General features: G+C 32.5%; 55 protein-coding genes and 2 tRNA genes (1 of these 57 running past the window's edge). 46 read left to right on the top strand and 11 right to left on the bottom strand.

Annotated features, from left to right (window positions below):
* From E7Z81_RS08180 to E7Z81_RS08165, 4 genes are all read right to left on the bottom strand, one after another.
* A protein-coding gene (locus tag E7Z81_RS08180; protein ID WP_292746179.1) for a hypothetical protein crosses the window boundary here: on the bottom strand, positions 1-1,500 show its 5' portion. It extends 66 nt beyond the left edge of the window; only the first 1,500 of its 1,566 coding nucleotides appear in the window; the start codon lies at positions 1,498-1,500; its stop codon lies off the left edge, out of view.
* Positions 1,501-1,736: 236 nt separating this feature from the next.
* Complete coding sequence (locus E7Z81_RS08175) at positions 1,737-5,264, bottom strand: DEAD/DEAH box helicase (protein WP_292746177.1); 3,528 nt, start codon at positions 5,262-5,264, stop codon at positions 1,737-1,739.
* 121 nt (positions 5,265-5,385) lie between these two features.
* Entirely contained in the window at positions 5,386-5,583 is a 198-nt protein-coding gene (locus tag E7Z81_RS08170; RefSeq protein ID WP_292746175.1) for a hypothetical protein, read from the bottom strand.
* A gap of 53 nt (positions 5,584-5,636) precedes the next feature.
* Positions 5,637-6,149 carry a hypothetical protein gene (locus tag E7Z81_RS08165; RefSeq protein WP_292746173.1) on the bottom strand — a complete coding sequence of 171 codons (513 nt, stop codon included), beginning with the start codon at positions 6,147-6,149 and terminating at the stop codon, positions 5,637-5,639.
* Between the two features lie 105 nt (positions 6,150-6,254).
* Between E7Z81_RS08165 and E7Z81_RS08160 the strand changes: the two genes are divergently transcribed.
* From E7Z81_RS08160 to E7Z81_RS08145, 4 genes are all read left to right on the top strand, one after another.
* Positions 6,255-7,130, top strand: a complete 876-nt coding sequence (locus E7Z81_RS08160) for an ROK family protein (protein WP_292746171.1) — start codon at positions 6,255-6,257, stop codon at positions 7,128-7,130.
* Positions 7,131-7,325: 195 nt separating this feature from the next.
* Positions 7,326-7,538, top strand: a complete 213-nt coding sequence (locus E7Z81_RS08155; RefSeq protein WP_292746169.1) for a hypothetical protein — start codon at positions 7,326-7,328, stop codon at positions 7,536-7,538.
* 346 nt (positions 7,539-7,884) lie between these two features.
* Complete coding sequence (locus tag E7Z81_RS08150) at positions 7,885-8,709, top strand: hypothetical protein (RefSeq protein ID WP_292746167.1); 825 nt, start codon at positions 7,885-7,887, stop codon at positions 8,707-8,709.
* 72 nt (positions 8,710-8,781) lie between these two features.
* The gene (locus tag E7Z81_RS08145) at positions 8,782-8,988 is read left to right on the top strand and encodes a hypothetical protein (protein ID WP_292746165.1); all 207 of its coding nucleotides are present in this window, start codon (positions 8,782-8,784) and stop codon (positions 8,986-8,988) included.
* A gap of 516 nt (positions 8,989-9,504) precedes the next feature.
* Here E7Z81_RS08145 and E7Z81_RS08140 read toward each other — a convergent pair.
* The 5 genes from E7Z81_RS08140 to E7Z81_RS08120 form a co-directional block, all read right to left on the bottom strand.
* Positions 9,505-10,791: a DUF4143 domain-containing protein gene (locus E7Z81_RS08140; protein WP_292746163.1), complete on the bottom strand. Its 1,287-nt coding sequence runs from the start codon at positions 10,789-10,791 to the stop codon at positions 9,505-9,507.
* A gap of 337 nt (positions 10,792-11,128) precedes the next feature.
* A complete protein-coding gene (locus E7Z81_RS08135; protein WP_292746161.1) occupies positions 11,129-12,130 on the bottom strand; it encodes an acyltransferase in 1,002 nt (333 codons plus the stop codon).
* Positions 12,131-12,135: 5 nt separating this feature from the next.
* Positions 12,136-13,233: a UDP-galactopyranose mutase gene (gene glf, locus E7Z81_RS08130; protein ID WP_292746159.1), complete on the bottom strand. Its 1,098-nt coding sequence runs from the start codon at positions 13,231-13,233 to the stop codon at positions 12,136-12,138.
* Between the two features lie 99 nt (positions 13,234-13,332).
* Positions 13,333-14,052: a radical SAM protein gene (locus E7Z81_RS08125; protein WP_292746157.1), complete on the bottom strand. Its 720-nt coding sequence runs from the start codon at positions 14,050-14,052 to the stop codon at positions 13,333-13,335.
* A 17-nt stretch (positions 14,053-14,069) separates the two neighbouring features.
* Positions 14,070-15,497 carry an oligosaccharide flippase family protein gene (locus tag E7Z81_RS08120; protein WP_292746155.1) on the bottom strand — a complete coding sequence of 476 codons (1,428 nt, stop codon included), beginning with the start codon at positions 15,495-15,497 and terminating at the stop codon, positions 14,070-14,072.
* 400 nt (positions 15,498-15,897) lie between these two features.
* On the opposite strand from E7Z81_RS08120, the gene E7Z81_RS08115 reads away from it, so the two are divergent.
* From E7Z81_RS08115 to E7Z81_RS08065, 11 genes are all read left to right on the top strand, one after another.
* Positions 15,898-17,904 (top strand): pyruvate formate lyase family protein, encoded by a 2,007-nt coding sequence (locus tag E7Z81_RS08115; protein WP_292746153.1) that lies wholly within the window; start codon positions 15,898-15,900, stop codon positions 17,902-17,904.
* 265 nt (positions 17,905-18,169) lie between these two features.
* Positions 18,170-18,967, top strand: a complete 798-nt coding sequence (locus E7Z81_RS08110) for a DUF4422 domain-containing protein (protein WP_292746151.1) — start codon at positions 18,170-18,172, stop codon at positions 18,965-18,967.
* 113 nt (positions 18,968-19,080) lie between these two features.
* Positions 19,081-20,115 (top strand): N-acetylneuraminate synthase, encoded by a 1,035-nt coding sequence (gene neuB, locus E7Z81_RS08105; protein WP_292746149.1) that lies wholly within the window; start codon positions 19,081-19,083, stop codon positions 20,113-20,115.
* A gap of 2 nt (positions 20,116-20,117) precedes the next feature.
* A complete protein-coding gene (gene neuC / locus E7Z81_RS08100; protein WP_292746147.1) occupies positions 20,118-21,251 on the top strand; it encodes a UDP-N-acetylglucosamine 2-epimerase in 1,134 nt (377 codons plus the stop codon).
* Positions 21,252-21,256: 5 nt separating this feature from the next.
* On the top strand, positions 21,257-22,264 hold the full coding sequence (locus tag E7Z81_RS08095; RefSeq protein ID WP_292746145.1) for a Gfo/Idh/MocA family oxidoreductase: 1,008 nt from the start codon (positions 21,257-21,259) through the stop codon (positions 22,262-22,264).
* Position 22,265: 1 nt separating this feature from the next.
* Entirely contained in the window at positions 22,266-23,201 is a 936-nt protein-coding gene (locus E7Z81_RS08090) for a Gfo/Idh/MocA family oxidoreductase (RefSeq protein ID WP_292746143.1), read from the top strand.
* The gene (locus tag E7Z81_RS08085; protein ID WP_292746141.1) at positions 23,198-23,938 is read left to right on the top strand and encodes an acylneuraminate cytidylyltransferase family protein; all 741 of its coding nucleotides are present in this window, start codon (positions 23,198-23,200) and stop codon (positions 23,936-23,938) included. Before E7Z81_RS08090 ends, E7Z81_RS08085 begins: the two co-directional genes overlap by 4 nt.
* An 8-nt stretch (positions 23,939-23,946) precedes the next feature.
* The gene (locus E7Z81_RS08080) at positions 23,947-24,348 is read left to right on the top strand and encodes a DapH/DapD/GlmU-related protein (RefSeq protein ID WP_292746139.1); all 402 of its coding nucleotides are present in this window, start codon (positions 23,947-23,949) and stop codon (positions 24,346-24,348) included.
* A gap of 108 nt (positions 24,349-24,456) precedes the next feature.
* A complete protein-coding gene (locus E7Z81_RS08075) occupies positions 24,457-25,572 on the top strand; it encodes a DegT/DnrJ/EryC1/StrS aminotransferase family protein (protein WP_292746137.1) in 1,116 nt (371 codons plus the stop codon).
* Between the two features lie 8 nt (positions 25,573-25,580).
* Positions 25,581-26,561: a UDP-N-acetylglucosamine 4,6-dehydratase family protein gene (locus tag E7Z81_RS08070; RefSeq protein ID WP_292746135.1), complete on the top strand. Its 981-nt coding sequence runs from the start codon at positions 25,581-25,583 to the stop codon at positions 26,559-26,561.
* A 28-nt stretch (positions 26,562-26,589) separates the two neighbouring features.
* Positions 26,590-27,390, top strand: a complete 801-nt coding sequence (locus E7Z81_RS08065; RefSeq protein ID WP_292746133.1) for a DUF4422 domain-containing protein — start codon at positions 26,590-26,592, stop codon at positions 27,388-27,390.
* Here the strand turns inward: E7Z81_RS08065 and E7Z81_RS08060 are convergent.
* Positions 27,387-28,418 (bottom strand): glycosyltransferase family 52, encoded by a 1,032-nt coding sequence (locus E7Z81_RS08060; RefSeq protein ID WP_292746131.1) that lies wholly within the window; start codon positions 28,416-28,418, stop codon positions 27,387-27,389. The genes E7Z81_RS08065 and E7Z81_RS08060 overlap by 4 nt on opposite strands.
* A gap of 115 nt (positions 28,419-28,533) precedes the next feature.
* Here E7Z81_RS08060 and E7Z81_RS08055 point away from each other — a divergent pair, with 115 nt between their 5' ends.
* The 19 genes from E7Z81_RS08055 to E7Z81_RS07965 all read left to right on the top strand — a co-directional run bounded on the left by E7Z81_RS08055 (position 28,534) and on the right by E7Z81_RS07965 (position 46,070).
* Complete coding sequence (locus E7Z81_RS08055) at positions 28,534-29,241, top strand: class I SAM-dependent methyltransferase (RefSeq protein ID WP_292746129.1); 708 nt, start codon at positions 28,534-28,536, stop codon at positions 29,239-29,241.
* A 10-nt stretch (positions 29,242-29,251) separates the two neighbouring features.
* Positions 29,252-30,325: an aminotransferase class V-fold PLP-dependent enzyme gene (locus E7Z81_RS08050; RefSeq protein ID WP_292746127.1), complete on the top strand. Its 1,074-nt coding sequence runs from the start codon at positions 29,252-29,254 to the stop codon at positions 30,323-30,325.
* Positions 30,322-31,650 carry a Gfo/Idh/MocA family oxidoreductase gene (locus tag E7Z81_RS08045; protein ID WP_292746125.1) on the top strand — a complete coding sequence of 443 codons (1,329 nt, stop codon included), beginning with the start codon at positions 30,322-30,324 and terminating at the stop codon, positions 31,648-31,650. The genes E7Z81_RS08050 and E7Z81_RS08045 overlap by 4 nt, the downstream gene beginning before the upstream one ends.
* A gap of 13 nt (positions 31,651-31,663) precedes the next feature.
* Entirely contained in the window at positions 31,664-32,479 is an 816-nt protein-coding gene (locus E7Z81_RS08040) for a LicD family protein (RefSeq protein WP_292746123.1), read from the top strand.
* Between the two features lie 42 nt (positions 32,480-32,521).
* Positions 32,522-33,577 carry a UPF0104 family protein gene (locus E7Z81_RS08035; RefSeq protein ID WP_292746121.1) on the top strand — a complete coding sequence of 352 codons (1,056 nt, stop codon included), beginning with the start codon at positions 32,522-32,524 and terminating at the stop codon, positions 33,575-33,577.
* A 366-nt stretch (positions 33,578-33,943) separates the two neighbouring features.
* Complete coding sequence (locus E7Z81_RS08030; RefSeq protein ID WP_292746119.1) at positions 33,944-34,882, top strand: hypothetical protein; 939 nt, start codon at positions 33,944-33,946, stop codon at positions 34,880-34,882.
* A gap of 62 nt (positions 34,883-34,944) precedes the next feature.
* A complete protein-coding gene (locus E7Z81_RS08025; RefSeq protein WP_292746117.1) occupies positions 34,945-35,178 on the top strand; it encodes a hypothetical protein in 234 nt (77 codons plus the stop codon).
* Positions 35,179-35,192: 14 nt separating this feature from the next.
* Positions 35,193-35,348, top strand: a complete 156-nt coding sequence (locus E7Z81_RS08020; RefSeq protein ID WP_292746115.1) for a hypothetical protein — start codon at positions 35,193-35,195, stop codon at positions 35,346-35,348.
* A 148-nt stretch (positions 35,349-35,496) separates the two neighbouring features.
* Complete coding sequence (locus tag E7Z81_RS08015; protein ID WP_292746113.1) at positions 35,497-36,993, top strand: sodium-dependent transporter; 1,497 nt, start codon at positions 35,497-35,499, stop codon at positions 36,991-36,993.
* A 217-nt stretch (positions 36,994-37,210) separates the two neighbouring features.
* Positions 37,211-37,588, top strand: a complete 378-nt coding sequence (locus E7Z81_RS08010) for a DUF2283 domain-containing protein (RefSeq protein ID WP_292746111.1) — start codon at positions 37,211-37,213, stop codon at positions 37,586-37,588.
* A 209-nt stretch (positions 37,589-37,797) separates the two neighbouring features.
* On the top strand, positions 37,798-38,169 hold the full coding sequence (locus E7Z81_RS08005) for a flagellar protein, FliL (RefSeq protein ID WP_292746109.1): 372 nt from the start codon (positions 37,798-37,800) through the stop codon (positions 38,167-38,169).
* The gene (locus E7Z81_RS08000; RefSeq protein ID WP_292746107.1) at positions 38,166-38,459 is read left to right on the top strand and encodes a hypothetical protein; all 294 of its coding nucleotides are present in this window, start codon (positions 38,166-38,168) and stop codon (positions 38,457-38,459) included. Before E7Z81_RS08005 ends, E7Z81_RS08000 begins: the two co-directional genes overlap by 4 nt.
* Before the next feature lie 194 nt (positions 38,460-38,653).
* Positions 38,654-39,514: a hypothetical protein gene (locus tag E7Z81_RS07995; RefSeq protein ID WP_292746105.1), complete on the top strand. Its 861-nt coding sequence runs from the start codon at positions 38,654-38,656 to the stop codon at positions 39,512-39,514.
* Positions 39,515-39,633: 119 nt separating this feature from the next.
* Positions 39,634-40,365 (top strand): phosphoribosylaminoimidazolesuccinocarboxamide synthase, encoded by a 732-nt coding sequence (gene purC, locus E7Z81_RS07990; protein WP_292746103.1) that lies wholly within the window; start codon positions 39,634-39,636, stop codon positions 40,363-40,365.
* Between the two features lie 9 nt (positions 40,366-40,374).
* On the top strand, positions 40,375-40,641 hold the full coding sequence (gene purS / locus E7Z81_RS07985) for a phosphoribosylformylglycinamidine synthase subunit PurS (RefSeq protein WP_292746101.1): 267 nt from the start codon (positions 40,375-40,377) through the stop codon (positions 40,639-40,641).
* A gap of 9 nt (positions 40,642-40,650) precedes the next feature.
* Complete coding sequence (purQ, locus tag E7Z81_RS07980) at positions 40,651-41,295, top strand: phosphoribosylformylglycinamidine synthase subunit PurQ (RefSeq protein ID WP_292746099.1); 645 nt, start codon at positions 40,651-40,653, stop codon at positions 41,293-41,295.
* A gap of 9 nt (positions 41,296-41,304) precedes the next feature.
* The gene (gene cobA / locus E7Z81_RS07975; protein ID WP_292746097.1) at positions 41,305-42,027 is read left to right on the top strand and encodes a uroporphyrinogen-III C-methyltransferase; all 723 of its coding nucleotides are present in this window, start codon (positions 41,305-41,307) and stop codon (positions 42,025-42,027) included.
* Complete coding sequence (glmS, locus tag E7Z81_RS07970; protein WP_292746095.1) at positions 42,028-43,812, top strand: glutamine--fructose-6-phosphate transaminase (isomerizing); 1,785 nt, start codon at positions 42,028-42,030, stop codon at positions 43,810-43,812.
* Positions 43,813-44,207: 395 nt separating this feature from the next.
* On the top strand, positions 44,208-46,070 hold the full coding sequence (locus E7Z81_RS07965) for a hypothetical protein (protein ID WP_292746093.1): 1,863 nt from the start codon (positions 44,208-44,210) through the stop codon (positions 46,068-46,070).
* Here E7Z81_RS07965 and E7Z81_RS07960 read toward each other — a convergent pair.
* The gene (locus tag E7Z81_RS07960; RefSeq protein ID WP_292746091.1) at positions 46,065-47,279 is read right to left on the bottom strand and encodes an MnmC family methyltransferase; all 1,215 of its coding nucleotides are present in this window, start codon (positions 47,277-47,279) and stop codon (positions 46,065-46,067) included. The genes E7Z81_RS07965 and E7Z81_RS07960 overlap by 6 nt on opposite strands.
* Positions 47,280-47,450: 171 nt before the next feature.
* Here E7Z81_RS07960 and tgtA point away from each other — a divergent pair, with 171 nt between their 5' ends.
* The 12 genes from tgtA to E7Z81_RS07900 all read left to right on the top strand — a co-directional run bounded on the left by tgtA (position 47,451) and on the right by E7Z81_RS07900 (position 57,281).
* Positions 47,451-49,430: a tRNA guanosine(15) transglycosylase TgtA gene (gene tgtA, locus E7Z81_RS07955; protein WP_292746089.1), complete on the top strand. Its 1,980-nt coding sequence runs from the start codon at positions 47,451-47,453 to the stop codon at positions 49,428-49,430.
* A 4-nt stretch (positions 49,431-49,434) separates the two neighbouring features.
* Positions 49,435-50,103 carry a class I SAM-dependent methyltransferase gene (locus E7Z81_RS07950; protein WP_292746087.1) on the top strand — a complete coding sequence of 223 codons (669 nt, stop codon included), beginning with the start codon at positions 49,435-49,437 and terminating at the stop codon, positions 50,101-50,103.
* Between the two features lie 125 nt (positions 50,104-50,228).
* Positions 50,229-50,302, top strand: a tRNA-Gly gene (locus E7Z81_RS07945).
* A gap of 17 nt (positions 50,303-50,319) precedes the next feature.
* Positions 50,320-50,393: transfer RNA gene (locus E7Z81_RS07940), tRNA-Gly, on the top strand.
* Positions 50,394-50,538: 145 nt separating this feature from the next.
* Positions 50,539-51,576, top strand: coding sequence for a hydroxymethylglutaryl-CoA synthase (locus tag E7Z81_RS07935; RefSeq protein ID WP_292746085.1), 1,038 nt, complete (start codon positions 50,539-50,541; stop codon positions 51,574-51,576).
* Positions 51,577-51,588: 12 nt separating this feature from the next.
* On the top strand, positions 51,589-52,746 hold the full coding sequence (locus E7Z81_RS07930) for a thiolase domain-containing protein (protein ID WP_292746083.1): 1,158 nt from the start codon (positions 51,589-51,591) through the stop codon (positions 52,744-52,746).
* A gap of 24 nt (positions 52,747-52,770) precedes the next feature.
* Entirely contained in the window at positions 52,771-53,646 is an 876-nt protein-coding gene (locus E7Z81_RS07925) for a DUF1848 domain-containing protein (RefSeq protein WP_292746081.1), read from the top strand.
* 42 nt (positions 53,647-53,688) lie between these two features.
* Complete coding sequence (locus E7Z81_RS07920) at positions 53,689-53,859, top strand: hypothetical protein (RefSeq protein ID WP_292746185.1); 171 nt, start codon at positions 53,689-53,691, stop codon at positions 53,857-53,859.
* Positions 53,795-54,733, top strand: coding sequence for a DUF1848 domain-containing protein (locus E7Z81_RS07915; protein WP_292746079.1), 939 nt, complete (start codon positions 53,795-53,797; stop codon positions 54,731-54,733). Before E7Z81_RS07920 ends, E7Z81_RS07915 begins: the two co-directional genes overlap by 65 nt.
* Positions 54,734-54,846: 113 nt before the next feature.
* Complete coding sequence (locus tag E7Z81_RS07910; protein WP_292746077.1) at positions 54,847-55,233, top strand: hypothetical protein; 387 nt, start codon at positions 54,847-54,849, stop codon at positions 55,231-55,233.
* Positions 55,199-55,501: a DUF3800 domain-containing protein gene (locus E7Z81_RS07905; protein WP_292746075.1), complete on the top strand. Its 303-nt coding sequence runs from the start codon at positions 55,199-55,201 to the stop codon at positions 55,499-55,501. The genes E7Z81_RS07910 and E7Z81_RS07905 overlap by 35 nt, the downstream gene beginning before the upstream one ends.
* A 1,126-nt stretch (positions 55,502-56,627) precedes the next feature.
* Positions 56,628-57,281, top strand: coding sequence for a DUF447 domain-containing protein (locus E7Z81_RS07900; RefSeq protein ID WP_292746073.1), 654 nt, complete (start codon positions 56,628-56,630; stop codon positions 57,279-57,281).
* Positions 57,282-57,671: the final 390 nt, after the last annotated feature.

Raw genomic sequence — 57,671 nt, 5'->3', positions numbered from 1 at the left:
TTCAATGTTTCCGGTAACGGTTAGGGATGAAACTGTACTGTCACCGGTCAATGTCCATGTTGAACCGTCGTCAACATTAACGGTAGTGTTTCCGGTTGAATTTATAGCGCCTTTGAATTCGGTGCTTTTCATGGTCCAGTTAAGTGAACTTATTGAATCAACAATAACGTTTCCGTCTATTTTTTCATTGTTTGTATTCAGTTCAGCAACTCCTCCGTTGGATCCTGTTGTTCCCCACTGGTTCTGGCCGGCTATTTCTAAAAATGTTCCGCTGCCGAAGCTGAGTTCGGTACTGTCAAGGTCAATTACGCATGCTGTGTTGGTTACATGAAACATCGGTGCATCCTTATACACTGAGGAGTCGGAAGCTATTGACAGTTTGGAGTTTTTAGCAGTAAAGAGTGATGTTCCAACATCAGCGTCACCGCTCATGGACTGGTAAATGAACACTCCGCCCAAATCAACATAACTGTCGCCGTCTTTTCTGTTACCTTCGCCGTAACCTGTCAAATCAGAATTTGTAACTTCAATTGAGTTTTTACCTTCGATACATGCAATCTGGGATACGTATGCAGTACCTTTTGAGTTGTCAAGGGTAATGTTTCCGGTTGAATAGATTAAAGGAGAACCTCTGCCGCTGTCTTTGCTAACACCTGTGTTGATGTCTGAGTTTTTAACGTGCACTTCCCCTTCGCCACGGTCTGTTGCAAGTGCCGCACAGCTTTGACCGTCAGTATTGATGATAACGTTTTCTGCATTAATTATTCCTTTATATGTTGCGTCCAGTCCTCTTGACTTGTCTGAGTGGGTTGTGATTTTCACGTTTTTGACGGTTGCCTGAGTATTGCCGCTTACATCACTTGCACCTGACGGGTCGCCCCCGCCGTTTCCAGGAGCCTGTCCGCCTTCACCTGATCCTTCACCTGATGGCATTTCAGGAGGTTGTCCTCCATCTCCGCCCTGACCGGATTCTCCGCCGGTTGCTTCAGGAGGCTGTGCACCGTCTCCACCTTGTTGGGTTGAGTTTGTTTCAGGAGCTGCGCCCTGGCTTGCATTTCCGCCGCTTGAGGATGTTGAAGCCTCGGAGTTGGTTACAAAAATACCGTTGGATCCTTTGGAATTGGTATTGATTTCAACATTCGAAATGTCAAGTGTACCGTTTGTATTTACTAAAATTGCTGAATTGACACCATAAAAGTCAGCATCATCGCCTGATGTGGCGGTGTCACCGGTTTTATTTACAATGGAATCTTTCAATGTCAATTTGCCGTTTTTGGTTACTAAAATAGAATTCAAATCACTTGCGCTAGATGAAATCAGTCCTTTTTCTTTTGATTCATCACTGGCGTTGACTACAAGATTTCCCATATCTTCAAGTGCGCTTGCATCGACATTGACGGATGTGCCTCCCGAAGAGGAGTTCGTATTTGTCAGTGCAAATGCACCTACGCCTATTATAACTACGATTGCAATTGCCGCAATCAGATACTTTCTGTTCATAGGAATAATAACTCGAATGTTATATTTAAGTGTTGGTATATTTTTTTGAATCTTTTATAAAATTAGAATGTGCTTTAATTGAATTTGAAAAGGAATTGGAAGGAGTTAATAGCAGAACTAATCGTTGGATATTCGTGTGGATGTTAGGAGGATAATTCTAAAACTGAAAACTTCAGACTTAAAGATGAAATTGAAATGTTAAAATTAGTTAAATTCAAATTAGTCTTTTGTTTGAATTATTTTCTTAATTTTAACATCTTTTTCAACTCGTTGGTATTCATTTCTGTGATGAATGTCTCTCCGTTTCCAACGGTTAATTTAGCCAGTTCCTCTTTTGAATGAATCATTTCGTTGATTTTCTCTTCAAAAGTTCCCTTTGTAATGAATCTGTAAACCATCACATTTTTTTTCTGTCCAATTCTATATGCCCTGTCTGTAGCCTGATTTTCAACTGCGGGATTCCACCATAAATCATAATGAATGACATTTTGGGCTGCTGTTAGGTTTAATCCTGTTCCTCCAGCTTTAAGGGATATGATGAATATTTTATTTTGATTTCTGTTTTGGAACTTTTTAATCATTTCATCCCTTTTTTTACGTGAAAGTGATCCGTGTAAAAACAGAACTTCTTCTTGAAATTTCTCTTCAATAGATTTTTGAATTATTTCTCCCATTTTAACATATTGGGTAAATATCAGGACTTTTTCGTCTGCTTGAAGAATATTTTCCAGGGTGTTCATAAGTATCTCCATTTTGCCGGATTCGTTGACGCTTGCGTTTTTGCTTTTGGTAAACTGTGAAGGGTGGTTGCAGATTTGCTTTAGGGAGTTTATCATTTTTAAAACCAATCCTTTCCGTTTAATTCCATCGTTTTCTTCTACTTCCAGCATTGATGCATCCAGTGTCTCTTTGTAAAGTGCAATCTGCTCTTTAGTTAGGTTACAGTAGATGTCACTGACTATTTTATCAGGCAGGTCTTTAATAATGTTTTTATCACTTTTAAGACGCCTCAGGATAAATGGTTTGGTAATCTGTTTGAAGTTTTCCAGTGTGTCCTGATTTTTTTCTCTTTCAATTGGAACGATATAATTTTTCCTGAAGCTTTTCAGACTTGAAAGATAACCCTTGTTTGTAAAATCAAAGATGCTCCAATATTCAGACATTCTGTTTTCAACAGGAGTTCCTGACATTGCGATTTTGTGTTTGGCTTTGATTGATTTTATCGCTTTTGTCTGTTTGGTATTCGGATTTTTGATATTCTGCGCTTCATCAACTACACATAAAAACCATTTCTGCTTTTTGAATTTGTTTATGTCGCTTCTGATTACTCCGTAAGAGGTCAGATAAATGTCATATTTCTTTTTTGTAAAACGTCGTGCGGTTCCATGGAAAATATATGATGTCAAATCAGGTGTGAATCTTCTGATTTCTTCTTGCCAGTTTGTAAGCAGGCTTGTTGGTGCAATGACCAAAACATGTTCTTTTTCAAGATGACCCTGTTCTTTCAGGTATTGGATTGTTGTTAGAACCTGCAGTGTTTTTCCAAGTCCCATATCATCTGCTAGAATGCTTCCAAATCCTGTATTGATGTTTTGAACCAGCCAGGAGTAACCTGTTTCCTGATAGTGCCTTAATTTGGCATTTATGTTGTCTGGAACATTGATGTCATTTACTTTTGTTATATTTTCAACCAGTTTGTCGAAGTTTCCTTCAATTTCAACATCCATGTCCAGAATTTCCCCACTTAAAATTCCTTTAAGGAGGTCGTGCCGGTTTAATTTTTCGGGAAGCCTGTCTATTTGTTTGATGAGCGATTTCACTTCTCGCTCATCAAGCATTACAAATTCGTTTGCTATTTTTACAAGACCTTTTGATTTTTCTGCAAGTTGTCTGAATTCATCTGGTGTACAGGTTGTGTTTCCTATTGCAACTTTCCAGTCGAATTTTGTCAGATCCTTGAAAGTTATGTATTTGTCCTCGTTTTGCGTTTGCGTAATGTTCAGTTTCAGTTTTGGTTTGAATATTTTTTGAAGGTTTTTAGGTAAAATAATTTTAAGACCCATTACTTCAAATAATGGTAAAGTATTTAAAAAGAAATTAGTAAAGTCATCTAAATTTAACTCTAGATTTTCATTTAAAGTAAGACTTTCATCGAATCTGGGATAAATTTCATTGATGATATAGATATCTTTGAGCAAGTTTGTTTTAAGAAGTTTGTTTTCTGTTGTGTCAATGACATCATTGATGTTTTCCAGACTGTCATTTACTTTAACGTCAACATTAAATCCTCTCTCAGACTCTTCAATGTGCAAATACAAATCATAATCCCTTGAATTGATATTGAACTTTGACAGCCATTGATTTATTGATTCTGGTGTTGTAATTTCATTTTTAAATTTTTGAGGATTAAAAAAGAACAGCTTAAACACATTTTCATCATAATTTCTTTTAATAGACTGTGCAACACCATGTTTTAAATATTTAAAGTCAAATCCCTTGACAAATAAACTAACTGCAGCTATAATCTGGTCTTTTCGTGAAATCTTTTGATTTTTAAATGTAATCAAGTCAATTGGACATGACCTTGTTAAAATATCAATTGTTTCACGGATGGTTTTATCAAAAATCGCAGGAATCCATCTGATATGGTATGCATTTCCTGATTTGAACAGTTCCGGAACTAAAGAATGGTTTTTTATTAACTCTAAACTGAATTGGTAAACCAGATTTAAAAATTGAATATCTTTGTTGAATTTTGAGATGTTGCTTTCACTTAATTCTGTGAAAAATCCGAATAGTGTGCCTTCACTTTTATCTTTGCTGAAAGGCGTATCTTTTCCGGGCATTATTTTGGAAATGGCATAGTTATCGTCAATGTTTATGGAAAAATCTTCCCATTGGTTTGGCATTCCCCATCTTTCAAGAAAAATGCTTTCAAGCCAGCTGTCATATTCCTCTTCGCTGCCGTTAAATCCATCATGTTCAAAATCAACTCGTGTGTAATATTCGTAATGACTCCCATAACCAAAATGTGAATAACCAAGTACTCTTTTTTTAAGATATCTCTCACGGGACTTATAGATGTTGTCAAGAATTGCTTTAAAGTTTTTAGCATAAAAAACGGGATTGTCATCCAGAAGCTCAAAAATTTGCAGGTGAAGATTGGGAATTTTGGAAAAATCCAGTTCATTTTCAGATTCGCTGTCCTCATGCCTGAACAGTTCGCAGATATCATCGATGCTTTCCTCCTCAACTTCAAAATTCATCACATCCAGCAAATCAAGGCCCTGAAGTTTAAAAATCAGAAACGGGTCCTTATCTATTTCCAGTGCTATCATATAAACCAGGCCTGCAATGTGTTTGCAGATGGGAGCATAATCGGGACAGTTACATGATGTTTTAATGTCGTTGTGTGATGCTGGAAAAACGTTCACTCCCTCTTTTGTGATTAAATCATACAATTCTACCGGCAGTTTGCGGTTTAAAAGCGCTGAGGTAATTTGAGGATTTTCATAAATTGTTTTAATGATGGTATTTTTTTCACTTTGGGAAAATTGCCGGAATTCAACACTGACATTATAGAAACTTTTGTAATTGCCCCTGACCTTGGCCAGAGCGAGGTTGTCATTAATTAAAATGTCATATACTCTGCCTGTGTTTGCGTAGGTTTTTCCACGACCGATTCGGTTGGTATAATACACTCCTTTAAGTGCATCCAGCCACTTTTCTCCCCACCATGTTTTTGTAATCTCTTTGCTTGCCATTTTAACCGTTTGACTTTTTTTTCATTGTCTATAAAGATTTTTTCAGGAAATTTATGTTTTGTTTTTAAATTTACATTCTGTTTTTAGAAATATTCAATTAAATAATGCGGAACGATAATTTTTAGTAAATTATAAGGTCATTAATCACATTTAAGTTTTTTTGAACATGAAATTTTTCGTTTTCGCTAAAATCTCCATTTTTAAGTAAAAAATTAATGTGTTCCCAATAGTAATATGCTATTTCATACCATGCATCGTCATCCCAGTAAATCTGGTCGATAAACAGATCCATTATTTTATTCAATAACTTGAACGCCAATTCATACTCCTTTTGTTGGATTAAGATGTCAATATCCTTTTTAATGAATCTTTTCAGGGGGTTCTCATATTGTGGAGTTTATAATAACCGAATTCCTTTCCTCCGTTTCTCAAAATGCCTTTAAGTTTTCGTTCATAAGCTTTGGAATCTATTAGGGATTCGTTTTTGAATTGCTTGATGAAGTTGTATTTGAGTTTTGAATTCTTTTTGAATTCTTTTTTCAGGAATTTCTTAAGTTTTGCATCTGATATGACTTTCAAATCATCGCTAATGTCAATGTCAGCAATTCTTCCGTATTCACTGTCTTTTGAGAAGTCTTCCAGTATTTCCGGAAATTCCTCCAGAAAGTACAGGAGTCCCGCTTCATGGGCACAGGATGATTTTTTAGAGCAGCTGCAGGACATATCATATAATATGTTGTCTTGCATGATTAGTTCAACAATGAATTTTGAATTTATGGTCGCTTTAAACTTGCAGCCATTGTAAGATAAGTTTTCAACATTGTTTTTGTATTTAAGTCCCTGATTTAGTGTTTTTTCATTGAAATTATCTTTCCAGCAATTCATAGAAATCTGTTTTTTTATATGTTATTCATTACCATTAAAGTTTCAGTTATTTGGGATGCTATTTTTACAAAAGCATTAAATGCATATATTTTTAAACTATTAAGCATGGGTGATTATACTGTTTGTGTTGATTTGGGAGGAACAACGTCAAAGTTTTCAGTTTTTACATCAGATGAAATAATCTGTCAGTGGTCGTCTCCAACACCAGAAAACAATATAGTCGATATGATTGAAAGCGAAATCAGAAATAATTTTTCAAATTTAAATCTCGAAAGCACTGATTTCAAGGCGGTTGTAATAGGTGTAGCGGGCATTGTAAAGGATGGTATTGTTAGCTATGCCATTAACCTGAATTTGAGAGATTATGATTTGGCAGACATTTTGGAGTCCAGACTTGGCATAAAAGTAATAATCTTAAATGATGTTAATCTACAGGCTATAGGTGAATCTTCAAACTACAGCAGTCTATTTTTAGTAACAATCGGAACTGGAATTGGAGCAGCTTTGATGATTAACGGCCATCTTGTGGAAGGCTATAACGGTTGGGCAGGTGAAATTGGTCATATTTATCTTGATTCAAAAACTCCTGAGGAAAATGCATCTGCTAAAGGTCTTGTAAAAACAGCCCAAAACTATCTCAAATCAAACAATGACGATTCTTCACTGAGGGATTTTGAAACTTTCACGGCTGAAGACATTTTCAATCAGGCAAAATCTGGTGATGCTGTGGCTTTAAAAATAGTCAGAGAGGTCTATTTCAAATTAGGAAAGCTGCTTGCTGTAATCTGCAGTGCGTTTGACCCGGAAGTCATAATAATTTCAGGCGGTGTTTCAAAGGCAGGAGATTTGCTTTTGGATATAATTAAGGAAGGTTTCAGCGAAGTTGCATTTAAAAATACTGAAATCTTGCTCTCTGATTTGAGAGAAAAAGCGGCTGTTTTTGGAGCCATGAAAATTGTTGAAGATGGAATAACTGATTAGGACTATTCGCTGATTGAATGCATTATTTTTTAAAATAAATTTTTAAATGACTTATTTTTATATTTCAATAATGTAATGAGTTTTTTAACTGATTTTAAGAGCAAGTGAGTACTTACACTCGAAAATCTTTATATATAATCGTTTTTATACTGTAAAATAGAGTTTGTAAAACTTAAAATTAAAAAGGCGATTAAAATGAATAGGGCTAGATTAATTCAAGTTTTGATTTTAGCATTGGTTGTTTCACTTGCATTTGCAGGGGTATATGCTGCAGGTGAAGCAGGTGAAGTTTCCCATGCTGATTCAACCGATGATGTAGGTGGTTTGTATATAAGAGGATCAGGTGATGTCTGTCATGTGGCAAGCTGCTATGAACCTTTAAGTGTAATTTCCATGGTGGAACTGTAACATGTTGAAATTTAAATATTAATTTTAGTGGGTTTAATTGATTTTAAACCCTCTATTTCCTCCATTTAACCATTGAAATTATTTTTTAGGTGTTTTACTAGATGCTGTTTACTTTTTTTACTTTTCAGTGCGTTGATTATATTAATCTGAATCATTTTTTCTAATTTTGATTTTAAAATGTAAAATTGTAGTGACTCAGTAAAATTGTTGTCACTTCGTAAAATTGCTTTAACTATGTTAAATTGCTTTAATTATATTATTTTTAGATTTTAATAAATTTATAGTTAAATTTAAATAATATTTATTTTATATTTTTAAAATAGATGAATTTAGTGGGTTTTTTAAAATGTCGCAATTTCAGGAAGATATGATTTTTAAAAATGTCGGTGATGAGGATGCAAGAATACTTTTAGATATCATCGGCAAAAAATCTAAAAAAGTAAAGATTTGGACAAAAGAGTTAAGGCTACTTGACCCGACTGCGTTCAAACCTGATATAATACTTGAACTCGATGATGAGATTCTTATAATAGAATTTCAATCAACAAAAGTTGGAAAAAGACATCACAGAAGATTTCATGTCTATGTTGCAATAACGGATTATAATGTTGAAAATCATGATAAAGATGTTAATCTTTGTGTTTTTACAACAGCAGAAGAATCTAAACTGATAACTTATCATGTAAATCAGCATAACGATTTTAAATATGATGTAATAAGCTTATCTGATTATGACAGTGAAGAAATTATTAATATTATCAATTATAAAATAGAACATGGTGAAGAAATAACTGGAAAAGAATTAGTATTATTCTCCCTAGTTCCAATCATTGAAAAAGAAGGTGAAATAGAAGACTATATTTTTGATGTAGTAAATACATTAATTGGTCTTAAAGATTTAGCTCCGTCAATTCAGGCTTTGGTTTTTGGAATTGAATGGTTAATTGTTGATAAATTCGTTGAAAATGAAAATACAAGAAATATATTGCAGGATTTACTGGGTGATAGAATGAGTATGGTTCATGAATATGCGGAAAGGAAAAAAAATAACGAGCAAGAAAGAATTATTAGGAATTTATTACAATCAGGACATTCTCCTTTTGAAATTGCAAACGATACAAGAGTGCCGTTATCAAAAGTAAATGCAATTAAAAGAAAATATCATTTATAGTTCTTTCATTTTTTTAGTGTTGGATTATACATAATTAATTTATAAGTAATTAATCATAAAAGTAGAAAAGATGTGGTATATATAATTTGTTTTAATTATGTAATTGGTCTTAAAGATTCGATTTCGTCAATTCAGGCTTTGGTTTTTGGAATTGAATGGTTAATTGTTGATAAATTCGTTGAAAATGAAAATACAAGAAATATATTGCAGGATTTGCTGGGTGATAGGATGAGTATGATTCATGAGTATGTGGAAATGAAAAAAATAAAAATCAACTAAAGATTATTAGAATATATTAAACTCCAGAATAATGATATTTTGAAAATATCTGTGGGAAAATATTAGTTTCAAATAATTATAAAATTCAATCATGTGGTTGATGATTAACATATTTTTGGGTTGATGATTAATTTTCAAAAATGTTTTAAATTGCATATTTTAAGATTTAACGGATGTTAATTAAAAATTAAAAAATCGTGTTGGTTGATGATTACACTTGATGATTAATGTTATTAAAATAAATATATGTTGTTGTGAGGTTGTCATTACCAATGTAGTCTTCATGAATTTTACCTGTGATTATTTTTCATTAGTTTATATAAAATTTCATGGTTTGAGAGTTTAAACTGAAGAGGATATGTATTTAAAAATATTGAAATTTATATGTTTTTTGGAACAGAAACTGCTTTGGTAGATATGGGAATAAGATTTGTTAAATATGATTAAAATTTTTAATAAATTGTAGGATAATACTTCAAATGCTTTAAAATCTCAAAATATATTTTCCTGGTAATCTTAGGATAAACATCCTATTGGAATTACTTTTACACCATCCTCACGAACATATGCCATTTTGCCTCCTGTTACAATAGCTAAAAATTTTGGTTTAGGTATGTTAATCTCACCAGAGGCTATTCGCTTACATATCAAACTGTTAAGTTTTAATAGATTTGATGCTGCATATTCCTCTTCATCGCTTCCTAACTTAATCTCTATTAAAGCATAATCTCCATTACTTAAAATCACAACACAATCAACTTCTAAACCGTCTCGGTCATGATATTGTAATACTTTACCTCCTCTACAAGCGGAGTATATATTAAGGTCACGTATGCACAAGTTTTCAAAAATTTGACCGCCCATTTCTAAATTATATAATAATTCTTCAGGAGTTAATTCCAGAGCAGCTACTGCAATTGAAGGGTCTATAAAACTTTTCTTTGAAGAATTTCTCATGGCAGTTTTAGACCTAATTTTTGGACCCCATGCGTTAACCTCATCAATGACAAATAACTGTTTTAAAACATTGACATAGTCATAATATGTTTTTTCACTCATAGTTCCATGATGCTCGTGTATATCGCCAATTATTGTTGTATTTCTTGCAAAAGAAGAAATATTTCGGGAATATGATTTTAAAAGAGCCTTAACTTTATCAGGGTTTCTTTTAACCCCATCTATTGAAGATACATCAACTTGAGTAAGTATATCCAAGTAAGACCTTGCAATCTTTAACTGTTGCTTTTTAGTTTTTTTGTTTAAACTTTCAGGCCAACCGCCTCTACACATTGCAAATATCAAATCTTGTACTGATAAATCAGAAAAAATACCATTTATATCTAAATCAGGATTATCAAACAGATCCATTAAATGAATTTTACCATTTGATTCGCCACTTTCATATAAACTCATAGGTCTCATTAATAATCTATGGATTCTACCTGCACCACTATGCATTATTTTTGAATTGTCAACAACTGTTGAACCAGTTAAGATATATAGTCCATCATCATCACTTTCATCAACACTATAGCGCACAGCATCCCATAGTTCAGGTGCCATCTGCCATTCATCAATTAATCTAGGTTTATCTCCGTCCAATAATAAAAGAGGGTCTAATTTTGCTAATTTCAGATAATTATAAGAATTACTTGGATCTTGTAATTGTATCATGCTTTTTGCATGCTGTTTGGCGGTTGTTGTTTTTCCACACCATTTTGGCCCTACAATTAACACTGCACCCATATATTCCAATAATTCTTCCAGTTCATCATCAATATATCTGCTTAAATATTTTTTCATAGTGTTTCACCATTTCCATATTAACTTTGATAAAGTAATTATACATATTTTAGTAAAGTAATTATACATATTTTAGTAAAGTAATTATACATATTTTAGTAAAGTAATTATATAAATTTTGTTAATGTTAATATTTTATTATATTTTGGATATTTAAACAATTTTACATTTGATTTAAATCATATTAAGTTATATACGATGGTTTTTTGAGGTAAATTTTATACACTGGGGGCAATTTTGTGAAGTGGAAACAATTTAACTAATTGAATGTAATTAACGAATTTTAACGTATATTTTTAATAGTAATATACGTTGTGTTTAAATATTAAAAGTGGAGTCAGACTCCGCTGACCTTCTTGATGTACGGGATTTTACTGAAAATGTATGGTAAAAGCCATGAAAGGAATATTGTCGCTATAAACATTGCAGGGAACAGAATGTTTGAGTGAGGATTGATTTTAGACATGAACATGATTATGATGACATGTGAAAAGTACATTCCGTAGCTGCACAGGCTTATTGAGCTTATTGTCTTTCCTACTGCATTGTTTTTTATTGAACTGAACTTGTTTTCCTTGTCAAGGTATTCTATAAACAGATACATTCCGATTCCCATGCCTGCAACCAGAATGTTTTGATACATCACTTCAACTGAAGGGAAACTGTTTGAATAAGTGTATGCAACAAAAATTCCAAGTGAAATTAAAAGGATAAGAAGTCCCACAATCCACATTTTTCTGTTTGAGTAACTGAACTTTTTGGTTGAAAGGTAATAACCTAAAACAGGGTATCCGATAAATCCTGCAAAATAATCCAGTTTGAAATATGGGAATAACGGATACATGTTGAAAGTGTTCAGGATAATTGTGATAAGCCAGATTGCCAAAAAGTATTTGCAACCCGTTTCTCCATATTCCTTAATGAATATGTTAATGATAGGAATCGCAAGGTAAATTCCGATTAAAGTCCAGAAATACCACATGATTGAAGGATTTCCGATAAACACGTTCCACATGTATGAGTATGGCTTGTGGAAGTGGAAATTTGTCAGTGTTATTAGGATTATCCAGAAGATGAACGGATAAATTATTCTTGCAAACCTTCTTTTTAAAAAATCGCCCAGATTCGAATAGTCTCTGTTTAAAAGAAGTGCTCCGCTAATCATTAGAAATATTGGAACGCCAATTCTTCCGATATCGTGGAAGGTAAGCTGTGCTATGACTTCAAATGGTGTGTTTAGTGGTCCAAAATAGAAGTCAACATGACAAATTATAACTGCGATGATTGCGAATGCCCTTAATAGGTCGTAATAGAAAATTCTTTCTTTTTTGGTTTTCATAATATCTATTGAAGTGTTTTAACCAGTTTTAAAGCTTCATCAATTACTTGCCACATGTCAAAGTATTGGTACATTCCAAGTCTTCCACCAAAAATGACATTATCCTCTTTTTTAGAAAGTTCAACATATTTATTGTATAATTTTGAGTTTTTCTCATCATTCATAGGATAATATGCTTCTTCACCTTTCACCCAATTTTTAGGATATTCTCTTGTAATTATTGTTTTTGGAGACTCTGAACCCTCAAAATGTTTATGTTCAATTATTCTTGTGTATGGGGTCTCTGCATCAGTGTAATTGATTACTGCATTTCCTTGGTAGTTTTCCATATCCAATGTTTCAAACTCAAAATTTAATCCTCGGTATTCCAGTTCTCCATAGCAATAATCATAATACTCGTCAATCATGCCTGTGAATATTACTTTATCAGCAATATTTAGCCATTTTTCTTTGTCATCAAAGAAATCTGTGTTGAGTTTAACTTCAATTCCTTCAAGCATTTTTTCAACAATTTTTGTGTATCCTCCAATAGGAATCCCTTGGAATAAATCGTTGAAGTAGTTGTTATCATAAGTAAATCTCACTGGAAGTCTTTTGATAATGAATGCAGGTAGTTCTGAGCATTTTTTACCCCACTGTTTTTCAGTATATCCTTTAACCAGTTTTTCATAAATATCTTTACCAATTAAGGAAATTGCTTGTTCTTCTAGGTTTTGAGGATTATCAATTTTTGCTTCAGCTTTTTGTTCTTCAATTTTTGCTTTAGCTTCGGCAGGAGTTTTAACTCCCCACATTTGATAAAATGTATTCATGTTGAATGGTAAGTTGTATAATTCACCGTTGTAATTGGCAACAGGGGAGTTTGTAAATCTGTTAAAGTCTGCAAACTGGTTGATATATTCCCAAACTTCTTTATTGTTTGTGTGAAAAATATGCGCACCATATTTGTGGACATTAATGTTTTCTTTTAACTTAGTATATGCATTTCCAGCAATATGGTCTCTTTTTTCTATCACTAAACATTTTTTTCCGGCTTTTGTCATTTCATGTGCAAAAACTGCACCAAAAAGACCCGCACCTACTATTAAATAATCATATTTCATAATATCATATATTTTCTACTAATTATTTTAAATTTTATCTTTTTTTTTGATTTAGAAGATATGACTCAAGAATTTCTTTCAGAATTTGAGTGTTGTTAATTAAATTTCGATAATTTCTGTAGTAGGAATAATTTCTTTTAATTTTTCATAAAATTCTTTAATTTCTCTATCATCTATTTTTTCATAATATTGTTCTTTATTTAAAATATCATATTTTTTTCTTGCGAGATTGTGGAGTTCAAATATCTCCAAATGCTTAGGTTGATAAGTTTTTAGTAAATCTAAAATTAATTTTGTATCTTTAAGGATGAATTTTGTTATTGGAATTCTAAATGTAGTTTTTTTTAAATCAAGTAGTTTTATATTATTTAAATATTGGTCAATTTCTCCTCCAATTACTTCTTTGCAATTTTCATGATTAATCATTTTAATGTCAACAATAAATTCATCACTATATTTTTTAGCAATTTTTAAATATTTTTCAGGAACAAATAGTGCTGTTTCAAAGCAAATATTGATATTTTTATTTTTTAGGGATTTTAAAAGAGGTTCTAAATCATTAATTTGAAGTAGAGGTTCCCCTCCAGAAAAGGTCACTCCACCCCCTGTTTCATAGAATGGTTTGTCTTTAACGATTTCTTGTTCCAATTTCTCTAATGAGATATCATATCCAAATTCTCCTTGGATTTTAGATGAAATACATTCTGGATTAGCACACCATGGACATTTTAAGTTGCAACCTTTAAGAAATACAGTTGTTCTTATTCCGGGACCATCATGGAGTGAAAAATGTTGGATGTTCGTAATTCGTACAGTCATTTTATTGTCCGTAATTGTTAGTTTCTTCCTAAAATCTCTTTTACAATATATTTGTCGTCATCATCAAATACTCTTAAAATGAAAATTGTTACAAAATATATTATTATTCCTACTGGAATAGCTATCCACATATTTAAGTTTAAGAAATATAATGCAATTCCTAATATTGCAGATCCGATAATTATTTTTCCAATACTTAAGTAAAATTTTTTATCTGGGGATATAATCTGTTTCATAGAGTATAAATATAGGAATAGGAGTAATAAATCAGTCAATACTGTTGTAATTGCAGCTCCATTATATGTGTATTTAGGAATCATAAATAAGTTCAAAACTACATTAAATATTACAGCAATGAAATTGAGTTTTGTCACTGTCATTTCTTTAAATGAAGCATTTAAAACGGTTGCTATTGATGCATTGAAGAATACTAAGCAAACTGTCCATATTAATATGGATAAAGGTGTTGAAGCAGCCGCATATTCTCTGCCGAAGAATAAAACAACAATATCTGTTGAGTAAAATTGAGTTGCAATAGCAATTGGGATGATGATAAGCATTAGATATTTAGTTGACTTTTCAAAACTAACAGATAACATTTTCTTATCATTTTTAAACATTCTGCTCATTACAGGAAATATAACTGCAGTATAAACTCCATAAAATAAGGTTAAAACAGAAATAAGTCTATAAGTTGCATTATATATTCCTGTTGCATAGTCTCCGGCCATAGGGGTAAGCATAATCATGTCAACGGAATAATAAAGTGTGGATAATAATCCACTTATTGCAAATGGGATTGAGGCAAGTGTTATTTTCTTACAGAATTCTTTGTCAAAGTTGATGGTAACTTTTGTAATATGCTTATTAAATGCATAAAATATGTAAATTAGTGCAATAATGTTTGAAAGGACATATGCAAAAGTTATTCCAAAAATACCTGTATCTGTAAAAATTACGATGAAAACAAAAAGTAGTAATAATGAATTCATTATTGTATTGCCAATTGCTTGATATTTTCCTTCTTCAACAGCTTGAAATGTGCTACTAAATAAACTAAAGAATGATTTAATAATAGATTCTATTGTAAACAGTAGTGTTATTTGAATTGTAAGTGGGTTACATTTCATTATTATTAATATAATTAATGATATTCCAAAATTAAATGTAGAAAATAAAGATTTTAAAGGAATTGCATTTCCCAGGTAATGATTAGCCGAATCATAATCTGTCGCTACATGTCTGATGATATGGGTTCCAACACCTAAATCATTTAATACAGTTAAAATTCCTGTAAATGATATTGCAAATCCTAAAATTCCGTAATCATTAACTCCCAAGTATTGTGCAATAACGATTGTCCAAATAAACCCGCAAATACTGGCAATTATTTGTGATATTAATAGCCAACTCATATTTTTAAATATTTTTCGCACTTGACTCATAAAATCAACAGTTTTAAATTTTAATTATAAATTTCTTCTAAAATGATAATTATTTAATTTAAATAGTTTAATTAATTAAAAGTGTAATATATTTTCTTTAATCTTCTTTATTAAAGTTTGTATAAATAAATTTTTTGTCAATTTTAGTATTAACTGATTTATGACTAAAATTTATTAAAAACTATTTTTTGAAGATAATATTTTTTATAACTAAAAAATGTTCGGTTTTTATTTAATATCTTATTTTAATAGTATCTTCTTTGAAATTAATTTTCACTATTGAATTATTTTACAAAATTTTATGTATAATGGATAAATAATATAAAAATGACTAATATGATTTGAGCATATATTCAAAGTAGAGTTTTATATTTATTTATAAATTGAATTTGGTGTATTTATGGTTAATTTAATACTAAATCTCAAATCAATCCTTTTAAAGCTAGGATTTTTTGAGTATGCAAAAAAAATATTAATTTTTAAGGCGTTGTCAAAAAAATTAAATAAATATTATTCGAATAATATTTTTAAGAGATTACATGATTTTTATACTCCTTCTTTAAAACAGACAAAAGGAAAACAAATACAAGATTTATTTGCAAAAATTAATATTAATATTCCTAAAGAAGGATTTATTTTCACATTAGACTCTTGGAAATGTTTAAATTATGAAAATAGGATTATAGGAAATATTACTATGGATTATAGTAAAATTTTAAATAATTCGATAGAAGATTTGAAAGTATTTTATAATACTCAAAATGAATTTTCATCAAATCAATTAGATACATTAAAAGCTTTTGAAATATTAATTGATCGTGAAATTGAGGAATTGATGTCATCTAATCGCGAAGATAAATTTGAATATATAGCTTATCTGGAAAATATTAAATTTAAAAAAGCAGAATCGTTTAAAGAAGCATTACAAAGAATTTTATTTTTTAATCAAACATTATGGCAAACAAATCATCATTTAAATGGTGTGGGAAGGATTGATTTAATTTTGAATGATTTGTATGAAAAGGATAATATTAGTAAAAACGAAGCATATGAACTAATTAAAGATTTTATAATAAAACTTCATAGTTATTATTATTTCAAAAGTGATGCACTTGCGGGAGACACTGGCCAAATCATTGTTTTAGGAGGATTAAATGAAGATAATTCCTATTTTTGCAATGATTTAACATATTTATTCATTAATGCTTTAAAAGAACTTAACTTACCTGATCCAAAAATCATTTTGAGATATTCTGATAACACACCGGATGATTTGATGGAGCTTGCTGTTGAAACATTGGCTACTGGAATTGGTTCACCATTATTGTCAAATGATGATTTAGTCATAAAAAATTTAATAGAATTTGGATATGAAAAAGAAGATGCATATAACTATATTGTTTCTGCCTGTTGGGAACCTGCGCCAGTAGGTAAAGGTTTAGAATTAAATAATGTTAATCTTATTATCTTTTTAAAACCATTAAATGAGTTATTGGATAATGAAGAATTATCAAAATATTCAAACTTTAACGAATTCTTGGAGGATTATAAAATTTATCTGAAATATCATGTAAATGAAATTTTAAATCAAATTAATAATTATGTTTGGGAAGAAGATCCAATTATTTCATTATTCATTGATAATAATAATAATGATGTATCGGAAGGTGGTGCTGTTTATAATAATTATGGATTAACTTCAGTATCATTATCGAATACTGTAAATAGTTTGTATAATATAAAAAAATTAGTTTTTGATGATGAAAAATACTCCTTTGAAGAATTAAACGAAAGTCGAAAAGCAAATTTTCAAGATCAAGTATTATTAAATGAACTTAAAAACCAAAAAAGATTTGGGATGGATGATTCGGAAATTATTAGATTAACTAATGAAATTATATGTTTTGTTGATGATGTTTTTGAGAGTGAAAGAACACGATACGGGGGTAAATTTAAATTTGGATTAAGTGCACCAAGTTACATAAGCGGATCTTTAGATATTTCTGCATCTCTAGATGGTAGAAAGGATTATGAACCGTTTAATGTGCACATCTCTTTAGATGATAATAATGATTACACTGAAATTATGCATTTTGCATCTAAACTGGATTATACTAATCATAAGTTCAATGGGAATGTAGTGGATTTTATGGTTGCTCCAGATTTCATTGAGAAAAATTTCAATAAATTTCTTGATTTTCTTAAAATGAGTTTAAACATGGGTGTTTTTCAGATGCAGCTTAATGTTGTTTCATCAAAAATCCTAATTGATGCAAAGAAACATCCTGATAGATATCCTAATTTAATTGTTCGTGTTTGGGGATTTAGTTCCTATTTTAAGGATTTGCCTATTGAATATCAAGACATGCTAATTAAAAGGGCATGTGATAATGAAAAATTAAACTAAAATTAGAATTATTGAGTGTGTGTTCAAAGTGAGTGAATGAGTTTTATTTATAAAATTATGTCTGAAAAAATAGTTTAATGTCTTGAAAAATAGGTGAAACTAAATTAATTATTTTTTTTTTAACTAACATTAAATTAATTGAAACTAATTATGCTTTTTGGAAAAATATTTCGTATTTTAAGATAAAAAATTATTTAAAATAAAAATTTAAAATATTATTGTAATTAACTAAATATTTTAATTCAATAAATATGCGTGAATTTTGATGAAAACTGAAGTTTATGTTTTAACTCATAAGAAGATAAATGAAAATTATAAATGCCCTCCATATGTTCCTTTATTGAATGGCAGTATTTTTTCGGATGATGATTTTGGATATTTACGAGATGATGTTGGCGATAACATATCTGAACTTAATATTTATTATGCAGAATTGACAGGTCAATATTGGGCTTGGAAGCATTCTGATGCAGATATAATTGGTTTTTGTCAGTATAGGCGTTGGTTTGTAAGAAATATTTTTGGTGATAAATTAACTGTTGATGATATTCAAAATGATTTAGAAAATTTTGATATTATTCTTCCTCAAAAAACTAATTCTCATGATATTTTAAGAGAGGGTATTCAAAAGGCTATAAGCTTAAATCCAGATTATGGTGCAAAATGGGAGGATTATATAAAATTAGAAAATCTTATAAAAAATAAATTTTCTGATTATTATTCTTCATACCAATATCTTATGAATAGTAAAGGAGGATATAATTGTAATATGTTTATTTGTAAAAAAGAAGTAGCTGATGAATATTTTTCATGGCTCTTTGATGTTCTTAATGAATTAAAACAGGTAATTGATTTTTCATCATATCCTGATGATAACCAAAGAATTTTAGGTTTCTTTAGTGAATATTTATTAAATGTTTTTGTTTATAAAAAAGGTCTAAGCATTAAAGAACGTTACATAATTAATACTGATAGGAAATTCCCAATTGTTACAATTTTAGGCAGTAAATTTCCTTTTTTAAAATCAATTGAAAATAATTTAATTAATTATAAAAATAAATAGTATTTTTTATAATATTTTATTTTCTTATTTTAAACTTATTTTTTTAGGCAATACATAAAATTTTATTATATTAATAATATATTATGATATATTGAATTAGTTAGGTTTTTTTCATGATTTTTGATGCTGAATGTAATAAATCGAATGTTAAATCTACATTTATCATTGCTGAAATTGGTGTTAATCATAATGGCAGTATTGAACTTGCTCGTAAAATGATTAAATCAGCTAGTAAATGTGGTGTTGATGCTGTTAAATTTCAAACTTTTGTCAGTGAGGATTTGGTTAGTGAAAATGCAAAAACTGCTGAATATCAGGAAAAAAATACTAATGAAAATTCACAACTTGAAATGCTAAAAAAATTGGAATTGTCATATGATGATTTTTATGAACTTAAAAGCTATGCTGAAGAGTGTGGAGTAGTATTTTTATCTTCACCTTTTGATTTTAAAAGTGTGGATCTTTTAGAGAAGTTAGGTGTTTCACTTTATAAATTGGGTTCAGGTGAACTGAATAATTTTGAACTGATTGATTATGTTTTAAATACTGATAAACCATTAATTTTGTCAACAGGCATGGCTACCTTGGAAGAGATTAAAGAAACCTATGATTTCATTGAAAATAAGGAAAAGTTATGCATTTTGCATTGCATTACAGGATATCCGACTTCATTTGAGGAAGCAAATCTAAATTTCATAAAAACATTACAAAATGAATTGGATGTGCCAATCGGATTTTCAGACCATTCTCAGGGCATAGAACTTCCGATTGCAGCTGTTGCATTGGGTGCATGTGTTGTTGAAAAACATTTTACATTGGATAAAACGCTCGAAGGCCCGGACCATAAGGCGTCTTTAAATCCTGAGGAATTTAAAGCTATGGTAAGTGCAATCAGGCATGTTGAGGTTGCAATGGGGGATGGTGTTAGGAAATTTTCTGAAAATGAAAATGAAATTAAAAAGGTTGCAAGAAAAAGCATCATTTTAAATGATAATCTCAAAAAAGGGGATGTGCTTGAAAAAGAGATGCTGTCAATTAAACGGCCTGGAACAGGTATTGCTCCTAAGTATGTTGATGATTTAATAGGCAAAACAGTTAATAAAGACCTAAAATCAGGTCATGTTTTGCAATGGGAAGATTTGGAATAATTATGTTAAAGAAAGTATTATATATTACTGGAACAAGAGCAGATTACGGTTTAATGCACGATGCCTTGGAATTATTGGATAATGATGAAAATATTCGCCTGGAAGTTGCAGTAACTGGTATGCATTTAATGGAAGAATTTGGATATTCATTAGATGAAGTTAAAAAGGATAATTTTAATTTACATGTTATTAATCAAACATTTTTAAAAGACGATGAGCAGTCAATGTCTGCATTCATTGGTAATCTCATCGGCGATTTAACACAACTGATGGTTGAAATAAAACCTGATGTCGTTTTACTTTTAGGAGACCGTGGTGAAATGCTGGCCGGAGCAATTGTCGCTTCCTATCTGCAGATTCCTGTTGCACATATTCATGGTGGTGATGTTTCATCAACCGTCGATGATTCCGCTCGCCATGCAATAACAAAATTGTCCAATATTCACTTTGCGGCAACTGAAAAAAGCGCATCAAGAATAAGGCAAATGGGTGAAAATCCGGACAATATTTTTGTTGTTGGAGCGCCTGGATTAGATTCAATAATTAAAATTAAAGATAAAATTGATGAAAAGCATTTGAAGGAAAAATATAATATTGCACATGATTTCATTCTTGTATTGCAGCATCCTGTTAGTTTGGAGGTTGAAGACTCATCTAATCAGATTAAACAAACTTTAGATGCGGTAACCTCTACTGATTATCAGATCTTATTGGTTTATCCGAATGCAGATGCAGGCGGAAGGGCAATGATTGAGAAAATAAACGAATATGATGTTGACGCTTATAAGAACATCCCTCACGACGATTTCATTGGTCTTTTGGGGTTAGCCAGTGCATTGATAGGAAACTCAAGCAGTGGAATAATTGAATCTTCTTCATTTAAGCTGCCTGTAATTAATATCGGAACTAGGCAGGCTGGCCGTGAAAAGGCAGAGAATGTTATTGATGTTGATTATGATTCCAATGAAATTTTAAATGCCATGAATTATATTAAAAGTGAAGATTATCAAAATAAATTAAATAATTGTATTAATCCCTATGGAGATGGGAAATCTGGTGAAAATATCTGTAAAATTTTAAATAAGTTAGATATTAATGATGATTTATTAAATAAGAAATTTTTTGAGTTGGAGTGATAAATTTGAATGTTGGTGTAATCGGTTTAGGTTCAATGGGAAAAAGAAGAATTAGACTAATAAAAGAAAATTTTCCTGAAATAAATGTTGTTGGAATTGATAATAGTGATGAGAGATGTAATGAGGTAAAATCATTATTTAATATTGATGTTTTTAATGATTCCAATGAATTTTTTAATTTAGATAATTTTGATGCAGTGTTTATATCAACTCCACCATTAACTCATTCTAATTTAATTAAACAGGCTTTAAATTCAAATTTGAATGTTTTCACCGAAATCAATTTGGTTAGTGAGGGTTATACTGAAAATATTGATTTGTCCAATGAAAATGAGTTAGTCTTGTTTTTATCATCAACACAACTTTACAGAAAAGAAATCAATTACATTGACTCACAGGTTCAGGATTCAGACAAAGTTACTAATTATATCTATCATATAGGTAATTATTTGCCGGATTGGCACCCTTGGGAGAGTTATAAAAACTTTTTCGTGGGAAATAAAAAAACTAATGGTTGTAGAGAAATTTTAGCTATTGAACTGCCGTGGATTGTAAATGTATTCGGCAATATTGAGAAATTGCATGTATCTAAAAATAAGATCACTGATTTGGAAATTGACTATCCAGACAGCTTTTTTATAAATATTATTCATGAAAACGGCAGTCGTGGCGCTTTAATTGTTGATTTGGCATCACGTAAAGCTGTAAGGAACTTGGAAATCATTAACGAGGATATTTATTTGTCTTGGGATGGAACTCCTCAAGGTTTTGAAGAATTTGATTTTGACGTGAATGAAATGAAGAAATTGAATTTATATGAGGAAATCTCAAAAGAAAATGATTATAATCAGACAATCATTGAAAATGCGTATCTTGAAGAAATTAAGGACTTTTTCAGTGTCCTGTCAGGCAATGCAGAATGCGGATTACACTCTTTTGAAAAGGATAAATATATATTGGATATTATTGATAGAATTGAAGAAATCTCTGATAGTGAGGTTTTTGAGGTTTAACATGTTTGATTTAAAGATTTGTTTTGTTGGAATCGGCTCAATTGCTAAAAGGCATATTTCAAATATTAAAAACTATTTGGCTGATGATTTTAACTGTCAGATAGATGCTTATAGAAGCAGCAATTCTCCATTGGATAAGGATATTGCCAAATATATTTCCAATGAGTATCACAGCTATGATGAAGTTCCAAAAGATTATGATGCAATTTTCATCACCAATCCTACAAAACTCCATTATGAAACTCTTAAATTATTTAAGGATAATTCTGAAAACTTTTTTATAGAAAAACCGATTGTCTATTCCGATGATTTAGATAAAAATTTCGATGAATTTAACTCAAAAACATGTTATGTTGCTTGTCCATTAAGGCATGGAAGTGTAATTCAATACCTTAAAGAGAATCTGGATTTAAATCAGGTAAATGGAGTTAGATCAATTTGTTCAACTTATCTTCCCGAATGGCATCCTGATGAGGATTACAGGAAGTCCTATAGTGCAAAAAAGGAATTGGGCGGTGGAGTAAGTATTGATTTAATCCATGAATGGGACTATTTGACTTACCTGTTTGGAATGCCCCATTCTGTGGATGCAATTTTGGATAAAGTATCTACTTTGGAAATAGATACAGAAGACATTGCAGTCTACATTGCAAAATATGATAATCTGCTTTTAGAATTACATTTGGATTATTTTGGTAGGTTTCCAATAAGAGAATTAATGATTTTTAAAGAAGATGAAACTATTATTGGGGATATTTATAATAATCAAATAGTTTTTAAAAATGAAAATAAAGTAATCGATTTTAATGAACAACGCAATGACTATCAAGTTGAAGAATTAAAATATTTCTTTAAATTAATTACAGAAGAAATAGATAATATTAATGATATTCAAAATGCATTAAATGTTATGAAATTGGCTGGAGGAGAATTATGAAATTATTATTTACTATATGTGGGCGTGCTGGGTCAAAAGGAATAAAAAATAAAAATGTTAAAAACTTTTTAGATAAACCTTTGGCTTTATATTCATTATCTGTCATTGATTTATATTTAAAAAAATCAAATTATGATGCGGATATAGTTATAAACACTGATAGTGAAAGTTTGATGGAAATATTCGACAATAATTCTTTACGTTCCGTAGATATAATTGAGAGAAGTGCCGATTTAGCGGGCGATAAAGTTGCCAAAGTTGATGTTATTCAAAACTGTTTGGAAGTTATGGAAGAAAAGAATGGCAATTATGATTTGATAATTGATTTAGACATTACTTCTCCCCTTAGGACAGTAAAAGATTTGGATGACATGATTGAAAAGAAATTGAATACTGATTATGACCTGATTTTTTCTGTAACTGATTCTAGAAGAAATCCCTATTTTAACATGGTTATGGAAACAGAACATGGCTATGATAGGGTAATTAAGTCCAATTTTAATACAAGACAGGAAGCACCTGTGATTTATGACATGAATGCATCAATTTATGTTTACTCCAGAGAGTTCCTACAAAGAAAAGTGGGACTGTTTGATGGAAAATGTGGAATTCATAAGATGTTTGATACTGGAGTATTGGATTTGGACCATGAAAATGACATGTTTTTAATGGAAGTTATTGCAAAATATCTTTTTGAAAATAATGAAGAATTTGCTGAAGTTTACAATAATATTTAGGTGAAATTATGAGTGAAGATAGATTTGATGGCTGGAAAGCTCCTGAAATAAAAGAATGTGAACTGACTAAGTATAATTGGTTGGTTCAAAACAAAGATAATTTGGATTTGGGTTATAAAACTGATATCGGCGCATTTACATATATTAACGCAAAAAATCATGTTGTAATTGAAGATTATGTTCAAATTGGATCTCACTGTTCTATTTATTCAATATCCACTATTGATGATAAGGAAGGGGAAGTTATCTTAAAAGAAAACTGCAGAATTGGAACTCATTCTGTTGTAATGCCTGGGGTTACTGTTGGTAAAAATTCTATTATTGGTGCTTTTAGTTTTGTAACTGAAGATATTCCGGATAATGTTGTTGCTTTTGGCGTTCCGGCAAAAGTAGTGAGAAAATTAGATTAATTGGAAAATTATTTATAATAATTTATATATATTTATTAGTGATTATTTGATTTAAATTTAAAATTCATTGAATTTAAAAGTTATTTTTAGTTTATGTAGGTAGATAAGATGAATGTCCCATTATTTGAAATTTATAATGATGAAGAAGATGTTAAACTAGTTTCTGAACAAATTGCTTCAGGTAAATTTTGGGCTGTAGGTTCAAAGGTCACTGAATTTGAAGACATGATTGCGGAGTATATTGGGACAAAACATGCGATAACATTTAATTCTGGGACTTCTGCTTTACATGCTGCTTTACTTGCTCATGGAATCGGAAAAGGTGATGAAGTCATTGTTCCATCATTCACATTTATTGCAACTGTTAATTCTCCATTATTTGTAGGAGCAAAACCCATTTTTGTAGATATTGAAGAAGAGACTTTTGGATTAAATCCTGAATTAGTTGAAGAAAAAATTACAAAAAATACTAAAGCTATTATTCCGGTTCACTATGGTGGATGCCCATGTAAAATTAAAGCGTTAAAGGACATTGCTGAAGATAATGATTTGGTACTAATTGAAGATGCTGCAGAAGCTTTTGGTGCTTCTGTTGATGGAAAAAATATTGGTACTTTCGGTGATTCAAATATTTTAAGTTTCTGTCAAAATAAGATTATAACAACCGGTGAAGGTGGAGCGGTTGTCACAGATTCTGATGAAATTTATGAAAAATTAAAATTAATCAGGTCTCATGGAAGATTGGAAAGTGGAGACTATTTCTCAACTGTAGGATTATTTGATTATATTGAACTTGGTTTTAACTGGAGAATGTCAAATTTAACTGCAACTTTAGGGATTTCACAAATTAAAAAGGCAGATAAGATTATTGAAATGAGAAAAAATAATGTTGAATATCTTTCTAAAAGAATATTGGAAGAAACAGATGAAATAACTATTCCTGAAGTTCCGCAAGGTTATAATCATGTTTATCAATTATTCTCAGTTTTAGCAAATAAAAGGGATGAATTAATAGATTACTTGTCAGATAATGGAATATCATCTAAAATTTACTTTGATCCTGTTCACAAATCTGAATTTTATAAAAACAGATTAAAATATGATGATGTATTGCCTGTTACTGAGAAAATGCATGAAAAAACAATTACTCTGCCTATGTTTCCTACATTAACAACTGAGCAAATGGATTATATGGCTGATACTATTGGAAAATTCTATAAATAGGTGATTTTATGTTAGATGATTATTATAAAGGAAAAAAAGTTCTTGTTACAGGCGGTTCTGGATCTATTGGTAGAAAAATAGTTGCAGAGTTATTAAACTATGATGTTGATGTTGTAAGAGTTTTTGATAATAATGAAACTGCTTTATTTGATTTGGAGCAAGATTTGAATTCATCCAAAATAAGGACATTTGTTGGAGATATTAGGGATTTAAAAAGACTTGAAAGGGCTTTTAAGGATATTGATATAATTTTTCATGCAGCTGCTTATAAACATGTTCCTTTATGCGAATATAATCCTATGGATGCTGTAAAAACAAATGTTGGAGGAACTCAAAATATTATTGATGCAGCTATTACCTGTGATGTTGAAAAAGTAATTTTAATCAGTACTGATAAGGCAGTAAATCCTGTAAATGTAATGGGAGCTACAAAATTGCTGGCTGAAAGATTAATGATTTCATCCAATGCATATAGTGGAGCTGATGGAACTAAATTTGCATGTGTCAGATTTGGAAATGTTTTAAACTCAAGAGGATCAGTCATTCCTGTGTTTAAAAAACAAATTAAAAATGGTGGTCCTTTAACTATTACAGATGAGGCAATGACTCGTTTTATTATGCACATTCATGAAGCTGCTAAATTGATTTTAGATGCGGGCAGCATCTCTGAAGGGGGAGAAATATTTATCTTAAAAATGCCTTCTGTTAAAGTAACTGATCTTGCTGAAGCAATGATTGAATATTATGCTCCTAAATATGGTTATTCAGTTGATGATATTGAGGTTGAGATTATTGGAAAGCGTATAGGAGAAAAATTACACGAAGAGCTAATGACTCCAGATGAAATATTATATGCTGAAGAAACAAATGATTTATTTATTATTAGAAAAGAATTTGTTGAAAATCATCCTAATTTCATTTATGACTCTTCTGAAATTGGTCAATTATCAAAAAATGATATTTTAAATGTTTTATCTGAATTAGAATGATTTTTTTATTATTTAAGGGATTAATATTATGAATCAAAAAATTGAAATATTTATTTTAACTCATAAAAAGTTTGATGAACAATATGATTCAAATTTGTATAAACCTTTATTAAATGGGTCTTGCATGTTGGATGACGATTATGGATACATTAGGGATGATTCTGGAGAAAATATCTCAAATTTAAATAAATATTTCGCGGAGTTCACTGGTCAATTTTGGGCTTGGAAGAATTCGGATGCTGATATAATAGGTTTTTGCCATTACCGTCGTTGGTTTGTTAGAAATTTAAAATTTGATAAATTAACAAAAAAGGACATAATTAATGATTTATCCAAATTTGATATTATTCTTCCTCAGAAAAGAAGATTAAACGGTACTGTTTCGGAAGTTATTCAAGATAGTTTAAAAATTAATCCTGATTATGGTGTGAAATATGAAGATTATTTGATTTTAGGTGAAACAATAAAAGATTTTTTTCCGGAGTATTACACATCATTTCAGAAAGTGATGAATAGTAAAAGCGCTTATTATAATACTATGTTTATATCTAATAAAAAATTGGCGGATAATTATTTCAAATGGCTTTTTGATATTTTTGAAAAGGTCTTTGATAAAATTGATCTTTCTAAATATCCTAAAAATAATAAAAGAGTATTTGGATTTTTTGGTGAAATTTTATTGAATGTATATGTTTTAAATAATAATCTAAAAATTAAAGAACATTATATTTTGTTTAATGAAAGAAAGTTTCCTGTTTTTGATGTCTTATGTCGTAGATTTCCAAAATTAGTATCTGTTGAAACTAGGTTAGTTTCTTTATTGTCTTAATTTTTTTCATTAATCAATTTAATTAATTCTTCTCTTAGTTTTTTCAGCCTTTCATTTTTCAATTCACCTTGATAAACATATATTTCAGAATTCTTGAAGTTTAATAAGGCTGTTGAAATTGCGGAACAAACGACTGTTGGATTAATATTTATTAAATTTAATAATTCGATTGGAAAATGTTTATCAATAATTTTCATGTTATGGTAAATCTTAGTATAATCCTTTTCATCTCTTGGATGAGGTTTTATGATTATCTCATAATCTGAAAATTTGTCGATAAATTCATCATAGATTTTTAATTCATCCTCATAAGTTGCTAAATTATCTTCACTCAAAGGTTGGGATAAGATTAATGCAGTTTTTCCATCAAAATTAATGTTAGCAACATTGACGTTGAATATATCTAAAATTTCATTCTGTTCGTTGTCAGTTAAGTTATTCCATTTTTTTTCAATGTCAATTACTTCAACTTTATCTTTAATTAATGGATGATTAAATTCACGTGTTAAATAAACAGTTTTTATATTTTTATGGCTTCCTAACGCCTCATTGGCATTTAAAAAGTAAATGCCGCATAAATGGAGAATTTTGTCAATTATCGGATTTATTTTATGGGTTTCACAGATGTTTGGATTGTAATTTTGAAGCCCATCTTCAATGATATTTGAATTTTCATTTTCATAAAACATGTATGAAAAAGGTGTTTGTGCATGTCCGTATATATCAATCTCTTTATTACATGTTTTAATGAAGAATAATATTCTTAATTTAATATATCCATAGAAATATCTGCAGTATCCAAATACATTTTGGAAAATCCCTTTAATTGAATCTGTTGAATACATTTTAGCGCCATATCGGAATGCAACAGGAGGCATTTGAATATGGGGGATATTTTTTGAAACTTCTTTTGGAAACCATGCAGTAAATATAAAAATATCATTCTCATTGTATCCTTTGATTAACAAATATAAGAAAAATGAATATACTGTTGTAACTAGACATACATTTTTATGTTCTTTAGACATGTTTATCCCTATTGTTATTAAAATTAAATTTTATCAATACTAAATTATTTAAACAATTATTTATATAATTTATTTTAAATTTATTTAAATTTAAATTTATTCTAGGAGTTTTATAATGGTAAGATTATACGGTGATAATGAGGATATTAACTCTGATAAAGTTAAAAACTTTTTTGCAGACAGGGCTAATCGTGAGTTGGAAAGTGATTTATCCATTGTTTTATTCCAGAATAAAGAAAACTCAGAACAAAGACATATTGAAGAAAAAAAATTATTACATGAACACATTGATGTAACCGGCAAGAAAGTTCTTGAAGTCGGCTGTGAAATCGGCCGTTGGGTTGAAGCATTGCATGATAAATGCGAATCATATCTTGGTATTGACTATACTGAAGATTTGATTAAAATAGCTGAAGAATCTTATGATTATGATAACTGCAAGTTCCAGGTCATGTCAGCAACAGATATTGACGAGGATGCGCTATTAATCGAGCCTCCATTTGATGTTATTATTTTCAGCGGAGTTTTAATGTACATTAATGATGAAGATATAAAACTTGTTTTTGAAGAATTGAACCGTGTAGGCTCTGTTGATAAAAAATTATTCATAATGGAACCTGTTTCCCATATTGAATCAAGATTGACCCTTAAAGATTTCTATTCTGAAGGTCTTGAAGCAGATTATAATGAAATATACAGAACTGAAGATGAATACATGGAATTATTCAAAGGTTTGAATTACAATAAAGTAATTTCAGATGATATTTTCAAAGATTTAAGCGACCATAGTGAAACCCACTATAAATTTTTCGTAATTGAATAGGTGTGATATAATGTTAAATTTTACAGTAGGTCCTGTAATGAGCAGTGATGAGGTAAGAAAAATCGGCGGTGAGCAAACTCCCTATTTTAGAAATGATGAATTTTCCGAAGTGATGTTTGAAAATGAAAAGTTAATGAAGGAATTTGTTTATGGGGATGAAAATTCAAGAGTTGTTTTTATCACAGGTTCCGGAACTGCCGCAATGGAAGCTACTGTAATGAATGTGTTTTCAACTGAAGACAAGGTTTTAGTTGTTAATGGTGGAGGATTCGGCCAACGTTTCGCTGATTTATGTGATTTGCACAACATTCCATTTGAGGACATCAAACTTGATTTCGGTGAGGATTTAACACCAGATATTTTAAATCAATACGCAGATAATGGATTTACAGGCTTTTTAGTTAATATTTGTGAAACCAGTTCAGGAGTTCACTATGATTTGGATTTAATCAGTGATTTTTGCAATAAGAATGGTATATTTTTAGTCGTGGATGCAATAAGCTCTTTTCTTGCAGATTCAATTAACATGAAAGAACAAAACATCAACACACTGATAACAGGTTCACAAAAAGCCCTAGCCTGTCCGCCAGGAGTTTCAATAATAGTTCTAGATGAAAAAGCACTGGAAAGAGTTGAAAAAAATCCAGTTAAATCAATGTATTTCGATCTTAAGGATGCACTTAAAAATGGTGAGAGAGGCCAAACTCCTTTCACTCCTGCAGTAACTATTCTGCTTCAGATAAATGCAAGATTAAAAGAAATCAAAGCTCAAGGCGGGGTAGAAGCAGAAATCAAAAGAATCTCAAATTTAGCTGAGGACTTCCGTTCAAGAATTAAAGACTTGCCTTTGGAGATAAAATGCAAAAATCTGGGAAATGCAGTTACCAGTGTTTATACAAACTCATCTGCATCTGAAATCGTAAACACCTTAAAAAAAGAATATTCGATTTGGGTAAATCCGAGTGGCGGGCAAGTTGCAGACAAAATGTTTAGAGTAGGCCACATTGGGGATTTGACAATTGATGATAACGACAAGCTTATTGACGCATTGCATGATTTGGAAAAAAGAGGAATACTAAAATGATTAAAGTAATTACCTATGGAACTTATGATTTATTCCATTACGGCCATCAAAGACTTCTGGAAAGAGCTAAAGAACTGGGAGATTACCTGATTGTAGGTGTTACTGCAGATGACTTTGACAAGCAGCGAGGTAAAATAAACGTAAAGCAGTCATTGATGGAACGTATAGAATCTGTAAGGGCAACCGGCCTAGCTGATGAGATTATCATTGAAGAATACGAAGGTCAAAAAATTGATGATATAAAAAGAATGGACGTTGATATATTCACAGTGGGTTCAGACTGGGTAGGTCATTTCGATTACTTAAAGGATTACTGTGATGTGGTTTATTTAGACCGAACTGAAGGAGTTTCAAGCTCACAAATCAGATCTAAAAACAGAAGCATCAAATTAGGTCTTGTCGGTGAAGGAAATATTTTAAAGAAATTTTATGATGAATCCAAATATGTTAATGGTATTGATGTAAATGCAATATGTGTTGACAATGAAAATGAAAGGAAATGCTATGAAAATGAAGATTTGACATTAACGGATAATTATGATGAATTATTAGATATTACTGATGCAGTATTTATCATATCTCATCCTTCAAAACATTACATTCAAATTAAACGGGCTTTAAATAATGGCAAACATGTACTTTGCGAATCTCCATTTGCTTTAACAGAAAATGAATGTATCGAACTCGAAAAACTAGCTAATGACAATAATTTAATATTGATGGATTCAATTAAAACAGCTTATTCTACTGCATATAATCGATTGCTTTTAATACTCAAAGGCGGAAACATAGGTGAAGTATATTCTGTTGATGCAACATGTACAAGTTTAAGGGAATATGATGATAACTCATGGAACAGTATAACTGCATGGGGACCAACAGCGCTTTTACCGATATTCCAGATTCTCGGAATCGATTATAAAAACAAAACTATCAATTCATTAAAGTTAAATAAAGACTCTAATTTTGATTTGTTTACAAAAATAGATTTTCAGTATGAAAATGCTGTTGCTTCAATTAAAGTTGCAAACAGCGTAAAATCAGAAGGAGAACTTATAATTTCAGGTTCAGAAGGTTATGCATATATTCCAGCCCCCTGGTGGAAAACAGATTATTTTGAATTAAGATATGAAAATCAGGAAGACAATAGAAAATACTTCTACCAGCTGGATGGTGAAGGAATAAGATATGAACTTGTAGCTTTTGCAAAATCAATTGAACTTGGTAAAAATAATGCATATGTTGATTTTGAAGTTTCAAGAGCAATATGTAAAATAATGGAAGAATTTGAAAATAATAATATTAATATTATTAATAAATATTAGTCATGGGGATAAGATGAGTGATGATGAAACCCTAAAGCATATTCAGGATGTTGAACTATTAATATTGAAAGATTTTATTGAAATATGTGATGAAAACAATATTGAATATTATCTGTTCTTTGGAACTGAAATTGGTGCCGTTAGGCATGAAGGTTTTATCCCATGGGATGATGACATTGATGTAATTTTATTCAGAGATGATTATGAGAAATTTTTAAAGATTATGGAAGAAAAACCTTCTGAAAAATACACAGTTTTCGATATCAGATATGATGAGGAGTATTTCTTACAATTTGGAAGATTGTCATTAAACGGAACATACTGGGCTGAATATTGGGACAGCCAGATTGATTTTAAATTAGGCATTCACATTGACCTGTTTATTTTAGATAAAGTTCCGGACAATAAAATTAAACGCTTTTTATATATGAGAAGATGCTTGTTTTTATGTAAACTTTGTTCTATTGCTTCTATAAAAATTGAGGAAGGTTCTGCTCTAGTAAAGTTAATTGCAAATACTTCACATTCACTTTTCAATAAAATAGGTTTAACACCTAAATATTACCAAAAGAAAATGCTAAAATTATTTAGAAAGTATGAGCATAGTGATTATAAATATTATGCTGATTTAACTATGAATGAACAACCTCACTTTAAATTAGAAGACTTCAAACCTGCTAAAATGGTTAAATTTGAAGATATTTATGCAAAAATTCCAAATAATCAGGAGGCAACATTAGGCCAAATCTTTGGTGATTATATGCAACTTCCTCCTGAAGAAGACCGTGTTGCCCATATTCTAAATGAAATTGATTTCGGCCCATATTAAATAACAATAATTATATAAAAAATAAATTATTAAATTTTAAACATGGATAAAAAATCTGCATTTTTCATCATATTAAGTATTGCAATTCTTGCAGTAATGCTTTATTTTATAGGAATTGACAAGGTAATTGATGCAATTAAAGATGCCAATCTTGCAATATTGGGGGTAGCTATCCTAATTCAGATTGGAACCTATTTCTTATATACCTACCGCTGGCAAATAGTAAACAATATTGCGGATATCAACATAGGTTTCAAAAAGCTGTTCCCGATTGTAATGGTGGGGCTTGCCGTTAACAACATCACTCCGTCAGGACGTGGTGGTGGGGAGCCTGTAAGAGCATATATCTTAGCTAAAGAGCATGGATATGAGCTTAAAGAGACTTTGGCAACTGTTATTGCAGACAGAATGCTTGACACTTTCCCGTTCATTGTTTTGGCAATCATCACAATCATTGCAACAGTATTGTACTTCAATTTCCCGATGTGGCTTGAAGGAATTCTTGTCCTTTCAGTAATAGCTATCATAATTATTCTGGGCATGCTGATTTACATGTGTGTCAACGAAAGTTTCGGTATCAAAGTTGAAAATCTCATTTTCAAACTGACCCACAGATTCTACAAGAAAGGCTCAGATAACCTTAAAATGAAAATCCATGAGAATATTTCAGGTTTCCAGGACACCATGAACATGCTGATTTCAAACAGGAAACTCTTCTACTATACCATCCCTCTATCATTTCTGATTTGGATTTTTGAAATCCTGAGGGTTTATGTGGTATTTATGGCATTCGGAGCAACACTGAATGTTATTGTTATCGGTGAGGTATTCATCCTTGCATCTTTAGTCGGTATGATTCCGCTCTTGCCAGGTGGTCTTGGTGCTGTGGACGGTTTGATGATTGGACTTTACTCAAAGGCGGGCTGTCCGGCTGGTCTTGCAGGGCCTGTAACTTTAGTTGAAAGGTTAATATCATTCTGGATGGCTTCAATTATCGGACTGGTAATCCTGCCTCATTACGGATCTTCTGTTCTTGAAAAGATTTCCATTGGAAATTCCGCTGAAGAGCTTGACAAATCAATTTCAGATGAGTCTTAACTTAACGGACTCATTTTACTTATTTTTTTAAAGTTTAACAGAAAAGTTGTATGGCTTTGTAATATTGTCATAACTTCAAAATATTGTTCTCAAATCAAAGAAAAACTATTTATATTTCTGGAATAATATTTTAATCAAGTTTCACATGTTTAAATCAAACATTGAAATCTGTGCATGGAGTGAAATCTTTTGGTGTTTAAAGTATTTTGTTTAAAACTAAAAATAGCCGCTTGGAATTAATTTCACTTATTCGGCATAATATTGCTTCAAAACAGTTAAATTGTTCTCTATTCAAGCAAATACTTTAAATATTTTGAGTTATAAAGTTATAAACAATCAATTAACTTTAAATGAGGTTTTAACTTTATGACAATAGAAACTGAAAGAAATAGGGATATATTCCTTAAATTTTGTTTCATGTATTTTCTAAATCATGTCCTGATTGTTCTGGGCATCGGTGAGGAAATAGTTGACATGCTTCCAACAGAAGAGATAACCTACAAAAAGACAGGTAATGTTAAAATCTTTGACAATTTTTTCGATTTCAAGGCTTTGACAAAATCCGGAAAAGTAATCATTTTTGAATTTAAAAAGGATGCACTCAGAAATAAGGATTTGAAACAGTCATTTGAGTATTATACTCGTGAATTCTGTAAAAGCAGTGAGGATGTTGAACTGATTATGATTGTGCTTTCTAAAGGTGGCAGAATCAAAGAGTATGTTAAGCTTGATTTGACATTTCACCCAAGAATAATCAAAACCAAAAAAATCAACAAACAGGAAGATTTAAATCTTATTCAAAACAAATTTGAAAACAATAAGATGCTCACGTTTGAGGAATGTTCTCTTTTGGTAACTCTGCCTTTGTTTGAATTGGATGTTGGCGAGGCGGAAATTGTTATTCAAACATGTGAATATCTCAAATCAAAAAAGCATTGTATTCCCGAGGAAATGTATGATAAAGTGGTTGTGGGAAGTTATTTAAATATTGTTGAGTATATTGATGAGGATAAACAGAAAAAATTAATGGAGATGATTGGTATGGTTGAAAAAGCTAAAGGTGTACTGCAGATGTATGGGGAAGAGATGAAAGAAGCTGCGAAGGATGAATTTAAAGAAGAAGTAAGAGAAGAAGTTAAAGAAGAGGTAAGGGATGAAGTTAAAGAAGAGGTAAGGGATGAAGTTAAAGAAGAGGTAAGGGATGAATATAATCGTGAAATGGCAAGAAAGTTAAAAGGATTACACACTCCTAAAGAAATTGCTAAACTCACTGGCTTAGATCTCAAAACAATCTTTTTACTTTAATAATTTCAATCTTAAGTTGAATACCTTGTAGTGTATTTATTGATACTATAAAATTATTCACTTTGGAAAGCAATTTACATTTGGGTATTGTTCTTTTAAACAGTCGTTCCATGTTTGAGGAATGTTCTCTTTTGGTAACTCTGCCTTTGTTTGAATTGGATGTTGGCGAGGAGGAAATTGTTATTGAAATGTGCGGGTATGTCAAATTCAAAAACATTGTATTCTTAAGACAATGTTTGATAAAGCGGTTGTGGGAAGTTATCTTAATATTGTTGAGTATAAGCATAAAAAATTAATGGAGATGATTGGTATGGCTGAAAAAGCTAAATGTGTACTGCATATGCATAAAGAAGAGATTGAAAATAAAAAAGAAATTGAAATGGCAGGAAAGTTAAATGGCAAACTTTCTTTCGAAGAAATTGCAAAAGTGACCGGACTTTCTTTAAATACTGTTCTTTTGTTATAATTTAATTGGTTGGATTATCATTTAAAAGGACAATATTTCTTTTTTCATTCATTTTTACCTATTTTTTTTAAACAATTCCATTTTTAAGGTAAATATAAACCTTTTTAACCTTTCACTGACAAAGATATTTAACATAATTTATAGGAAAATGGAAATTATGGCGGATAAAAATGAATGGGGCAGTAACCTGTCATTCATCCTTGCAATGATTGGTTCTGCCGTCGGACTTGGAAACATTTGGAGATACCCGTATGTACTCTACTCCAACGGTGGGGGAGCATTCTACATCCCTTATATCGTTGCAATTCTTTTGATGGGAATTCCATTTTTAATCTTGGAGTACGGTGTGGGATACAATTTCAAATCTTCCTTTGCAAAGGCTGCAAGGAAGATCAACTCCAAATTTGAGTATTTAGGCTGGCTTTTGCCGGTTGCTGTTTTTATGATTATGATTTACTACTCAGCTATTCTAGGCTGGGATGGAATATATATTATTTTAAGTTTCTTTAAGGGATGGGGAGCAGACCCGAACACCTACTTTACAACCAATTTGCTTCAGGCCTCATCTTCATACACCGGACTTTTGAATTTCATTCCTCTAATTGCTGTTGCAATGCTTGCGGGTTGGGTAATCGTTTGGTTTATATCACACAGAGACCTTGAATCAGGTCTCGGTAAGGTGTCAAAGATTTTAGTACCTGCACTATTTATTATAATGGTTATTATTGTCGGATTTTCCTTGACTTTACCTGGTGCTTCAGTCGGGCTTGCAGAGCTCTTCCATCCGGACTGGTCACTTTTAGGCAATTTCGAAATCTGGATGGCAGCATTCGGACAGATTATCTTCTCACTGAGTCTGGGGATGTCAATTGCTTTTACTTATGCAAGCTACACAAAGGACGATGCAGATCTCATTACAAATACAATCTCAATAGCCTTTGCAAACTCCTTATTTGAAAACTTTGCCGCATTGGGAGTATTTTCAATTCTAGGTTACATGTCAATGCAGTCAGGAACAGCAGTGGCTGATCTTGTAACACAGGGAACCGGACTGGTATTTATCGTATATCCTACAGTATTCAATGTATTGGGTCAGTGGGCATATGTTTTAGGACCTCTCTTTTTCATTACAGTTTATCTTGCAGGTCTTACAAGCATCCTATCAACAATTGAACCTTTGTCCTTTTCAATCCAGAACAAGTTTGGACTCACAAGAAAAAGCACAATGACCATTTTAATCATTGTAGGTGCTTTGGTGTCTATGGTTTATGCAACATCATTCGGCGGAGACCTTCTGGGCTTTGTTGATACTTTCATCAACCAGATTGCACTGCTCTTTGGTGTTATTGTTGAATGCATACTCTTTGCATGGGTATTCAAGGCCGACAAGCTGATTGAATTTTTAAACAAAAGAACAAAAACAATCAAAGTCGGCGGATGGTGGCTTGTCATTGTCAAATACATTCTTCCGATATTTCTGGCAATCGTGTGGATCGGCGGAATGTATGATGTTATTTCAGCCGGAACATTTGACCAGCTCGTATTTACAGTTATCTCAGCAGTCCTTCTTTTAGGAGCTACACTGGTATTTACTATTTTACCTGCCAAAAATCCTGAATGGGACAATGCCGAAGAGAGAGTTTAGAATTTGAGTTAGATTTTATATCTAACCTTTTTACTTTTTTTAATATAATTGCTTTCATTGCGTAAAATTGCTTTCATTGCGTAAAATTGCTTTTCGAGTTTAGTAAAGTTTAAATACTAGTCATATCTATGTTTAATCATACAGTAGTACTTCAATAAGTATTAAAACTGATTTTTAACAAATTTTTTGTCATTACCAAAATCAGGAGAAATTGAATATGGGAGAAAATAACATTCAGGAAGTAATATGCAGATATGATATTGCATCCGATATTTTGGGCGTTAAATCAAATAAAAAGTTTCAATATTGTGAAACTATTGAAATGGATGATGATTTACTCTTGGATTTTGATGATGATAATGTTCCGGTATCTTTGGAAATACTTGATGCTTCAAAAAGATTTAATCTTCCCCGTGAAAGTTTAGATAATATTGTCTTTTTTAAAATGGAAGTCTGCATTGAAGATAAATCAATTTCTCTAAAAGCCGTTATCGGCGTTTTAATTGATAATGTTGAAAATATTCAGGATATAGAATCCTTCACAAGCAATCATAATCATTATCCAAATGGGGTCAGTGAATTGGCTTTAATTTAGTAAAAATAGAATTTAAGGATATATCATTACCATTAAGCATAATAAATGCCGACCATCAAACCCAGAATGCATAACAGTAGTATCAGAAGTATTGCTGTATCTTTCATATCCATGCTTTTAATTTTGTTGTTTGTAATATATAAAATGATAGAAAAGTATTTTAACAATAACATTCAAATTATCAAAAGCAACTTAAAAGAGGTGATAATATGAAAGGCTTTATTGTAGTCGTTTTAGGCATTATTGCCGCACTATTGATTGTCGGCGGTGCTGTAGCCTACTCTTTTATGAATGAATTAGGTGTTAATATGGAAGATATCGATTCAAATACAATAGACAAAATAAAAGATAAAGTAAGTAATGTTGCATCTTCTGAAAGTTCAGATTCACCGTCTGCCTCATCATCTGAAGGAAGCAACATTGTAGATGAAGTAGTGAAATTCAACGGACAAAACGGTGAAGGATATTACCGTGAAGTGACCTACTCCGACGGAGGATTCAGACAGTATGACACTGAAACCGGAGATCTGATAGGCTCTTCATATGACTCAGACAAGGATAAACTTCCAACCTTAGAATGATTGAAATGATACTGAAGGATTTGTTAAATCATTTTGAAATCGAAGAGGAATTTCCCGATTATCTTTTAAATCAAAGATTCAATGAAGTCTTTCTGGACGGAGACTTCACAAAAAAAGACAATAATTATGAAATAGTGATTACCACAAGACAGAACGTCACTCATCACATGTATCTCAAACCTGATGAGGACTTTCCGGTGATAATAATGTCCGAGCTTCCAAATGGTTCTCTAAACGGAATGAAGTTTGGCCGAAACGAAGATGAAGTGGCATACATAAACGAACTGTAATTGCTATTATTTTTTTCTATTTTTTTTAAATTGCTTTCATTCAATAAAATTGATTTACTTTCAATAAATTGTTATAATTAATCATAATTGCTCTTATTTGATACTTAAACCTTTTTATATTAGGTTAACCAATCTATAATTGTGTTTAAACATGTTTTCTGGGTCCGGATAAAATAATTAAAATCTTGGTTTAAATGACTAGTGAGCTGTCCCGTGAAGACGAAACCTACAAATATATCTTTAAAAAGTTGGGTGTTCGTTTTTACAGAAGATTAGGCTATGATGCTGAGTCAATCAAATTTAAAAACGTTGAACTGGTTCCATTGGCTCCCGATAACAGGTATATGGATATCTTCATTGAAGTCGATGGAAAATATAACAGCAATGTTGAACTGCAATCATCGCCAGTGTATGATTCCAAAATGGAAGATATGTACAAATATCGCATATATTCCCAATCTGAAGATAGTATGCCGTTTAAAACATGTGTTTTTGCAACATACAATCCTAAACATGGAATTGATAACCTTGAACTTGACGGTGATATCAATTTTCATCCGGATTTCTACTACATCAAAAACCAGAGTGCAGAGGAAGTTTTAAATGTCATTGAACATAAAGTAACTAACAGGATTCCTCTTCTCGACACAGATGCAATAGATTTGATACTCCTGCCGGATATGAAACACGACTGGGATATTAAGAAATTGCTTGAACATTCTTCAGGATTGCTGGTAAATACGGTAATTGAAGATACAGACTTCCATTTGGACTTAATAGATTGTCAAAAGAAAATGCTGCAAAGATTTTTGAAAGTGGCGGATAGAATTGAGGTGGAAAATATGTTAAATTTTAAAGCCGAAGATTATGGCCTTGAGCCTAATGTAACGGGTATTGAAGAAGAAATCAACCTTGCTTATCTTGATGGTGAGCGTGAAGGTTTTGATGATGCTAAATTAGAAGATGCTCGTAATTTACTTGAGTTAGGTGTTGACGAAGAAATAATTTCTAAAGCAACAGGGCTTGATTTGGATAAGATTAGGTCTCTTAGATGAATGTTTATTTTAACATTCATTATTCTTTTTTTCTTATTTTTGCTTGTTTTTTTAAATAGTATTATATAATATATTTACTAAAAATTATAATATAATAATTTAATAATTTTGTTGATATCATGGACAAAAAAGAGTTAATTAATTCTGGAAAAGTAAAAAGCGTATTTACTACAGAAAACGACGATGAAGTCATAATCGAGTTTAGAGATGACATGACTGCCGGTGACGGTGAACGTAAAGAGGTAATGGACAAAAAAGGTTCCTACAATGCAGTAATCTCTTCAAAAATATTTAAAGTTTTGGAAGAAAACGGCATCCAGACCCAGTTCATCGACCTTCCCGAACCTAATGTCATGCTTGCCAAAAAACTTGAAATGATTCCAATTGAAGTTATTGTAAGAAATATCGCAACTGGAAGTCTTGTTCGCAAATATCCGATTGCAGACGGTACCAAACTGAACCCTCCAATCGTTCAGATGGACTTCAAGGCAGATGAATATCACGATCCTATGTTAAACCGTTCCCTTATCAAGGCTTTGGGCATTGCAACCGAAGAGGAAATCGACATTCTTGTTGAAAAGGCATTGAAAATCAATGAAATATTGACCAAATTCTTTGCAGATGCAGGCATTATTCTCGTTGACTACAAAGTCGAATTCGGAAAAGACAAAGACGGCAACATCCTTTTAGGTGATGAAATATCCCCTGACGGATGCAGATTATGGGACAGCGAAACCCTGGAAATGCTTGATAAGGAACTGTTCAGAAAAGGAAAAGATGATGAAGTAATGGAAGCTTACGTAGAAGTATATAACAGAATTATTCCTGATGAGGAAAAATTTGATTTTTAGGTGATTTGAATGTTATTTGATATTGAAGTAAAAATTTCTCTTAAAAGCGGTATGTTAAACCCTGAAGCTACCCAGGTTGAAAGGTCTCTTGATTTGTTAGGTTACGAAGTCAAAAACGTTAAAACCGTAGAAACCATCAAATTCCAAATGGAAGGCGAAGACAGAGAAGTAATCAGAGAAAATGTTGTAGACATGTGTGAAAGATTGTTATGCAATCCTGTAATTCATGATTATAAAATCAACGTCATCCCACAGAACATGGCCTGTGGCAAATAAGGTGAGAGAATGAAAATTGGTGTAATTAGATTTCCTGGAACCAACTGTGACAGGGATGTAGCACAGGCTATAGAACTGGCCGGCCTCACTCCTGAATACATCTGGTGGAGTGAAGAGAACTTGACAGATTATGACGGCATTGTCATTCCCGGCGGATTTTCATATGGGGATTATTTAAGAGCAGGTGCAATGGCTTCAATCACTCCTGTAATTGACGGAATCAAAGCATTGGTTAAAGAAGAAAAACCGGTTTTAGGAATATGTAACGGTGCACAGATTTTAGGTGAAATAGGACTTGTTCCTGGAATTTTCATTACAAATGAATATCCTAAATTCAACTGCGAATGGGTTGACCTGAAAGTGGGAACCTCAAGAACTCCGTTTACAAAGGCATTCAAAAAAGACCAGACAATCAGACTTCCGATTGCACACGCTGAAGGAAGGTTTTACACAGAAGACATGGATCTTTTAAAAGATCAGGACCAGATTGTTCTTCAGTTTGAAGGCAAAAACCCTAACGGTTCAATGGAGGCAATTACAAGTGTCTGTGATGAATCAGGTCTAGTCTGTGCAATGATGCCTCACCCTGAAAGGGCATGTGAAGAGATATTCGGCTCAGATGACGGTTTAAACTTTTTCAAAGGATTTTTATAAAGTGATATAATGGTAGTTTATTTAATTGGTGCAGGTCCGGGAGATGCTGATTTAATAACTCTTAAAGCAGTTAAAGCACTCAACAAGGCAGATGTTGTTTTATATGATTATTTGGCTAATGAGGAAATACTGGCTCATGTGCCTGAAGACGCTGAAAGAATTTACGTCGGTAAAAAAGCGGGCGAGCATTATAAGACACAGGATGAAATTAACGAACTAATTATTGCCCAGGCTCAAAACCATGAAAATGTCGTAAGGCTTAAAGGAGGAGATCCATTTGTCTTCGGCCGTGGTGGAGAAGAAATATTGGCTTTAATGGAACATGATATCAAATTTGAAGTTATTCCTGGTGTAACCTCAGCTATCGGAGCACCAACTTCATTGGGACTACCCGTAACTCACAGAGCAGTTGCAACATCACTTACTATTGTAACAGGTCATGAAGACCCGACTAAAGCTGAAAGTCAGGTTCACTGGGACTATACCGCAGATACACTAGTTATCCTAATGGGAATAGGTAACATCAGGGAAAATACTGCAGAAATTATGAAATACCGCTCAGCAGACACTCCTGTATGTGTGGTTGAAAGCGGAACCCTGCCTGATGAAAACGTGGTGTTCGGAACCTTGGGAGATATTGCAGATAAGAAAATCAACACTCCTGCGATAGTAATAATTGGTGATGTGGTAAATCTTTATCAGGATATTTATAATTATCAAAAAGGTGATTAGATGTGTGGAATTGTAGGTTGTATATTGAAAGATGAAGAGGATGTGGCACCTATCCTTTTTGATTGCATATCCAAATTGGAATATAGGGGATATGATTCAATAGGTCTTGCTACCTTTTCAGATGGAAAAATTCACATCAAAAAAGACAAAGGAAAAATCATTGAAGTAGATAAAAGCTTAGATTTAACAGACATGCCTGGAAACTTCGGTATTGCTCATGTACGCTGGGCAACTCATGGAGACCCATCCAAATTGAATGCCCACCCTCACATTGATGAGGAAAATCGTGTAGCTGTTGTTCACAACGGAATCATTGAAAACTACCTTGAAATCAAGGAAAAATTAATTCATGAAGGTCACGTATTCAAATCAGACACAGACACTGAAGTGATTCCTCATCTCATTCAAAAGTTCATGGATGAAGGCTTTGACCTTGAGCATGCCGTGAGAAAAACAATCGGAATTATCGAAGGGGCTTATGCGATTGCTGCAATATCAGTAAATGAACCTGATAAAATCGTAGCAACCCGTAAGGACTCTCCGTTAATTGTTGGTTTAGGTGAAAACGGATACTATCTGGCATCAGATTCTCCGGCTATACTGAAATATGCTAAAGACATAATATACCCTGAAAAAGGGGAAATTGTCATTGTTGATAAAAATGGTGTAGTTGTTCATGATGAGTTTGACAATGTTGTCAACAAGGACATTGAAACCATCAACTGGACACCTGAAATGGCTGAAAAGGAAGGATATGACCATTTCATGATAAAGGAAATCAACGAGCAGGCAACAGCTGTCAGAAATACACTCACACAAAAGGAAAACATTCAAGAAATCATCGATGAGATTGATGACATTCAAAGAATATGCTTTGTTGCATGCGGAACATCCTATCATGCATCACTGACTGGTAAATATCTGATAGAATCACTTGCAGGAATTCCAACAGACGTAATTCTTGCATCTGAGTTTAAATATTCTGCAAATACCTTGAATGACAAGACTCTGGTGATTTTCATTTCACAGTCCGGTGAAACCGCAGATTCACTCAAGGCACTGGATGTTGCAAACAAAACTTCAAAGACATTAGGTATAGTCAACGTTGCAGGATCAGCAATAACCAGAAGAGCAGATTATGTTATCCAGACTCAGGCAGGTCCTGAAATCGGTGTTGCTGCAACAAAAACATATGTGGCTCAGCTGACTTCAATATACTTATTTGCAGCACTGCTTTCCAAAAATCAGGAATTGCTCGAAGAACTTGACAATGTTCCTGATTTCATTGATGAAGCATTGGAAGATGTTGAATATGTAAAGGAACTTTCAAAAAGATATAACTATGCACGTGACTTCTTCTATCTGGGAAGAGGATACTCTTATCCGACAGCTCTTGAAGGTGCATTGAAGCTTAAGGAAATTACATATATCCACGGTGAAGGTTATGCTGCCGGAGAGCTAAAGCACGGTCCTTTGGCACTGATTGATGAGGGAATTCCTGTTGTTGTAATAATTCCTCCTGGAGACAATTACAGAAAAACAATGAGTAACCTTGAAGAGGTCAAATCCCGTGGAGCTAATGTGCTGGCAATAGGTGCAAAAGGTGATGAATCACTTAAAAGCAAGGCTAATGCTGTTATAGAAATAAATGCTGATGTAAAAGAAATTATCGCACCATTGGTATATATTGTGCCGCTGCAGCTGATTGCATATTACATCACTCTTGAAAAGGGACATGACCCTGACAAGCCTAAAAATCTGGCAAAATGTGTGACCGTGGAATAAGGTTTTTTGACCTTATTTAACTTTTTTTATTTTTTTCATTGTTTAATCTTTAAATCCGATTTTGGGATATTTAAACATTAATTTTTCCAATATTGTGCTCTACTATTAAATTTATTGAAAACCTTTAAATTTCAGCTGTTCATCTATCATGTTAAAGGCATGATGTTTCTTAATGTTTTCTTAACTATTGGTAATTATAAAAATTTCATTTTCAATTGAATATTGTCTTTTGTTAATAATTTCAATTACTTTAATGTATTTATACTATTTTTAAGATTATTTAACTTTATTTATTGTAAATTAGGCCTATTTGTGCTTTTTTTGAAAAACAAAAGCTTTTTATAGAAAAAGTGTAATAAGAAATATTACGAACAAATGTTAAATGGAGTTAACGTATGTTTAATAAAAAATTTAGTTTAGTTTTAATTACTCTGGTGTTTATGTTGTCACTGTCTGCAGTCGCAGCAGTTGATGCAAACTCAACCGATGACATTATCGCTGGAGAAGTTGATGAAGAACCTCCATCGGGTAGTGTTTTAAACATATCCGAGAGTGAGGATGTGTTAGCTGCTGATTCTAACGATAATTATGTTTTAACTGGTCAGAATACTGGAAAATACTACAGTGGAGGAACTTATGATATTGTTTTTTCAAATAACAATAATCCTGTAGAAAATGTTTCCATATCTGTAAATGTCAATGGAGTAAACTACATTCAAAATACCGATGACACTGGTAAGGTTTCTATTCCTTTGAATTTGAATGCAGGAACTTATAAATTTTCAGCATCCTATGAAAATGTATCTTCCAATGGAACTGTTAAGGTTTTATCTGTCGTATCCGGAAAGGACATAACAAAAACCTATAAAAGTACCACCAAATACTCCGCTACATTCTTAAATAGTGATGGAACTCCACTTAAAAATACCAACGTTAAATTTATTTTGAATGGAAAGACCTACACTAAAAAGACCAATACAAAAGGAGTGGCTAGCATTGAAATTACTTTGAAAGTTGGAACCTATACCATTTATGCGGTTCATCCTAAAGGATATAAGATTTCAAACAAGATTACTGTAAAGACATCAGTGATTTCAAGCAATCTCAATAAACGTTATTTGAGTTCAAAGGTATTTTCCGCAACATTCTACGGAACCAACGGAAAACTGCTTTCCAAAAAGTATGTAACATTCAAATGTCATGGGGACACATTCAAGGTCAAAACAAATTCAAAAGGTGTTGCTAAGTTAAGTGTTATTTCATACCCGTCAACATTCAAGATTTATTCTATAAATCCTCAGACAGGTGAGAAGAAAACAAACACTATCAAGATTTCACCTACTATGACTGCAAGTAAGATGTCTGTATTTTCCGATAAGACTTCCACATTCAAAGTAAAACTTTATAAAAACGAGAAATTAGTTAAAAACGCTAAGGTTTATGTATATATCAAAGGTGTAAAGAAGGTTGCAAAAACCAATGCCGATGGTGTGGCCAGTGTCAGTTTCAAATTGGCCAAGGGAACATATACATTTGAATCATATGATCCGTACACAAAATCAAGTATTGGTACTAAGATTACAGTTAAACTGGCTTCTATTAAAGCCAGCAACATGGTGGCACCTTCAAACAAGACTTCAAAATATACTGTAACCCTCCTTAAGCAGAACGGTGATGTTGCTAAAAACACCAACATGCAGATTACTCTTAACGGAGAAAATAAAACAGTCAAGACTAATGCATATGGTGCGGCCAGCATAACATTCAATCTTCCTGCAGGTACATATAAAGTGGTATCTAAAGATTTGAGTACTGGTTATACAAAAACTACTACAATCACTGTTTATGAATCCAATATCGGAAAATCATACAATAAGTATGGTGTTTCTGAAGACGGATATTCCCTATTGGCAATAGGTAGGGCTTCAGCATCCGGAGAATACAGCAAATACGGTTATACATTTTATGTAACTGAATTTGACAGAACATGTCCATACTGCGGAAGTCATGAACTTTACTGGAGTATTTTCTTTGCAGGCAACGAATACACTAACTGGGGAACTTTCCCTGCAACCGGAAACGGTGAAGGCAGTAGTGCAGAAGGTATTATTGTCTGTGCAAACTGTGACAGTGACTGGTCTGTATTCGGACATAATCATGGAGGATCTGGTGGTGACTTGACTGTAATAACACCTACCGCTTCATGTACCAAAGACGATGCGTATACCTTAAAAAGCGGAAAGTATGTAGCTTCATAACTTTCCTGTCTTAACTTTTTCTAATCTTTCTTTCATTTCAAGAATTCTGTTTCTTGAATTGTTTTTTTCATTTTGGTTTTTTGAATAATTTTTTTCACATTCTATAATGTAGAATGCTTCTTTTGATGTGGTTGATGGTATATTCATTTTTGCAAGGTTTCTCTCCACACGCCTTTTCAGCTTTTCATCTTCCATTTCATCTCCTAGAAATATTGGGGTTTTAACTGCTGATGAAATTTTTGTGCTGTGGCGTGCGTTGTGGCGCTCTTCAGTTCTTCTTTCTAAAATAGTGTCGCTTTCGTCATTTAGGTTTGGGTCCCTGAAAGGTATTCCCACATCAGACAGTGCAATTCTTATCTCGTCATTTTTAGGAAGTGATGTGTCAAGCATTAATGGATTTGGACTTGCAAGAGTTCCTCCCTGTTTTCTTCCAAAAATAGGACCCTGGCCGATATAAAAATCGGATTCTATAAATGCGGCTCTTATAGGTGCTGCTGAGGTGTATGTTGCAACAATGCCGTCATCTTTTATTACTCTTCTAAATTCCCTGAAAAACTCAAGTGAAAATAATTCGGGCGCCATGTTCTGGCTGAATGGATCTAGAAATATTGCGTCATAAGTATTATCCTCAAGATTTTGGACGGTCTGTCTTGCATCCTCGATGAACACGTTGACGGTGATGTTTGATGGAATTTCTGTTTTTTCCACACTTAATGTTGCATAATCCTGAGCAATAAGTTCATCTTCAATAGCTTTTTTGGTTATGTCATGTTCCTTGATTGGTGATGGAACCAGAAGTCCGCATGCAAGTGTTGCCTTTGATATTTCAACCATATCGATTGTCAGTGATGAATCAATGGAGTTTTCGATAAAATCAGCTATTGCGGCTGATGAATTGTATCCAAGTCCTGCGCAGATGTCGAGAATGGCAATGTCTTCATCATAGTTGAACTTCATCGGTTTGATAAATTTCTCAAATGACTCACTTATTGCACCTGTAGATGTATGAAGTGTTTCAATTTTATGATTTATTTCTTTTGAATTAATTGAATAAGATCCATCATCTGTTAAAACAAAATAATCGTTGTAAGTATCAAAAAAATTAACTCTTCCTTCAATATTTCGACTACTTTTTTCCTGACTAAAACATTCATTGACTAAATCAAAAATATCGTCATTAATTACCCTTGCATTATTTTCGTAACTCATTTTATCAAGTTTAATTTTTGAATCTTATTTCTAATAAATCTTAAATGCAACTTCTAATTTTTCACAAAGCAAAATTTATATAATTTCTAAATTAAACTTTATTTAAACAATAAAAACACTCTAATTTTTTAAAATTATTCTTTTTAATTAAAAATAAGTAAGGTTAAACAAATGTTTGAAATTAAAGCTAAAGATAATATGGGGCGTGTAGGAGTTTTAAAAACAAAACATGGTGATGTAAAGACTCCTGCATTAATGCCGGTTATTCATCCTAGAAAACAGGCAATCGATGTTGCCAAATACGGTGCAGATATTGTAATAACAAACGCATATCTGATTTACAAGGATGATGAGCTGAAAAAAGAGGCTGTGGAAAAGGGACTTCATGAACTTATACACTTTGACGGTCCGATAATGACAGATTCAGGTTCTTTTCAGCTGTCAGTTTACGGTGATGTTGAAATAACAAACAAGGAAGTCCTTGAGTTTCAGGAACTTATCCAGACAGATATCGGAACAAGCCTGGACATTCCGACAGCACCTTTTGTAGACCGTGAAAAGGCTGAAGAGGATTTAAAAATCACAATCGAAAGGGCAAAGGAAGCAGTAGCATTCAAAAAGGAAAACAACATTGAAATGCTTTTAAACTCCGTCGTTCAGGGATCCACTTTTCTTGACTTGAGACGTGAATGCGCAAAAGAATTGTCTGCTCTTGATGCCGATTTATATCCAATAGGTGCAGTAGTGCCTCTCATGGAGTCATATCACTATAAGGACCTTGTTGATGTTGTAATGAACTCAATGAAGGAACTGTCAGATACCGTTCCACGCCACCTTATGGGAGCAGGCCACCCTATGATATTTGCACTGTGCGTTGCAATGGGATGCGACCTTTTCGATTCAGCGGCTTACATTCTCTATGCTGAAGACGACAGGCTTTTATCAACCAGGGGAACATTCAAGCTTGAAAACCTCCAGGAAATGCCGTGTTCATGTGAAGTGTGCACCAAATACACTCCGGATGATTTAAGGGCAATGCCTAAAAAACAGAGAAGGGACCTTATAGCTCAACACAATCTCCACGTATCCTTTGCAGAACTTAGATTAATCAGACAGGCAATCTATGACGGAAACCTTATGGAACTTGTTGAGGAAAGATGCAGAGCACACCCTGCACTTCTTGAAGCTGTAAGACATCTTTCAAACTACAGTGAAGATTTGGAAAAATATGACCCTAGAAGCAAAAAGTCCGCCTTTTTCTATACAGGTCCGGAATCCCTCGGAAGGTCTGAAGTTTTAAGACACATTCAGAAATTACGTCAAATGCCTAAAAAACGAGACCTGATAATACTGCCTTCCTCCAAAAAACCTTACTCAAAATTCATTTCAGGAAAACTTGGAGACTTCTATGCCTACGGGGATGACCATGAAATTGACTTTGACGATACAGATTTCATGGTGCTGGACATTCCATTCGGTCTGATACCTTTAGAAATTGATGAAGTTTATCCGTTAAGCCAAAGCGATGCTCCAAAAACACGTGATGTGGACAGTATGGAGTTTATAGAGGACTTTGTAAGTGAGTTCATTGAATATTATGACCAGGTTCTCATACATAAGAGAGTTGCCGGAGACCTTGACATGGATTTATCCGAAGGCGAAATGTATGGCGGTGATGTCAGGTACCAGAAGGATGACGTTAAAAAAGTTAAAGCCATTGCAGACTACCAGTTCGGTATTGGAGCAGGTGAAGCGCTCTTTAAAGGCAACATCAACATAGAAAAAAGTAAAAAGACAGGTAAAATCAGACATATCTATGATGGAAAAACATTAATTGTTAATATGAGAGCCTCTGATTCTTATTTAATCCTGTCAAAAGAAGGTGCAAAAAGGCTTCACTCAGCAATGCCATATCCTCAAAACAGGGTTGTTGTAAATGAAGACTCAGTACCGTTTGCGCTTGACGGCAAAAGCGTATTCTGTAAATTCGTAGTGGAATGCGATGAAAACATCAGGGCAAAGGATGAAGTGCTGATTGTTGATGAAGATGATAAATTGCTTGCTTACGGTAAATCCCTCCTGGGAGCCTGTGAAATTGAACAGTTTGAAACAGGTCAGGCAATAAAAACCCGTAAAGGAATGAAGAAGTGATACTATGAGTGATAACGATAAGGTTAATACAGGTCATCATATTGAAGATAAGGAACTTATTAAAAATGCAAGAAAACCGGTCGGCGAGCTTGGCCATCAGATACTTGACAGGATGAACCAATCCCACGAATCCATGGCGCAGTGGGGAGTGAGCCATTTTGAAGTGGCCGAGGACAGCAAAATCCTCGACATCGGATGTGGCGGTGGAAGAAACATCGAAAGATTTGCAGCACAGATTTCAGAAAACGGAAGAGTTGTAGGTATAGACTACTCTGAGGTAAGCGTTGAAAAGTCCATTGAACTAAACAAGGAATCTATTGACAAGGGAATCGTAAATGTACTGCAGGCATCCGTTTCAAACATGCCTTTTTATGACGAGACATTTGACATTGTAACAGGATTTGAAACAATATATTTCTGGCCTGATTTCATAAACGACCTGAAAGAAGTTAACCGGGTTCTTAAAAAAGACGGTCTTGTATTTTTCTGCAATGAAGCTGTTTACCGTGAAGGTGAAATGGAAAAATACGATGATCTGGTGGAACTTTTGGACATGAAAATCTATTCTGAAGAAGTATTGAAGGAGTCTTTGGAAAAAACCGGCTTTAAGGATTTCAAGGCTTATATTGATGATGAAAATGATTGGATTTGCGTTACTGCACGTAAAATCTGAACATGATTGTTGGTGAGTTTACTCATCAATATTGTCTTTTTAATCCATCAATTTTAAAAAAGTTGAAAATAATGCAAACCTTTATATATCATTAAAACATAAGTTTATTTGTTGTTAGTTTTCATGCGGTGTTAGTCCAGCCTGGTTAAGACTCTAGCCTGCCACGTTAGAGACCCGGGTTCAAATCCCGGACGCCGCATTTTTTATAATTATTATGCAGTTGTGGTATAGTCTGGTTATTACTTGGGCCTTCCAAGCCTACAACCCGGGTTCGAATCCCGGCAACTGCATCTAAAATACATTACTTTTTTTAAAATTCTTTTTTTGTTTAAAAAATAGCTATTTTTTAGTTAATTTTATATAATAATAAAAATATAATATTTATAATTAAATTAAATTTTAATGTCTTTTAAGATTATTATTTAAGGTGATTTAATGGTAGGAATAGTAGGATATGGTGCACATGTACCATCTTATAGAATTAAAGTAGAAGAAATAGCAAAGGTATGGGGAGATGACCCTGTAGCTTTATCAAACGGATTGGTGGTTAATGAAAAATCCGTACCTTCTGCTGATGAAGACACTGCTACTATTGCAGTAACTGCTGCTAGATATGCACTAGCAAGAGCTCAAATTGATCCAAGTAAAATCGGTGCCGTTTATGTTGGTTCCGAATCACATCCTTATGCAGTAAAACCGACTGCTTCCATTGTAGCTGAAGCGGTTTGCGCAACTCCAAAGCTGACTGCTGCTGATTTGGAATTTGCATGTAAGGCAGGAACCGCAGGTATTCAAATGACAATGGGTCTTGTTGAATCCGGAATGATAGAATATGGTTTGGCTATTGGTGCTGATACATCACAGGGTGCTCCTGGAGATGCTTTAGAATACACTGCATCTGCCGGTGGTGCCGCATACATTATTGGAAAAGAAAATACAATAGCAGATATTAACCATACCTGCAGTTTTACAACTGATACTCCTGATTTTTACAGAAGAGAAGGTCAGGACTATCCTTCACACGGTGGACGTTTCACAGGTGAACCTGCTTACTTCAAGCATGTATTAAGTACAGCAAAAATGCTTTTCGAAGAAACTGACACAAAACCTGAAGATTATGATTATGCATGTTTCCACCAGCCTAACGGTAAATTCTACCTCAGGGCAGGTAAAAAATTAGGATTCACATCAGATCAAATCAAACAAGGTCTTTTAACTCCTAATATTGGAAACACTTACTCCGGTGCTGTGCCATTGGCATTGTCCAATATTCTGGATGTTGCAGAACCTGGTGACAATATTTTCGTTATTTCATACGGTTCAGGTGCGGGAAGTGACGGATTTACAATAACTGTTAAAGATGATATAGTCGAAAGAAGAGAATTAGCTCCAAAAACACAAGAAATAATTGATCAAAAAACCTATGTTGATTATGCTGTGTACGCTAAATTCAAAGGCAAAATTAAAATGTAAGGGGGCTTAAATATGAGAGATGTTGCTATTATAGGAGTTTCACAAACAAAATTCGGTGAATTATGGGATAAATCCTTTAGGGATTTAATCGCTGAAGCAGGTGTAAAGGCTATTGTTGACGCTGATATTGACGGTTCAGATATTGAAGCAATGTTTGTTGGAAATATGTCCTCCGGATTATTTGTAGAACAGGAACACATTGCAGCACTTATTTCTGACCATGTAGGTCTTAATCCAGTACCTACTACAAGAGTTGAAGCTGCCTGCGCATCAGGTGGTCTGGCATTAAGACAGGGGATCATGGCAGTTGCATCAGGTTTCCATGACGTTGTAATTTCCGCAGGTGTGGAAAAAATGACTGATGTCGTTGACGCTACTCCGGCTATTGCCACTGCATCCGATCAGGAATGGGAAGCACAGCAGGGAGCTACTTTCCCGTCATTATATGCAATGATTGCAAAAAGACACATGTATGAATATGGTACTACCCGTGAACAGCTGGCACAGTTTTCAGTTGTAAACCACAAAAATGCATCCAAAAACCCAAATGCGCAATTCCCATTTGAAGTGACTGTTGATAAGGTTATCAACTCCACTATGGTTGCAGACCCGTTAACACTTCTTGACTGCTCTCCGGTAAGTGACGGAGCGGCAGCTATTGTAATGGTTCCTGCTGAGGATGCCCGTAAATACACTGATACTCCAATTTATGTAAAGGCTTCTGCACAGGCTTCTGGAACATTAACATTACACGACAGAAAAGATATCACTACCATTGAATCTACAAAAGTGGCTTCCAGAAAAGCTTATGAAATGGCAGGAGTAACAGTAAAAGATATTGATTTAACTGAAGTTCACGACTGTTTTTCCATCAACGGTCTTTTAGCTGTTGAAGACTTAGGATTTGCCGAAAAAGGTAAAGGTGGAATAGCTATCGAAGAAGGTCAAACTGAAATCGATGGTGACTTCCCAATCAACACATCAGGTGGTCTTAAGGCACGTGGACACCCATTAGGTGCTACAGGTATCGCCCAGGCTGCTGAAGTTGTATGGCAACTCAGAGGAGAAGCTGGCGGACGTCAAGTGGACGGTGCAGAAATCGGTATGACCCACAACATCGGTGGTACCGGAGGTACTGCAGCTGTACACATTTTCGGAAGAGATTTATAAATCTCTTTTACCTTTTCTTTTTTTATGATTCTTAATACAGGTTCAAGAACTGATATTCCCGCTTTTTTTCACAAATGGTTTTTGAACAGGGTTGATGAGGGTTTTGTTTTTAGTAAAAATCCCTATAATAATGATATTTACAGTTATCCTATTAATCCAAAAGTCGTTGACTGCATGTGCTTCTGTTCCAAAAATCCAAAGCCTCTTGTAAAACATTTGGATGAGCTCACAGATTATAAGCAGTATTGGTTTTTAACAATAAATCCTTATGGAAGGGATGTTGAGGTTAATGTCCCGAATTATAGAAATGTAATCAAAACATTTAAGAAAATTTCACAAAATGTTGGAACAAATGCCATAGCCTGGAGATATGATCCTATTTTTATAACAGAAAAATATGACTTGGAGTTTCACATTGACAAGTTTGAAGAAATTGCATCAGATTTGGCAGGCTATACTCATGACTGCACAATAAGCTTCATTGATTTATACAAAAAGGTCATAAGGAATTTTCCTGAAGCCGATGAGGTAACTGTTGAAGAGCAATTGATTATAGGTGAGAATTTTTCAAGAATTGCCCGTGAAAACGATATTCTAATCAGGACATGTCTTGAGGGAACACTGCTTGATCAGTTCGGATGTGACTCATCAGGATGCATGACCCAACAGGTGATTGAAAAAGCTATTGGAAATAATTTGAAATTGCCTAAAGGAAAATATCAGAACCGTGAATGCAACTGTATATTCGGAAGGGATATTGGAGCATACAACACCTGCATGCATGGCTGCAAGTACTGTTACGCCAATAATCAAGAAATAATCTACTACTTTTCTCTCACTACAGATAATAATATTATTCCGCTTGGTAATTTAAGTTTTGCAATTTCGTTCAAACGATAAAATCTTAACATATATTCAGATAAAAAATAAATTATTTGGTGAATGTATAGAAATAAAATTGTTGTCTTGAACAGAAATTATTTATTGGAATTGCTGGTAAAAACACAAATAAGAAATGTGACTGTCACCAAAAATATTAGTGATACAAATGATAATAAATGTCGGCGGAAGAACAGATATAGTGAACTACTTTACTCCATGGCTATTGAATAGACTAGCTGAAGGGTATGCATATTCAAGAAATCCATTTGCAAGAGAACAGGTTTATAAGCTAAGCTTAAAGCCTGAAGATGTGGATTGTCTTCTCTTCTGCTCCAAAAACTACCAACCTATACTGAAACATATAGATGGCATTGATGAAAAGTACAATATATTGTGCAACTATACGATTACTGCATATGGCAAGGACATAGAACCCAAGGTTCCATCAATCGATCAATCTATTAAGACGTTGGAGAGATTATCTGATATCGTTGGTCGCAACAAAATTCTCTGGAGATACGATCCGATACTTCTGACTGAAAAATACACTGTTGAAAAACATTTGGAAACATTTGAGTATATGGCTGAAAGGATATCCCCGATAGTTTACAGATGCATCTTCAGCTTTGTTGATATGTACAGGAAAGTTGAAGAGAACATGCCTGAGATAATTCCATTTAGTGAAGAGGATAAGGTTAGGCTATTGAAGGGAATCGGTGAGATATCCGAGAAGTATGGCTTGTATACCCAAACATGTGCAACAAATGAAATCTATGAAAAATACGGTATTCATCCTGCAGGTTGTACTTCCAGTGAGATATTGGAACAGGCTCATGGTGTAGTCTATAAAAACGTTAAAGCCAGTGGAATTAGAAAAAACTGTCACTGCATTCCGTCAAGAGACATAGGGGCATATAATTCCTGTTTAAGCGAATGCAAATATTGCTATGCCAACCGGAAACCTGACATTCCTAAAAAGGTTATAAAACTGCATGATGAGAAATCGCCATTGTTGTTAGGACATCTTAAGGAAGAAGATAATCTAATTGATACGAAAGTAGAAAGATATATTGAGCCAAAACAGACAACGTTATTTGATTTTTAAATTACTATATTTTCATTAACAAATTCTTTTTAATTCATACAAAATCATATTATGAACTTAATATTAAATTAATAGTATGAAAATATTTGAAATGTCTTTTGATTCGGCTTACTTTGCCGATTCAGAAAATGTTACCTAAACAAATCGATGGTTGTTATTATGATATTAAGGGTGAAAAGGATAAAATAAATTTTGATGAGCCATCATTTGTTGGAGATATTATCATTGGAGTGAAAAATTATTCTCAAAAATGGTTGTTTAAAGTATGTGGTGAAAAATTATATTTTGCTCCAGTATATATGGGATTAATATATGATGAATCATTAGCTAAAGAATTTTATGATAATTCTAAAAATCCATTCAGATTTGAAAATTTAATAAAAAAGAATTTAAAAGATATTGAAGAGTTTGTTAAATCACATTATTTAGAATTCGATGTTTTTTGCGGTTTTTCAGAAGATTTATATGTTAGGATTAATAGTGACTATCAGAGTAATTAAAATTACATCAACAACAAAAGTCATTGTGGACAGATCAAAAAGTAAGCATGAAGATATCCGCATTTTCAATGAAAGATTTTCATCAAGCCTTAATAATCCAAATAATTATCCAATTAATATAACTCATGCAAATTCTATTAAAGAAAAAGGAGTGCAAATAGCGGATTTGCTGGTATGGTCAATCTTTCAAAGTTTAGAACACAATAACTCTGATTTCATTGATTTGATTAAAAATAAGAATGTCATTGAAGTCTTTAAAAAACATTAAAACTAGAAAATATGAAGACTGAAGAACCTGCAGCCAACTAATTGACCTATGAAATAGAATTTCATGGAAAGTCGCCACCAGCGGTGACAATGACGTGCAGGCTAAACCAAAATAATGGATTTTACCTTCTAATCTTTCATTTAATATGCAAGTAAATGGACATATATAAACATTTTCATAATTAATCTGCATTTATTGGGCACTTATCCATTCTTATTATTGCAGTTCTAAGTGTTTTGATTCTTTTATTTTTAAAAATATTTCTTTTAATTTTGTTTTTGTTTTGATACTTCATTTTTCCCAATAAAATCCTAGACAGACAAATATCAGTTTATAGACTTTTTAAATTACCATAAACTTTATATTGGATGTTTTAATGACTACAATTTTTCAAATGGGCTTCAACAAGCTTTAAACATGATTTAAACCATACATTTTTAGTAAAGACCTCAATTCGATTAGGAAGGAGGTGAATAAACATGAACTTAGTATTTTTAAGTATTGTTTATTTCTTATCAGTTTGGCTTTTTCCCATTTGCTGCGTTGGTGTTCTTTCCGTGTCTCTAGGAGGTGAAAACGATGGAGTTAGTTATCTTCATAATTGGAACCTATTGGTTTAATATCCTATCAATTATTAAATCATTAATCGGTGCCACTGATAAAAGAAGATAATCGCTCATTTTTTTCGCCTCATTAACTGGTAGTTAAATATTAACAAGTCAATGACAAGCTTGAAAACTAAGTTTTCGTGATGTCTTTTCTCTGAGATGGCTACTGTTTAATTACCTTTTTAAAAAATAGTTAAGTTTATATAATGTCATGCAAATATGGTTATACAAGAGGGTTTCTTTTAAAGTAAACCCATGTAGAGATGCAAATCGAATTATTTTAATGTCTAAATGGGATATTGTAGAGAGTTATTCTCTGCAATAAGACATTAATCTGACTTTTTTTATTAAATTTTTCAATGATTTCATATTTTCTTATAAATAATATGGTTAATATATTTTCACCCACTTTCGACAAATAATAGGTAGTTTAATAAATATCAATTTATCAAAGAATTTTTTACAATAATTTTTAATTAGATTAAGAATAGATAGTAATATTGAAAATGTAAATTAGTATGGATGATAAAATGGCTATGGATTTGACAGATATTGGAATTGAAGAAGGACAGAAATATGAAGGAATTTACACTACCATGAGCAAAGACGGTGTAAAAAATGCAGCTCCAATAGGAATTGTATGCAAAGGCAAAGACAAGCTTGGATGCAGGCTTTTTGTCGGTACCAAAACCCTGAAAAACATTATGGAAACCCGGAAATATGTTGTAAATATTACTTTTGATCCTATAAATTTTGTAAATTCAACAATCGGAAACCTGGAAATTGATGAGTTTACTGATGATGAGGACATTGCTATATTGAAAAATGCAGAAGCATATATCATTTGTGAGGTCACAGACATTAGAAAAATGGATCCGATTAAAGACCATGTGACATCAAATGGAGAGGCTTATATCATAAGCAGTGATGTTGTGGAAATCGTCAAGAACCATCCATGTGCAAAGGCTTTAAATCGTGGAGTTTTTGCGCTTCTGGAATGCCTTACAAACTATACTCGACTTGACCTTGTCAGTAAGGAGCAGCAGGATTATTTTGTCGGAAGGTTTAATGAAAACAACCGGATGATTAAGAGGGTTTCAGGTCAAGATACGATAAGAGCCATGGAGATTCTTAAAAACAGCATGATAGAAAAGGGTTTTGATGTTGAATAGGTCATAAGTTTACTTTTTATTGGCACATGGGTGGTGCTGAAAGCAAAATAAATTTTATCTTTAAAATTCGAGAATACCTCGACTTCTGCAAGTCGGGGATGAATCGAAAAGTTGGGCGTACTTTTGTTAATTGTCTATGTAATTAGTTATTTTTTAAAATAAGCTTTTTTTTTATAAGGTATTTATGGGGGATTATTATAATTCACTATTACTTTTTGATTTTCATATTAATATTGGAAAATTAATACTTTTCATACGCTCTCTTACTATTTCTTTATATATGGGGAAGTTGTTAATTTAATATTAGTGAGTTTTTAATTTTTGTATGTTAAAATTAAAGAACCATTATAGTTTTAATTCAAAAAATGTGGTGGATATATAATGGATAAA

The organism is Methanobrevibacter sp. (genome assembly GCF_015062935.1).
Taxonomy (GTDB): Archaea; Methanobacteriota; Methanobacteria; order Methanobacteriales; family Methanobacteriaceae; genus Methanocatella.
This window is presented reverse-complemented; position numbering and strand designations above follow the sequence as displayed.

What these genes read in the sequence shown, in the direction of transcription:
- E7Z81_RS08175 (WP_292746177.1), bottom strand. Translation starts at nt 5,264, where the DNA reads ATGGCAAGCAAAGAGATTACAAAAACATGGTGGGGAGAAAAGTGGCTG.
- E7Z81_RS08165 (WP_292746173.1), bottom strand. Translation starts at nt 6,149, where the DNA reads ATGAATTGCTGGAAAGATAATTTCAATGAAAAAACACTAAATCAGGGA.
- E7Z81_RS08160 (WP_292746171.1), top strand. Translation starts at nt 6,255, where the DNA reads ATGGGTGATTATACTGTTTGTGTTGATTTGGGAGGAACAACGTCAAAG.
- E7Z81_RS08155 (WP_292746169.1), top strand. Translation starts at nt 7,326, where the DNA reads ATGAATAGGGCTAGATTAATTCAAGTTTTGATTTTAGCATTGGTTGTT.
- E7Z81_RS08150 (WP_292746167.1), top strand. Translation starts at nt 7,885, where the DNA reads ATGTCGCAATTTCAGGAAGATATGATTTTTAAAAATGTCGGTGATGAG.
- E7Z81_RS08140 (WP_292746163.1), bottom strand. Translation starts at nt 10,791, where the DNA reads ATGAAAAAATATTTAAGCAGATATATTGATGATGAACTGGAAGAATTA.
- E7Z81_RS08135 (WP_292746161.1), bottom strand. Translation starts at nt 12,130, where the DNA reads ATGAAAACCAAAAAAGAAAGAATTTTCTATTACGACCTATTAAGGGCA.
- glf (WP_292746159.1), bottom strand. Translation starts at nt 13,233, where the DNA reads ATGAAATATGATTATTTAATAGTAGGTGCGGGTCTTTTTGGTGCAGTT.
- E7Z81_RS08125 (WP_292746157.1), bottom strand. Translation starts at nt 14,052, where the DNA reads ATGACTGTACGAATTACGAACATCCAACATTTTTCACTCCATGATGGT.
- E7Z81_RS08120 (WP_292746155.1), bottom strand. Translation starts at nt 15,497, where the DNA reads ATGAGTCAAGTGCGAAAAATATTTAAAAATATGAGTTGGCTATTAATA.
- E7Z81_RS08115 (WP_292746153.1), top strand. Translation starts at nt 15,898, where the DNA reads ATGGTTAATTTAATACTAAATCTCAAATCAATCCTTTTAAAGCTAGGA.
- E7Z81_RS08110 (WP_292746151.1), top strand. Translation starts at nt 18,170, where the DNA reads ATGAAAACTGAAGTTTATGTTTTAACTCATAAGAAGATAAATGAAAAT.
- neuB (WP_292746149.1), top strand. Translation starts at nt 19,081, where the DNA reads ATGATTTTTGATGCTGAATGTAATAAATCGAATGTTAAATCTACATTT.
- neuC (WP_292746147.1), top strand. Translation starts at nt 20,118, where the DNA reads ATGTTAAAGAAAGTATTATATATTACTGGAACAAGAGCAGATTACGGT.
- E7Z81_RS08090 (WP_292746143.1), top strand. Translation starts at nt 22,266, where the DNA reads ATGTTTGATTTAAAGATTTGTTTTGTTGGAATCGGCTCAATTGCTAAA.
- E7Z81_RS08085 (WP_292746141.1), top strand. Translation starts at nt 23,198, where the DNA reads ATGAAATTATTATTTACTATATGTGGGCGTGCTGGGTCAAAAGGAATA.
- E7Z81_RS08080 (WP_292746139.1), top strand. Translation starts at nt 23,947, where the DNA reads ATGAGTGAAGATAGATTTGATGGCTGGAAAGCTCCTGAAATAAAAGAA.
- E7Z81_RS08075 (WP_292746137.1), top strand. Translation starts at nt 24,457, where the DNA reads ATGAATGTCCCATTATTTGAAATTTATAATGATGAAGAAGATGTTAAA.
- E7Z81_RS08070 (WP_292746135.1), top strand. Translation starts at nt 25,581, where the DNA reads ATGTTAGATGATTATTATAAAGGAAAAAAAGTTCTTGTTACAGGCGGT.
- E7Z81_RS08065 (WP_292746133.1), top strand. Translation starts at nt 26,590, where the DNA reads ATGAATCAAAAAATTGAAATATTTATTTTAACTCATAAAAAGTTTGAT.
- E7Z81_RS08060 (WP_292746131.1), bottom strand. Translation starts at nt 28,418, where the DNA reads ATGTCTAAAGAACATAAAAATGTATGTCTAGTTACAACAGTATATTCA.
- E7Z81_RS08055 (WP_292746129.1), top strand. Translation starts at nt 28,534, where the DNA reads ATGGTAAGATTATACGGTGATAATGAGGATATTAACTCTGATAAAGTT.
- E7Z81_RS08050 (WP_292746127.1), top strand. Translation starts at nt 29,252, where the DNA reads ATGTTAAATTTTACAGTAGGTCCTGTAATGAGCAGTGATGAGGTAAGA.
- E7Z81_RS08045 (WP_292746125.1), top strand. Translation starts at nt 30,322, where the DNA reads ATGATTAAAGTAATTACCTATGGAACTTATGATTTATTCCATTACGGC.
- E7Z81_RS08040 (WP_292746123.1), top strand. Translation starts at nt 31,664, where the DNA reads ATGAGTGATGATGAAACCCTAAAGCATATTCAGGATGTTGAACTATTA.
- E7Z81_RS08035 (WP_292746121.1), top strand. Translation starts at nt 32,522, where the DNA reads ATGGATAAAAAATCTGCATTTTTCATCATATTAAGTATTGCAATTCTT.
- E7Z81_RS08030 (WP_292746119.1), top strand. Translation starts at nt 33,944, where the DNA reads ATGACAATAGAAACTGAAAGAAATAGGGATATATTCCTTAAATTTTGT.
- E7Z81_RS08020 (WP_292746115.1), top strand. Translation starts at nt 35,193, where the DNA reads ATGGCTGAAAAAGCTAAATGTGTACTGCATATGCATAAAGAAGAGATT.
- E7Z81_RS08015 (WP_292746113.1), top strand. Translation starts at nt 35,497, where the DNA reads ATGGAAATTATGGCGGATAAAAATGAATGGGGCAGTAACCTGTCATTC.
- E7Z81_RS08010 (WP_292746111.1), top strand. Translation starts at nt 37,211, where the DNA reads ATGGGAGAAAATAACATTCAGGAAGTAATATGCAGATATGATATTGCA.
- E7Z81_RS08005 (WP_292746109.1), top strand. Translation starts at nt 37,798, where the DNA reads ATGAAAGGCTTTATTGTAGTCGTTTTAGGCATTATTGCCGCACTATTG.
- E7Z81_RS08000 (WP_292746107.1), top strand. Translation starts at nt 38,166, where the DNA reads ATGATTGAAATGATACTGAAGGATTTGTTAAATCATTTTGAAATCGAA.
- E7Z81_RS07995 (WP_292746105.1), top strand. Translation starts at nt 38,654, where the DNA reads ATGACTAGTGAGCTGTCCCGTGAAGACGAAACCTACAAATATATCTTT.
- purC (WP_292746103.1), top strand. Translation starts at nt 39,634, where the DNA reads ATGGACAAAAAAGAGTTAATTAATTCTGGAAAAGTAAAAAGCGTATTT.
- purS (WP_292746101.1), top strand. Translation starts at nt 40,375, where the DNA reads ATGTTATTTGATATTGAAGTAAAAATTTCTCTTAAAAGCGGTATGTTA.
- purQ (WP_292746099.1), top strand. Translation starts at nt 40,651, where the DNA reads ATGAAAATTGGTGTAATTAGATTTCCTGGAACCAACTGTGACAGGGAT.
- cobA (WP_292746097.1), top strand. Translation starts at nt 41,305, where the DNA reads ATGGTAGTTTATTTAATTGGTGCAGGTCCGGGAGATGCTGATTTAATA.
- glmS (WP_292746095.1), top strand. Translation starts at nt 42,028, where the DNA reads ATGTGTGGAATTGTAGGTTGTATATTGAAAGATGAAGAGGATGTGGCA.
- E7Z81_RS07965 (WP_292746093.1), top strand. Translation starts at nt 44,208, where the DNA reads ATGTTTAATAAAAAATTTAGTTTAGTTTTAATTACTCTGGTGTTTATG.
- E7Z81_RS07960 (WP_292746091.1), bottom strand. Translation starts at nt 47,279, where the DNA reads ATGAGTTACGAAAATAATGCAAGGGTAATTAATGACGATATTTTTGAT.
- tgtA (WP_292746089.1), top strand. Translation starts at nt 47,451, where the DNA reads ATGTTTGAAATTAAAGCTAAAGATAATATGGGGCGTGTAGGAGTTTTA.
- E7Z81_RS07950 (WP_292746087.1), top strand. Translation starts at nt 49,435, where the DNA reads ATGAGTGATAACGATAAGGTTAATACAGGTCATCATATTGAAGATAAG.
- E7Z81_RS07935 (WP_292746085.1), top strand. Translation starts at nt 50,539, where the DNA reads ATGGTAGGAATAGTAGGATATGGTGCACATGTACCATCTTATAGAATT.
- E7Z81_RS07930 (WP_292746083.1), top strand. Translation starts at nt 51,589, where the DNA reads ATGAGAGATGTTGCTATTATAGGAGTTTCACAAACAAAATTCGGTGAA.
- E7Z81_RS07925 (WP_292746081.1), top strand. Translation starts at nt 52,771, where the DNA reads ATGATTCTTAATACAGGTTCAAGAACTGATATTCCCGCTTTTTTTCAC.
- E7Z81_RS07920 (WP_292746185.1), top strand. Translation starts at nt 53,689, where the DNA reads ATGTATAGAAATAAAATTGTTGTCTTGAACAGAAATTATTTATTGGAA.
- E7Z81_RS07915 (WP_292746079.1), top strand. Translation starts at nt 53,795, where the DNA reads ATGATAATAAATGTCGGCGGAAGAACAGATATAGTGAACTACTTTACT.
- E7Z81_RS07905 (WP_292746075.1), top strand. Translation starts at nt 55,199, where the DNA reads ATGTTAGGATTAATAGTGACTATCAGAGTAATTAAAATTACATCAACA.
- E7Z81_RS07900 (WP_292746073.1), top strand. Translation starts at nt 56,628, where the DNA reads ATGGATGATAAAATGGCTATGGATTTGACAGATATTGGAATTGAAGAA.